At 35.4% G+C, this 57,671-nt stretch carries 53 protein-coding genes and 1 pseudogene (2 of these 54 cut by a window edge); 39 read left to right on the top strand and 15 right to left on the bottom strand.

The features are described 5' to 3' along the window. Both AC22L0_RS25840 and aspA read left to right on the top strand, forming a co-directional pair. Positions 1-361: the 3' end of a hemolysin family protein gene (locus AC22L0_RS25840; RefSeq protein WP_061655584.1), read on the top strand. It extends 938 nt beyond the left edge of the window; only the last 361 of its 1,299 coding nucleotides appear in the window; its start codon lies beyond the left edge, outside the window; it ends in the stop codon at positions 359-361. Between the two features lie 173 nt (positions 362-534). Then, positions 535-1,968, top strand: coding sequence for an aspartate ammonia-lyase (gene aspA / locus AC22L0_RS25835; RefSeq protein ID WP_000562129.1), 1,434 nt, complete (start codon positions 535-537; stop codon positions 1,966-1,968). A gap of 39 nt (positions 1,969-2,007) precedes the next feature. Here aspA and AC22L0_RS25830 read toward each other — a convergent pair whose 3' ends face one another. Continuing rightward, positions 2,008-3,627: an L-lactate permease gene (locus tag AC22L0_RS25830; protein ID WP_000109103.1), complete on the bottom strand. Its 1,620-nt coding sequence runs from the start codon at positions 3,625-3,627 to the stop codon at positions 2,008-2,010. An 817-nt stretch (positions 3,628-4,444) separates the two neighbouring features. Here AC22L0_RS25830 and AC22L0_RS25825 point away from each other — a divergent pair. Next, positions 4,445-4,732 carry an ArsR/SmtB family transcription factor gene (locus AC22L0_RS25825; protein ID WP_000081428.1) on the top strand — a complete coding sequence of 96 codons (288 nt, stop codon included), beginning with the start codon at positions 4,445-4,447 and terminating at the stop codon, positions 4,730-4,732. A 191-nt stretch (positions 4,733-4,923) separates the two neighbouring features. Then, positions 4,924-5,103 (top strand): acid-soluble spore protein H, encoded by a 180-nt coding sequence (locus AC22L0_RS25820; RefSeq protein ID WP_000382679.1) that lies wholly within the window; start codon positions 4,924-4,926, stop codon positions 5,101-5,103. 37 nt (positions 5,104-5,140) lie between these two features. Here the strand turns inward: AC22L0_RS25820 and AC22L0_RS25815 are convergent, their stop codons facing one another. Together AC22L0_RS25815 and AC22L0_RS25810 are read right to left on the bottom strand one after the other, a co-directional pair. Next, the gene (locus AC22L0_RS25815) at positions 5,141-6,490 is read right to left on the bottom strand and encodes a peptide MFS transporter (protein WP_000338311.1); all 1,350 of its coding nucleotides are present in this window, start codon (positions 6,488-6,490) and stop codon (positions 5,141-5,143) included. Positions 6,491-6,870: 380 nt separating this feature from the next. Then, complete coding sequence (locus AC22L0_RS25810) at positions 6,871-7,839, bottom strand: ABC transporter substrate-binding protein (RefSeq protein ID WP_001010274.1); 969 nt, start codon at positions 7,837-7,839, stop codon at positions 6,871-6,873. Between the two features lie 172 nt (positions 7,840-8,011). On the opposite strand from AC22L0_RS25810, the gene AC22L0_RS25805 reads away from it, so the two are divergent. Genes AC22L0_RS25805 through AC22L0_RS25795 form a run of 3 tightly spaced genes read left to right on the top strand, consistent with a single transcriptional unit; the run spans position 8,012 to position 10,905 of the window. Beyond that, on the top strand, positions 8,012-9,016 hold the full coding sequence (locus tag AC22L0_RS25805; RefSeq protein ID WP_000925232.1) for a FecCD family ABC transporter permease: 1,005 nt from the start codon (positions 8,012-8,014) through the stop codon (positions 9,014-9,016). Next, positions 9,013-10,071, top strand: coding sequence for a FecCD family ABC transporter permease (locus AC22L0_RS25800; RefSeq protein ID WP_000760054.1), 1,059 nt, complete (start codon positions 9,013-9,015; stop codon positions 10,069-10,071). Before AC22L0_RS25805 ends, AC22L0_RS25800 begins: the two co-directional genes overlap by 4 nt. 12 nt (positions 10,072-10,083) lie before the next feature. After that, positions 10,084-10,905 carry an ABC transporter ATP-binding protein gene (locus tag AC22L0_RS25795; RefSeq protein WP_001167963.1) on the top strand — a complete coding sequence of 274 codons (822 nt, stop codon included), beginning with the start codon at positions 10,084-10,086 and terminating at the stop codon, positions 10,903-10,905. Positions 10,906-10,933: 28 nt separating this feature from the next. On the opposite strand, the gene AC22L0_RS25790 is transcribed toward AC22L0_RS25795, so the two are convergent. Next, a complete protein-coding gene (locus tag AC22L0_RS25790; RefSeq protein ID WP_000885978.1) occupies positions 10,934-11,665 on the bottom strand; it encodes a class I SAM-dependent DNA methyltransferase in 732 nt (243 codons plus the stop codon). A gap of 213 nt (positions 11,666-11,878) precedes the next feature. Between AC22L0_RS25790 and AC22L0_RS25785 the strand changes: the two genes are divergently transcribed. Genes AC22L0_RS25785 through AC22L0_RS25775 form a run of 3 tightly spaced genes read left to right on the top strand, consistent with a single transcriptional unit; the run spans position 11,879 to position 14,561 of the window. After that, entirely contained in the window at positions 11,879-13,069 is a 1,191-nt protein-coding gene (locus AC22L0_RS25785) for a glycine C-acetyltransferase (protein ID WP_000095905.1), read from the top strand. A 44-nt stretch (positions 13,070-13,113) separates the two neighbouring features. After that, positions 13,114-14,079, top strand: coding sequence for an L-threonine 3-dehydrogenase (locus tag AC22L0_RS25780; RefSeq protein WP_000723129.1), 966 nt, complete (start codon positions 13,114-13,116; stop codon positions 14,077-14,079). A 59-nt stretch (positions 14,080-14,138) separates the two neighbouring features. Then, complete coding sequence (locus AC22L0_RS25775) at positions 14,139-14,561, top strand: NUDIX hydrolase (RefSeq protein WP_001189940.1); 423 nt, start codon at positions 14,139-14,141, stop codon at positions 14,559-14,561. A 37-nt stretch (positions 14,562-14,598) separates the two neighbouring features. Here the strand turns inward: AC22L0_RS25775 and AC22L0_RS25770 are convergent, their stop codons facing one another. The 3 genes from AC22L0_RS25770 to AC22L0_RS25760 all read right to left on the bottom strand — a co-directional run bounded on the left by AC22L0_RS25770 (position 14,599) and on the right by AC22L0_RS25760 (position 19,036). After that, the gene (locus AC22L0_RS25770; protein ID WP_487272521.1) at positions 14,599-16,482 is read right to left on the bottom strand and encodes a vWA domain-containing protein; all 1,884 of its coding nucleotides are present in this window, start codon (positions 16,480-16,482) and stop codon (positions 14,599-14,601) included. Between the two features lie 3 nt (positions 16,483-16,485). Further along, the gene (locus AC22L0_RS25765; protein ID WP_000892973.1) at positions 16,486-17,379 is read right to left on the bottom strand and encodes an ATP-binding protein; all 894 of its coding nucleotides are present in this window, start codon (positions 17,377-17,379) and stop codon (positions 16,486-16,488) included. Between the two features lie 127 nt (positions 17,380-17,506). Next, positions 17,507-19,036 carry a cardiolipin synthase gene (locus tag AC22L0_RS25760; RefSeq protein WP_000743031.1) on the bottom strand — a complete coding sequence of 510 codons (1,530 nt, stop codon included), beginning with the start codon at positions 19,034-19,036 and terminating at the stop codon, positions 17,507-17,509. A gap of 214 nt (positions 19,037-19,250) precedes the next feature. Here AC22L0_RS25760 and AC22L0_RS25755 point away from each other — a divergent pair, with 214 nt between their 5' ends. Then, the gene (locus tag AC22L0_RS25755) at positions 19,251-19,556 is read left to right on the top strand and encodes a cobalt transporter (protein ID WP_087964881.1); all 306 of its coding nucleotides are present in this window, start codon (positions 19,251-19,253) and stop codon (positions 19,554-19,556) included. Positions 19,557-20,037: 481 nt separating this feature from the next. Further along, positions 20,038-21,741 (top strand): putative bifunctional diguanylate cyclase/phosphodiesterase, encoded by a 1,704-nt coding sequence (locus tag AC22L0_RS25750; protein ID WP_000893350.1) that lies wholly within the window; start codon positions 20,038-20,040, stop codon positions 21,739-21,741. 31 nt (positions 21,742-21,772) lie between these two features. Here AC22L0_RS25750 and AC22L0_RS25745 read toward each other — a convergent pair whose 3' ends face one another. Further along, positions 21,773-23,170 carry an amino acid permease gene (locus AC22L0_RS25745; protein WP_487272520.1) on the bottom strand — a complete coding sequence of 466 codons (1,398 nt, stop codon included), beginning with the start codon at positions 23,168-23,170 and terminating at the stop codon, positions 21,773-21,775. 452 nt (positions 23,171-23,622) lie between these two features. On the opposite strand from AC22L0_RS25745, the gene treR reads away from it, so the two are divergent. The 3 genes from treR (at position 23,623) to treC (ending at position 27,576) form a co-directional block, all read left to right on the top strand. Beyond that, on the top strand, positions 23,623-24,333 hold the full coding sequence (treR, locus tag AC22L0_RS25740; protein ID WP_000987244.1) for a trehalose operon repressor: 711 nt from the start codon (positions 23,623-23,625) through the stop codon (positions 24,331-24,333). A gap of 140 nt (positions 24,334-24,473) precedes the next feature. Continuing rightward, complete coding sequence (gene treP / locus AC22L0_RS25735; protein ID WP_000513940.1) at positions 24,474-25,901, top strand: PTS system trehalose-specific EIIBC component; 1,428 nt, start codon at positions 24,474-24,476, stop codon at positions 25,899-25,901. 13 nt (positions 25,902-25,914) lie between these two features. Next, positions 25,915-27,576 carry an alpha,alpha-phosphotrehalase gene (treC, locus tag AC22L0_RS25730; RefSeq protein ID WP_069605036.1) on the top strand — a complete coding sequence of 554 codons (1,662 nt, stop codon included), beginning with the start codon at positions 25,915-25,917 and terminating at the stop codon, positions 27,574-27,576. 33 nt (positions 27,577-27,609) lie between these two features. Here treC and AC22L0_RS25725 read toward each other — a convergent pair whose 3' ends face one another. The 3 genes from AC22L0_RS25725 to gerKA are packed head-to-tail and all read right to left on the bottom strand — an operon-like array spanning position 27,610 to position 31,304. Continuing rightward, positions 27,610-28,734: a Ger(x)C family spore germination protein gene (locus AC22L0_RS25725; RefSeq protein ID WP_000484128.1), complete on the bottom strand. Its 1,125-nt coding sequence runs from the start codon at positions 28,732-28,734 to the stop codon at positions 27,610-27,612. Continuing rightward, the gene (locus AC22L0_RS25720) at positions 28,715-29,821 is read right to left on the bottom strand and encodes a GerAB/ArcD/ProY family transporter (RefSeq protein ID WP_000185796.1); all 1,107 of its coding nucleotides are present in this window, start codon (positions 29,819-29,821) and stop codon (positions 28,715-28,717) included. Before AC22L0_RS25720 ends, AC22L0_RS25725 begins: the two co-directional genes overlap by 20 nt. Continuing rightward, positions 29,802-31,304 (bottom strand): spore germination protein GerKA, encoded by a 1,503-nt coding sequence (gerKA, locus tag AC22L0_RS25715; protein WP_061655590.1) that lies wholly within the window; start codon positions 31,302-31,304, stop codon positions 29,802-29,804. Before gerKA ends, AC22L0_RS25720 begins: the two co-directional genes overlap by 20 nt. Positions 31,305-31,492: 188 nt before the next feature. Here gerKA and AC22L0_RS25710 point away from each other — a divergent pair, with 188 nt between their 5' ends. From AC22L0_RS25710 to AC22L0_RS25660, 11 genes are all read left to right on the top strand, one after another. After that, positions 31,493-32,464, top strand: coding sequence for a phosphotransferase enzyme family protein (locus tag AC22L0_RS25710; RefSeq protein ID WP_087964846.1), 972 nt, complete (start codon positions 31,493-31,495; stop codon positions 32,462-32,464). 158 nt (positions 32,465-32,622) lie between these two features. Further along, on the top strand, positions 32,623-34,083 hold the full coding sequence (locus tag AC22L0_RS25705) for an alanine/glycine:cation symporter family protein (RefSeq protein WP_033689169.1): 1,461 nt from the start codon (positions 32,623-32,625) through the stop codon (positions 34,081-34,083). 132 nt (positions 34,084-34,215) lie between these two features. Beyond that, positions 34,216-34,947, top strand: coding sequence for an amino acid ABC transporter ATP-binding protein (locus AC22L0_RS25700; protein WP_044584131.1), 732 nt, complete (start codon positions 34,216-34,218; stop codon positions 34,945-34,947). Between the two features lie 12 nt (positions 34,948-34,959). Beyond that, a complete protein-coding gene (gene glnH, locus AC22L0_RS25695) occupies positions 34,960-35,790 on the top strand; it encodes a glutamine ABC transporter substrate-binding protein GlnH (protein ID WP_000916491.1) in 831 nt (276 codons plus the stop codon). Positions 35,791-35,852: 62 nt separating this feature from the next. Beyond that, positions 35,853-36,509 (top strand): amino acid ABC transporter permease, encoded by a 657-nt coding sequence (locus tag AC22L0_RS25690; protein WP_001112667.1) that lies wholly within the window; start codon positions 35,853-35,855, stop codon positions 36,507-36,509. Next, positions 36,510-37,154, top strand: coding sequence for an amino acid ABC transporter permease (locus AC22L0_RS25685; RefSeq protein ID WP_000345955.1), 645 nt, complete (start codon positions 36,510-36,512; stop codon positions 37,152-37,154). Between the two features lie 204 nt (positions 37,155-37,358). Beyond that, complete coding sequence (locus AC22L0_RS25680) at positions 37,359-38,786, top strand: amino acid permease (protein ID WP_001187113.1); 1,428 nt, start codon at positions 37,359-37,361, stop codon at positions 38,784-38,786. Continuing rightward, complete coding sequence (locus tag AC22L0_RS25675; protein ID WP_000778818.1) at positions 38,761-39,138, top strand: OsmC family protein; 378 nt, start codon at positions 38,761-38,763, stop codon at positions 39,136-39,138. Before AC22L0_RS25680 ends, AC22L0_RS25675 begins: the two co-directional genes overlap by 26 nt. A 62-nt stretch (positions 39,139-39,200) precedes the next feature. Beyond that, on the top strand, positions 39,201-39,635 hold the full coding sequence (locus AC22L0_RS25670; protein ID WP_000388959.1) for an HIT family protein: 435 nt from the start codon (positions 39,201-39,203) through the stop codon (positions 39,633-39,635). Positions 39,636-39,814: 179 nt separating this feature from the next. Next, positions 39,815-40,372 carry an RNA polymerase sigma factor gene (locus AC22L0_RS25665; protein WP_000869267.1) on the top strand — a complete coding sequence of 186 codons (558 nt, stop codon included), beginning with the start codon at positions 39,815-39,817 and terminating at the stop codon, positions 40,370-40,372. Next, the gene (locus AC22L0_RS25660; RefSeq protein WP_087964848.1) at positions 40,338-41,762 is read left to right on the top strand and encodes a DUF4367 domain-containing protein; all 1,425 of its coding nucleotides are present in this window, start codon (positions 40,338-40,340) and stop codon (positions 41,760-41,762) included. Before AC22L0_RS25665 ends, AC22L0_RS25660 begins: the two co-directional genes overlap by 35 nt. 40 nt (positions 41,763-41,802) lie before the next feature. Here AC22L0_RS25660 and AC22L0_RS25655 read toward each other — a convergent pair whose 3' ends face one another. Further along, on the bottom strand, positions 41,803-42,789 hold the full coding sequence (locus AC22L0_RS25655) for a helix-turn-helix transcriptional regulator (RefSeq protein ID WP_119781844.1): 987 nt from the start codon (positions 42,787-42,789) through the stop codon (positions 41,803-41,805). 75 nt (positions 42,790-42,864) lie between these two features. On the opposite strand from AC22L0_RS25655, the gene AC22L0_RS25650 reads away from it, so the two are divergent. Further along, positions 42,865-43,386 carry a dihydrofolate reductase family protein gene (locus AC22L0_RS25650; RefSeq protein ID WP_000085764.1) on the top strand — a complete coding sequence of 174 codons (522 nt, stop codon included), beginning with the start codon at positions 42,865-42,867 and terminating at the stop codon, positions 43,384-43,386. 12 nt (positions 43,387-43,398) lie between these two features. On the opposite strand, the gene AC22L0_RS25645 is transcribed toward AC22L0_RS25650, so the two are convergent. After that, a complete protein-coding gene (locus tag AC22L0_RS25645) occupies positions 43,399-44,790 on the bottom strand; it encodes a sensor histidine kinase (protein WP_087964850.1) in 1,392 nt (463 codons plus the stop codon). Between the two features lie 11 nt (positions 44,791-44,801). Next, positions 44,802-45,479, bottom strand: a complete 678-nt coding sequence (locus AC22L0_RS25640) for a response regulator transcription factor (protein WP_087964852.1) — start codon at positions 45,477-45,479, stop codon at positions 44,802-44,804. A 175-nt stretch (positions 45,480-45,654) separates the two neighbouring features. On the opposite strand from AC22L0_RS25640, the gene AC22L0_RS25635 reads away from it, so the two are divergent. The 4 genes and pseudogenes from AC22L0_RS25635 to AC22L0_RS25620 all read left to right on the top strand — a co-directional run bounded on the left by AC22L0_RS25635 (position 45,655) and on the right by AC22L0_RS25620 (position 48,593). After that, complete coding sequence (locus AC22L0_RS25635) at positions 45,655-46,902, top strand: hypothetical protein (protein ID WP_000738868.1); 1,248 nt, start codon at positions 45,655-45,657, stop codon at positions 46,900-46,902. 156 nt (positions 46,903-47,058) lie between these two features. Further along, a pseudogene (locus AC22L0_RS25630) lies at positions 47,059-47,785 on the top strand (SulP family inorganic anion transporter). 65 nt (positions 47,786-47,850) lie between these two features. Continuing rightward, entirely contained in the window at positions 47,851-48,273 is a 423-nt protein-coding gene (locus AC22L0_RS25625) for a universal stress protein (RefSeq protein WP_000277998.1), read from the top strand. A gap of 203 nt (positions 48,274-48,476) precedes the next feature. Next, entirely contained in the window at positions 48,477-48,593 is a 117-nt protein-coding gene (locus AC22L0_RS25620) for a DUF4027 family protein (protein WP_000834733.1), read from the top strand. Positions 48,594-48,711: 118 nt separating this feature from the next. Here AC22L0_RS25620 and glpT read toward each other — a convergent pair whose 3' ends face one another. Then, positions 48,712-50,061: a glycerol-3-phosphate transporter gene (gene glpT, locus AC22L0_RS25615; protein ID WP_000466384.1), complete on the bottom strand. Its 1,350-nt coding sequence runs from the start codon at positions 50,059-50,061 to the stop codon at positions 48,712-48,714. Between the two features lie 269 nt (positions 50,062-50,330). On the opposite strand from glpT, the gene AC22L0_RS25610 reads away from it, so the two are divergent. The 8 genes from AC22L0_RS25610 to rbsB form a co-directional block, all read left to right on the top strand. Then, positions 50,331-50,789, top strand: a complete 459-nt coding sequence (locus tag AC22L0_RS25610; protein WP_001132365.1) for a MarR family winged helix-turn-helix transcriptional regulator — start codon at positions 50,331-50,333, stop codon at positions 50,787-50,789. Between the two features lie 19 nt (positions 50,790-50,808). Next, a complete protein-coding gene (locus tag AC22L0_RS25605; RefSeq protein ID WP_016117165.1) occupies positions 50,809-52,422 on the top strand; it encodes an MDR family MFS transporter in 1,614 nt (537 codons plus the stop codon). A 137-nt stretch (positions 52,423-52,559) separates the two neighbouring features. Continuing rightward, a complete protein-coding gene (rbsR, locus tag AC22L0_RS25600; protein WP_065704873.1) occupies positions 52,560-53,531 on the top strand; it encodes a ribose operon transcriptional repressor RbsR in 972 nt (323 codons plus the stop codon). A 13-nt stretch (positions 53,532-53,544) separates the two neighbouring features. Then, positions 53,545-54,441 (top strand): ribokinase, encoded by an 897-nt coding sequence (gene rbsK, locus AC22L0_RS25595; protein WP_001132864.1) that lies wholly within the window; start codon positions 53,545-53,547, stop codon positions 54,439-54,441. Beyond that, positions 54,438-54,833 carry a D-ribose pyranase gene (gene rbsD, locus AC22L0_RS25590; protein WP_000716154.1) on the top strand — a complete coding sequence of 132 codons (396 nt, stop codon included), beginning with the start codon at positions 54,438-54,440 and terminating at the stop codon, positions 54,831-54,833. The genes rbsK and rbsD overlap by 4 nt, the downstream gene beginning before the upstream one ends. Before the next feature lie 18 nt (positions 54,834-54,851). Further along, positions 54,852-56,336: a ribose ABC transporter ATP-binding protein RbsA gene (gene rbsA, locus AC22L0_RS25585; protein WP_002100767.1), complete on the top strand. Its 1,485-nt coding sequence runs from the start codon at positions 54,852-54,854 to the stop codon at positions 56,334-56,336. Positions 56,337-56,338: 2 nt separating this feature from the next. Continuing rightward, a complete protein-coding gene (locus AC22L0_RS25580) occupies positions 56,339-57,274 on the top strand; it encodes an ABC transporter permease subunit (RefSeq protein WP_000162129.1) in 936 nt (311 codons plus the stop codon). Between the two features lie 14 nt (positions 57,275-57,288). Continuing rightward, on the top strand, positions 57,289-57,671 hold the start of the coding sequence (rbsB, locus tag AC22L0_RS25575) for a ribose ABC transporter substrate-binding protein RbsB (RefSeq protein ID WP_000758980.1). Its footprint extends 544 nt past the window's final position; only the first 383 of its 927 coding nucleotides appear in the window; it begins with the start codon at positions 57,289-57,291; the stop codon falls past the right edge of the window.

The following is a 57,671-nucleotide window of genomic DNA, read 5'->3' as shown; positions in this document are numbered from 1 at the left end:
ATTAGCTGTATTGTATGATGAATATGGTGGTACAGCAGGGATTGTTACACTAGAAGATATTTTAGAAGAAATTGTTGGAGAAATTCGAGATGAATACGATGAAGATGAGAATCCACCTATAGAGCATGTAAGTGAAGGCTATAAAATCGTAGAGGGAAAAGTGCTTATTAGTGAAGTAAATGATTTGCTTGGCATACATTTAATTGCTGATGATGTAGATACAATTGGTGGCTGGATTATGGTACAAAAACAAATCGTTGCTGAAGGAGATATTATTGAGAAACACGGTTTTTATTTTAAAGTCCTTGAAAAGGATATGCATCAAATTAAACGAGTGGAAATAAGGAAAGTAGGAGAATGATTTTCTATAAACTTTAATAAAAAGGATATACAGAAAAATAAATGTTTGCGCTTTCAAAAAAGGTACTATATAGTGAAGGTGGATACTGAAAAATTCTTCTGAATGATACTCGTGTTTTTAGAGGGCGGATTTTTTGGATAAGGATTTAGAATGAAAAAGTATAGGTGATAAAAATGATAGCAACGAAGGATATACGTATAGAAAAAGATTTTTTAGGTGAAAAAGAAGTACCAAGTGCAGCTTATTATGGTGTACAAACATTACGTGCTGTAGAAAACTTCCCAATTACAGGATATCGCATTCATCCATCACTCATTACAGCAATGGCAATTGTGAAAAAAGCGGCGGCACTTGCGAATATAGATACTGGTTACTTAGCTAAAGACATTGGACATGAAATTGCAGAAGCAGCGCAAGAAATTGTTGATGGAAAGTTTCATGATCAATTTATCGTGGACCCTATTCAAGGCGGAGCCGGAACTTCTATTAATATGAATACAAATGAAGTAATTGCGAATAGAGCGTTAGAACGTATGGGATATGAAAAAGGTGCGTATGCGAAAATTAGCCCAAACACTCATGTGAACATGGCCCAATCAACGAACGATGCGTTTCCAACAGGGATTCATATTGCAACTCTTATGATGTTAGAAAAGCTTCTTATTACAATGGAAGAACTTCATTCTGCTTTTCGTAAAAAAGCAAAAGAGTTTGATCACGTTATTAAAATGGGACGCACACATTTACAAGATGCAGTTCCAATTCGCCTTGGACAAGAATTTGAAGCGTATAGCCGAGTGCTTGCGCGCGATATAAAAAGAATTAAACAGTCTCGTCAACATTTATATGAAGTGAATATGGGGGCGACAGCTGTTGGTACAGGATTAAATGCAAATCCTACGTATATTGAACAGGTGGTAAAACATTTAAGAACGTTTAGTGGGTTCCCACTTGTTGGTGCAGAGCATTTAGTTGATGCAACGCAAAATACAGATGCATACACAGAAGTATCTGCAGCACTTAAAGTATGTATGATGAACATGTCTAAAATTGCAAACGATCTTCGTATTATGGCGTCTGGGCCACGTGTTGGGTTGGCTGAAATTCAATTGCCAGCACGTCAGCCAGGTTCATCGATTATGCCAGGTAAAGTAAATCCAGTTATGGCAGAAGTGATTAACCAAGTCGCATTCCAAGTAATTGGAAATGATCATACAATTTGCCTAGCATCAGAAGCGGGACAATTAGAGTTAAACGTAATGGAGCCTGTGCTTGTATTTAATTTAATTCAATCTATTAGTATTATGAATAATGGATTCCGTGTATTCCGTGAATATTGTATTGAAGGAATTACAGCAAATGAAGAATTGCTGAAGCAATATGTTGAGAAAAGTGTTGGAATTATTACAGCAGTTAATCCTCATATTGGTTATGAAGCAGCATCTCGTATTGCACGTGAAGCGATTGAAACAGGAAAATCTGTTAGGGAGTTATGTTTAGAGCATGGTGTACTGACAGAAGAGGAATTGGATATTATTTTAGATCCATTCGAAATGACTCACCCTGAAATTGCTGGAGCTTCTTTATTAAAAAATAAAGAAATGTAATGTGAAAAACACCGATCCATTTGGATCGGTGTTTTATTTTTAAAAGATATTAAATACAGCGTTTAATTGAAGTAAGCTAATAACAGCTAAGAAGATTAAACTGTATTTCATTGCTGTTTTAAATAGAGCAGATTCTTTACCAACTAGTCCAACTGCGGCACAAGCAACTGCTACAGATTGTGGTGAAACCATTTTTGCCATTGTACCACCTACTACGTTTAAGGCAACGAGTGTAGAAGGAACGATGTTTAACTGGTCTGCTGTTACTGCTTGAAGTGGTGCGAATAAAGAACCACTTGAAACTACTGAACCTGTAATGAATACGCCAATCCATCCTAAGATTGGAGAAAGAATTGGGAATGCATTACCAGTAGAAGAGAATGCAAGTCCAAGTGTAGATGACATACCAGAGTAGTTCTCTACGTAAGCTAATGCGATAACGCTACAAATTGTATATACTGGAGCTTTTAATTCTTTCATTGTTTCAATCATTAATTCTTTAACCATTTTACCTTTTACGCGGTAAACGATAAGTGAAACGATAATTGCTAGTACAATCGCAGTAGTTGTAGAAGAGAATACATCAAATTTGAAAACAGCTGCGAAAGGTGTATCAGCTTTTGTAATTGGTGTAGTTTTCATAACAGCATTATGAAGACCAGGGAACTGAATGTTAAATACTAAGTTTGCTAACGCACCATCTGGAGCAAATAAAGCTTTAATCGGTTTTAAGTTAAAGATTGTTACAAATGCAGTTAAGAATACGAATGGAGACCAAGCATATAAAATTTGATTGAATGTATGTGATACTTTAGTTTCTTGTTTTTCTTCTTTAGTAGAAGATTTTGGTTGCCAAACACGTAAGAATAATGCAAGAGAGATCATACTTACAACGGCTGCGAAAATATTAGTAAGTTCTGCGCCTAAGAAGTAAGTTACAGCGAATTGAGTAATAGCGAAAGAAACACCACTTACAAGAATACCTTGCCAAGTTTCTTTAATACCTTTAATTCCATCGACCATTGAAACAAGTAAGAAAGGTAAGATAACACTAATGAAAGGTAAAATAAGAACAGTTTGACGACCAATAGTTAATGCGTCAAGTTGAGTTAATTGTGCTGGTACTGTAACTGGAATACCCATAGCACCCATAGCACCACCAGCAATATTAGCTACTAAACAAATACCTGCTGCTTTTAATGGATTAAAGCCCATACCTACAAGTAGTGCGGCTGTAATAGCAACTGGAACCCCTAGACCAGCTGCGCCTTCTAAGAAAGCACCGAAAGAATAAGCGATTAATAATACTTGTAAACGTTGATCATTTGTAATGCTTGAAATACTATCGCGAATAATATTGAATTGCTCTGTTTTAACAGTTAATTTGTAAAGGAAAATTGCAGCGATAACGATAGTACAAATTGGATAAAATCCAGATAAAACACCGAATCCGGCAGATGCTACAGCTACTGTTGCTGGCATTTTATAAACAAATATTGCAAGGATAATAGCGACAATCACACTATAAAGACCAGCCATGTAACTTTTCATTTTGAATCCCATTAAACAAATGATGAAACAAAAGATTGGAAGTGCTGCGATTAGTGCAGATAACCAAATATTGTTTAACGGGTCATAAATTTGTGTCCAAGTACTCATAATAATGACAACTCCTATCTATTATATGTGAAGAAATTCACATTATTTGTGAAACTATTCACAATCAACTTACATGCTTAGTATATTCTCCTTCAACACTATTGTCAACGTAAAAAAGTATAATTATTCCATAATAGTGTTAAAAGAAAAGCTTTGTTCATAAAGTAGACAAAAAACACACTCAAATGAATTTAAGTGTGCTGTATAAACTATGTGCATATTATTTTGCTTATTCAGATGGCATGTTCCTTATAGGCGTATATTAGATGAAGTCTTTTATATTAAGTATAAAGTTTGATATATGCAATTATCTGTCCTATTTGATCTAGTGGGGGGAACGGTGAGTGGATTTAATAGGAAGTTTTGCACAACAATCCAACCGCTTGCAATACGAATAAAAAATAAGAAACAAATTTTTAATATCACATCATCTCTTTTTACTGAAAATTCCTTTTAGCGTAACAAAGAGGTTAATTATAGTTCAACTGCATTACGATAGGTTATCAATTATAGACGGTATTTTACAATACCGTTACTGTGCATTTCAATGAGGTGAAAATATAACAAAAAGCCTGATAAAACAACGTTTGCAAGCAAAGTATTCGTAGGCCATTATTTTGCTTTTTCGTTATATCATATAGTATAATATTCAAAATCAGCAAGGATTTTTTCCTGAATTTTTGCTGATAAAGATGGAAAAATTTTTCGGCTTTATAGGTTGATAAAGTTATGTCGTAACAGGAAATATAAGAACAGATATATAAATAAATAAAAAGAACATAAAAACGCAAATAAAAACGAAAATGAGGGGAACTTTATGAGCCAAAATCAATTCGAATGTCGTATTTCAGAAGAAGATGTACAAATGTTAAGAGCGTTAGCTCACCCACTTCGTCTACGTCTAGTAATGGAACTTATGCAAAGAGGAACATGTAATGTAACACAGCTACAGGAAGTATTAGAAATTCCACAATCAACTGTTTCACAACATTTAACGAAGTTAAAGCAAAATAAAGTAGTACGCTTTGAAAGACGAGGATTAGAAGTGTATTATCAAATCCATAATGATAAAGTAAGTGCGGTAGTAAAAACATTATTTTCTTAAAATTTGAATATTATGGAAAAAGACGTGTAGAATATACGTCTTTTTTTATTTGTCAGAAAGGTAGCGAGAGAGTAAATATTAGCATGTTAGGAAGAAATGACTATCAATCAACATGCTGCCTTACGGAATATATTCTAAAAGGAAAAGAAAAAATAAAAAGGAGTGTAGTAAGCAAAAGGAGGGATAGTAGTATGGATGTGAAACGTGTGAAACAAATCTTATCTTCTTCAAGTAGAATTGACGTTACATATGAGGGCGTACCAGTATGGATTGAGAGCTGTGATGAGCAGAAGGGGAGTGCTCAAGTGTATGATGTATCTAATCCTGGTGAGAGCGTTCATGTGGACGTGACAGCTTTAGAGGAGAAGTAATAAAAAAGACGCTTCTAATTTTAGAAGCGTCTTTTTGTTATTCCATCATATGTGCAATTTTCTTAGAGAACATAAGAAGTACTAATCCCAGTACAATTACGATAATACCGATGCTTGCGAATACTTCTAAATATCCTAAAGATTGAGTGAAAGCGGCTAATTGTCCTGCTAATAAGTTTGCGAAGCCAGTACCAGCTAACCATACACCCATTAATAATGATGCTAATTTAACAGGAGCGATTGCACTTACCATAGATAATCCGATTGGTGATAAGAATAACTCACCGATTGTGTGGAACATGTAAGTGAATACAATGAATAGTAAGTTTGCTTTCATTGTAATGTTACCTTCATCGCTACCAGTTTTTAAAACAGCTAAAGTTAGAACTAAATATCCAATCCCTAGTAAAATCATACCTAATGCCATTTTTGTTGGGATTTTCAAATCGCCATTTTTTGTTTTTGAAAGCTTAATCCATAACGCAGAAACAGGTAATGCTAGTAAGATAATGAATAGTGGGTTTACAGATTGGAACCAAGGTGTTGGAATTGTAAATCCACCAATTGTACGATCTACGAACTTATCTGTGTAAAGTGTTAAAGAACTACCAGCTTGCTCAAATCCTGCCCAGAAGAATACAACGAAACAAGTTAAAATTAAAATTGCAGCAGTACGTTTTTTCTCTTGTGTTGTTAAAGGTTTTTTCTCAATTGCTTTTGCATTTTTTTCTTTAGATTTTTTTCCTACAACAGTTGTTCCGATAGACCCTAAGTAACGAGGTGCTAAGAAATTAAAGGCAAGCTGCCCAATAATCATACCGATACAAGCTGTTAAGAAACCGTATCTATAATCTGCGAAGTAACCGCAAATGAATGGAGCGATAAGAGCTCCTAAGTTAATCCCCATGTAGAAGATAGTGAAGGCACTATCACGACGAGAATCGTTTTCGCTATATAATTGACCTAATAAAGTCGAAATATTTGGTTTGAAGAATCCGTTACCAATAACTAATAATCCTAATCCTAAGAAAAGTCCAGTTTTTGTGTTCATTGAGAATAATACAAAGTTACCAATTGCCATGATGATACCACCAATAGTAATGGCATGTCGCTTCGTAATGAAATGGTCAGTTAACCAACCACCAATAATAGGTGTGAAGTATACTAACATTGTGAAAATACCGTAAATTTGAACTGCAACTGCTTTATCAAATCCTAAACCGCCGCTTACTAAGCTCGTTGTTAAATAAAGAACTAATAAGCCACGCATTCCGTAATAACTAAATCTTTCCCACGCCTCTGTAAAGAACAACAAGTATAACCCTGGTGGATGTTTTTTTGGTGATTGTTGCTCTCCAGCTTTGTCTAATTTTAAAGCTGCATCCATTTTTGTTTCCCCCTAATCCTGTATAACGGATATTTATGTAATCATTTTAATTTACAAAATATTTAGAAGTCAATAGAATTATATGGAAATAGAAAGAAAATTTCTAAAAAAGTTCTATTTTTCTTCGACCGTTACTGTATTTTGCCCTGAAAACGAGATGATAAGCGTTTTCAAATGTAATAATTGAATTCTAAAAGAAAATAAAATAGTGATTAATCAGAAAATTTAGATTAAAACATTTATTCTGATATAAAGAAAATATATTCTATTTACTTTCTCAATATAACATATTGGGAATAAAAATACAAAACGAAATAATGTGACATTTAAGTGAATTGAAAAATAACCAGCTCCACAGAAGGGAGCTGGTTAAGGAAATATTATTTAACAAAGCGTTTTTCGATGTCATCTAATAGTAGGTTAGCGGCCATTACGCCACCAGCTGTATTCCAAATAACGTCATCAACTTTGTATGCTTTACCATTTTTTACTGCATTTAAATTTTTAAATAGAGGATCGTTTATATACTCTTTTTCTAGTTCAGATCCTTTTTTCTCATTTCCTTTATCGAATGTGAAGTAGAATAATACGTCACCATCCATAGCAGAAATACGCTCTTTAGATACGTTACGCTCTGCAAAATCATCTTTATTTTGATCTCCAGGACGTTTAAATCCAAGTTCTTTTAAAATAACACCAGAGAATGTATCGCCATGATAAATACGAACATCACCAGGCATGAAACGAACCATAGAGATTTCTTGGTTTACTTTATCGCCAAGTTTGCCTTTTAAATCTTTTATACGTGATTCGTAATCAGCTACAACTTTTTGACCTTCTTTTTCTTTATTTAATGCTTTTGCATAAAATTTGAAGTTATCTTTCCATTCACCACGTAATGTTTCTGAGAACACGGTAGGTGCAATTGCTTTTAGTTGTTCGTACACTTTTTCGTGGCGCATTTTATTACCGATAATTAAGTCTGGTTTTAAAGAAGCAATTGTTTCAACGTTAACTTGTCCTTCATCACCAACAACTTTTACATCTTTCATTTTATCCTTAATATGTGGATACCATGGGTCACCAGTCCAAGACTTTACAGCACCAACTGGTTTCACACCTAATTCAAGTAAAGCTTCAGTTCCTTCATTTGTTAAGATAACTACACGTTTTGGATTAGCAGGAACTTCTGTTTTACCCATTGCATGTTCTACAGTAACCACTTCTTTTTTATTATCTTCTTTTGTAGATTCTTCTTTGTTATTTGATTTTCCACAAGCGCTTAAAAGCATTGAAAATGCTAGTAAAAATACAAATACTGTAAACGATTTCTTCCGCATGAAATTCATTATGTACCCCCTACATGTTGAGAATATTTTTCAATAGCAAGCATGATATTAAGCCTTTATCTTTTGATTGTCAATACATATGGGTGAAAATAATTCTCATTTCCGTTGACAATGAGAATTAAGTTGAAATACACTAACAACGTATCATTATACATTGAAGGGGAAACGCTGCATGTTATTAAAAACAAATCGAGCAAAATGGATTGGATTATTTGTTGGAATCATTGCAGTCGTTATTTGTATTTGGGGAAGTATTATTTTCGGGTATACAAATACGAGTTGGAAACTAGCATTGGATGCTTTTTTCCATTTTAACGGTTCCAATGAACATATTATTATTCAAAATGTACGTCTGCCTAGGGCGTTAATTGCAGCTAGTGTTGGTGCTAGTTTAGCCATTGCTGGTTGTCTTATGCAAACTTTAACTAAGAATCCACTTGCTTCTCCAGATTTTATTGGATTAAATTCAGGTGCTGCGTTCTTCATAGTTGTAGCAATTGTAATCTTTTCAGTAACATCATTATCAGCTTTCACATGGATTGCCTTTTTAGGAGCGGCGGTTGCAGCTGTACTTGTATTTGCTTCTAGTTCTTTAGGAAAAGAAGGAACTACTCCTCTTAAGTTAACGTTAGCAGGGGTCGCAATTAGTGCGTTATTTTCATCATTAACACAAGGATTACTTGTGTTAAATGAAAAAGCACTTGAAGAGGTATTATTTTGGCTTGCTGGATCTGTGCAAGGGAGAAAGTTAGAAATTTTACAATCTGTATTCCCATATTTATTAATAGGATGGATTGCATCTCTTATGATGGCAGGGAAAGTAAATACATTGATGATGGGAGAAGACGTCGCGAAAGGACTTGGACAACGAACAATTTTAATGAAATCATTCGTGTTACTTATTATTGTACTGTTGTCTGGTGGTTCGGTTGCGGTTGCTGGCCCAATTGGATTTATTGGAATTATTACTCCGCATTTTGCGAGATTTCTTGTTGGAGTTGACCACAGATGGAGAGTGCCTTATAGCGGATTGTTAGGTGCAATACTACTAATATTGGCTGATATAGCAGCAAGATATGTCATTATGCCACAAGAAGTACCAGTAGGAGTTATGACAGCATTTATTGGAGCTCCATTCTTTATTTATATTGCACGTAAGAGAGGGCTTAGCAAATGAAGAAATATATTCCGTTTCGTATAGGAAAAGGTGAGCTCTCGTTTTTAATGTATAAACGAGCTTGTCTCGTCTTGTTAAGTTTACTAGTTGTTTTAATAGGATTATTCTTTGCGAGCGCAGGTATGGGAGACATGAAAATTGCTCCTTATGACGTATGGCAAGCAATTACTGGAAATGGCGATGCGATGTCAAATATGGTTGTGAATAAGTTTCGTATGCCACGTATTTTAATTGCTATCCTCGTAGGAATTGCGCTTGCTGTAGCAGGATGTATTTTACAAGGTCTCGTTCGAAATCCACTTGCTTCTCCGGATATCATCGGGATTACGGGCGGGGCAAGTGTTGCAGTTGTATTGTTTTTAGCTATATTTAGTGATAAAAATAATGCGCTAACTGTAAGCATTCATTATATGCCGTTAGCAGCCTTTGTTGGGGCAACGATTGTGGCGCTTTTTGTATATTTATTTGCATGGAGAAATGACGGGTTATCGCCGATTAGTCTTGTTTTAATTGGTGTGGGGTTTTGGGCATTAACGAAAGCGGCAACGACTTTGTTTATGTTGTTAGCACCAATTTATCAAGCGAGTCAAGCGAATGTATGGATTACAGGTACTGTTTATGGTTCTTCATGGCAAAACGTTATGGTGCTTGCACCGTGGGTTCTCATTTTAACGGTAATATCATTTATAGCTGCTAGACATTTAAATGCGCAAGAGCTAGGGGATGATATTGCGGTAGGACTTGGTGTTCCTTTAACGAAGTCACGCGTATTCATGTTATTACTTAGTACGGCTTTAATTGGGGGAGCAGTTGCCTTCGCCGGAGGAATTGGATTTGTCGGTTTAATGGCACCTCATATTTCACGAAGGCTAGTTGGTTCTTTATACGGTGCATTACTCCCAGTTGCAGCTATTGTTGGTGCAATTCTAGTACTTGCTGCAGATTTAATTGGGCGTACAGTTTTCACACCACTTGAAATTCCAGCAGGGGTATTTACATCAGCAATTGGTGCACCTTATTTTATTTATTTACTTTATAAAAGTCGGAATTCATAAAGGGAGATGAATATGCAAAAAGCATTGGAGACGAAACGTTTGACGTTGTCTTATGGTGAAACAATTATTATTGATGAGTTGAATTTAGAAATTCCAAAAGGTGAAATTACAATCTTTATCGGTTCCAACGGTTGCGGGAAATCAACTTTATTACGTTCACTAGCTAGATTATTAAAGCCAACAACTGGTGACATTTTGTTAGATAATCAAGCTATTCAAAGTATGCAAACTAAGCAAATTGCTCGTCAAATGGCAATTTTACCGCAAGGACCGCAAGCACCTGAAGGGCTTACAGTATTGCAACTTGTAAAACAAGGACGCTATCCATATCAAACATGGCTGAAACAGTGGTCAGAAAAAGATGAGGAAATGGTACAGAAGGCACTTGCAGCAACAGGTATGACAGAATTTGCTGAGCGTGATGTGCATGCTCTTTCAGGTGGACAACGACAACGTGCTTGGATTGCAATGACGCTTGCACAAGATACAGATATTATTTTACTGGATGAGCCTACTACATATTTAGATATGACTCACCAAATTGAGGTGCTAGATTTATTATTCGAATTAAATGAAACAGAACAAAGAACAATTGTCATGGTATTACACGATTTAAATTTAGCATGTCGCTATGCAGATAACATTGTAGCTATTCAGGATAAACAAATATATGCACAAGGTAAACCTGAAGAAGTGGTAGATGAGAAACTAGTACGTGATGTATTCCGAATGGAGTGTCAAATTAGTACGGATCCGTTGTTTGGAACACCGCTTTGTATACCTCACGGAAGAGGAAGACGTGTAGTTAAAGAAGTTGCTCAGGTAATGAGATAAAAAAACGATGAGTGATTCATCGTTTTTTTTATTTGGTACAAGAAAATAAGAGGAAGAGAGGAATACGTAAGCGACGTTTATACTCTTCTTCATTTTGAAAATAGGTTGGATTTGGTGTAGCTTCTTTTAATGATGTAATGGTAAATCCAGCTTGCTGTAATAATGTGAAATAATCTTCCGTTGTACGATGATATTTAATAACTTCTTGGTCAATCCATGGTTCAACCCGTTTGCCTAGTTTAAAGTAATCATCGACGAGCCAACTCGTTCTTTTACCACTTGTTTGTAAGCTTTCAAACGAAGAAGTAATAACGGGATGTTGAACGCTAAAGGTAAAGGTGCCATTTGTTTTTAAAGTTTGAAACACATTTTGAAAAATGGTATCAAGATGTTCAATATAATGTAAGGCGAGTCTAGATGTTACTAAATCAAAAGTGGAAGAGGGGTAGGTATAATCTTTGAGGTTTAAAAAATGAACAGATCCATTTTTATTTTCTAGTTGTTTTTTAGCTTTTTCATACATAAGTTCAGAGCCTTCAATGCCGGTGTAAGAGTAGCATCCCTTTTCTAATAATTCCGCGCCAAACTTAGCATCACCACAGCCTAAATCGAGAATTTGTTTTCCTCGTACATGACCAATGAGCTGAAAGAATACTGGTTTTTCAATGGATTCATTTGGGCTATTTTCTCGGTATCTTCGTTTCATATATTGTTCGAAAAATGCTGTGTTATTGTATACATCAGATTCTGTAAATGCCATGTTTGAAACCTCCTGAAATATTTTTTTAATTCTATCAAATATGAAAAGTAAATAATAGATTTATTGTAATGAATCATATATAATCTAAAATTGTAAGCGGTTACTTTAAACTATTTTTCTATAATAAATTCTGAAAACGTGTTAAGCTAGTAGAGGGATTATTAGAACTATTAAGACAATAATCCGCTTACATGAACGATGGGAGGCTTCACGATGTCTAGTAAAACACTTGCGAAATTTTTAGAAGAAAATTTAGAGGATTTAAAATCAAAGGGGCTTTATAACGTAATTGATCCGCTTGAGAGTTCAAATGGACCGATCATTACAATTGGCGGAAAAGAATATATTAACTTATCTTCAAACAACTATCTTGGATTAGCAACAGATAGCCGTTTGCAAGAAGCAGCAATTGGTGCTATTCATAAGTACGGTGTTGGAGCAGGGGCTGTTCGTACAATTAACGGTACTTTAGATTTGCATATTAAGTTAGAAGAAACAATTGCAAAGTTTAAACATACAGAAGCAGCAATTGCTTATCAATCAGGATTTAACTGTAATATGGCAGCGATTTCAGCTGTTATGGATAAAAATGATGCAATTCTTTCAGACGAATTAAACCATGCTTCTATTATTGATGGTAGTCGTCTATCAAAAGCAAAAATTATTGTTTATAAACATTCGGATATGGAAGATTTACGCCAAAAAGCAATTGCGGCGAAAGAATCAGGTCTTTACAATAAATTAATGGTAATTACAGACGGTGTCTTTTCAATGGATGGAGATGTTGCAAAACTACCAGAAATTGTTGAGATTGCAGAAGAGTTAGATTTAATGACATACGTAGATGATGCACACGGTTCAGGTGTACTTGGAAAAGGTGCAGGAACTGTAAAGCACTTCGGTCTTTCTGATAAAGTTGATTTCCAAATTGGTACATTATCAAAAGCAATTGGGGTAATTGGTGGATATGTAGCAGGGAAACAAAACTTAATTGACTGGTTAAAAGTTCGTTCACGTCCATTCTTATTCTCTACAGCATTAACACCAGCTGATGCAGCAGCTTGCATGAGATCAATTGAAATCTTAATGGAAAGCACAGAGTTACACGATCGCTTATGGGAAAATGGCCGCTACTTGAAACAAGGATTAAAAGAACTTGGCTTTAACATTGGAGAAAGTGAAACGCCAATTACACCTTGTATCATTGGGGACGAAGTATTAACACAAGAATTTAGTAAACGTCTAAATGAAGAAGGGGTATACGCAAAATCTATCGTGTTCCCAACTGTAGCAAAAGGAACAGGGCGCGTTCGTAATATGCCTACAGCAGCTCATACGAAAGAAATGTTAGATGAAGCAATTCTTAAGTATGAAAAAGTAGGAAAAGAAATGGGCATCATTTAAGTAACGACATCTTTTGAATAGCTTGCAAATGAGGAGTGGGGAAAATGAAAAAAATTCTAGTAACCGGTTCTTTAGGGCAAATTGGTTCTGAACTAGTAATGAAACTTCGTGATGTATACGGCGCATCAAATGTTATTGCAACAGATATTCGTGAAACAGATAGTGAAGTAGTAACGTCTGGTCCATTTGAAACGTTAGATGTAACAGATGGACAAAAACTACATGATATCGCAAAGCGTAATGAAGTAGATACAATTATTCATTTAGCAGCTTTACTTTCAGCAACAGCAGAAAAAAATCCGTTATTCGCATGGAACTTAAATATGGGCGGACTTGTAAATGCATTAGAAGCAGCTCGTGAATTAAACTGTAAGTTCTTCACGCCAAGTTCTATCGGTGCATTCGGTCCATCGACGCCAAAAGATAATACACCGCAAGATACAATTCAGCGTCCTACTACGATGTATGGGGTAAACAAAGTGGCAGGAGAATTACTATGTGATTATTATCATCAAAAATTTGGCGTAGATACGCGCGGTGTCCGTTTCCCAGGTTTAATTTCTTACGTAGCTCCTCCAGGAGGCGGAACGACTGATTATGCAGTTGAAATTTATTATGAGGCGATTAAAAAAGGTGCATACACCTCATACATTGCTGAAGGAACGTACATGGACATGATGTATATGCCTGATGCTTTACAAGCGATCATTTCATTAATGGAAGCTGATCCAAGTAAGCTAGTGCATAGAAATGCATTTAACATTACAGCAATGAGCTTCGAGCCAGAGCAAATTGCAGCGTCAATTCGTAAACACATTCCGACGTTTACAATGGATTATGCAGTAGATTCAGCTCGTCAAACAATCGCTGATAGCTGGCCAAACTCTATTGACGCAACTGCAGCAATGAAAGAGTGGGGCTTTAAAGCAGAATACGATTTAGACAAAATGACAACTGACATGCTGGCTAAGTTAAAAAAAAAGCTCACAGCTGAGTTAGTGATGAATTAATAGGAAGAGTCGATTCTTAGGAATCGGCTCTTCATTATTTTTGGGAGGAGAGAAGTCTTATGCAAAGAGTTGATGTCGTATACGCACTAATACATGACGAAGAAACAGATAAAATATTAATGGTACATAATGTAGAACAAAACGTTTGGTCATTGCCAGGTGGGGCTGTGGAAAAAGGTGAAATATTAGAGGAAGCACTAATAAGAGAAGTGAAAGAAGAGACAGGTTTAACCGCCTTGGCTGGGGGGCTTGTTGCGATCAATGAAAAATTCTTTGAAGAATCAGGGAATCATGCACTATTTTTTACATTCCGAGCGAATGTAGTAAAAGGGGAACTTATTGCGGAAGATGAAGGTGAAATTTCTGCAATAGAGTGGGTAGATCGAACAATTGCGAATGAGCGTTTCCCATACTATGACGGAGGATTTGAATCTTTATTAGAAGTAGCCATTCCATACAAGTTTCAACCAGAAACAAAGTAATTGAACGAAAAAACAGGAGCCACAAGGCTCCTATTTTCTATTCAATCGTCTTCAGTAATAGTTTTTTCAGCAATGGTTTAATCTTCAATCGTAAATCTTCAGCATGATTTGCAACTAAGAAGTGATGGTTATAAATGTTTTTCATCAATTGATAAGTTGCTTCTTTCGCTTCGCCTTCTTCGATGAAGATACCGATTACTTCCATACCACTTTTACGCGCGAGTTTAACAGCTTCATGCGTATCTAAAATTCCGTCTTGTTGATAGTCTAGCGCAGAAGGCTCACCGTCTGTGAAGACTAGTAAGAATTTATGTTTCTCAGGTCTTTTGGCAAGTTTTTCAGAAACGATACGAATAATATATCCGTCGCGGTTATCTTCTTCTTCACGAAGTTGCATAATTTCTGGACCAACGTTTGGCAACGTTGAGTTTTTATAATTTACAACTTCATGGATAACGTTCGGCTTATCTTCAGGTTTAGCGCTAGAGGCATCTTCCCAAAATCCGCTAATAGCGTGCGGGATTTTTAAAGACTTTAAAGCTTCATGGAATAGTACAACACTCTTCTTCGTTTCTTCCATTTTGTTATACATAGAACCAGAACAGTCAACTAATAGTTGGAATGCAACATCGAGTTCTTGTGACTCTTGTCCTTTTTTATAAAACATACGCGGTTGTTTTTCGGTATAAATACGAAGGAATTTCTTACGAAGTCTTCCGTAATATTTATCACTATTCGCATTCGTTTTATTTTCAATTGTTTTTTCGATAATTTTCTTTAATTCTTTTACATCTTTATTGACGACTGATTTGATAGCTTGGTAATCTTTTTTCTCATCTGAGTTTGGTTTGCGAGCTTCTTTAAAAGTATGAGAAGCACCTACATTATACTTACCGTATGCACCGTCGTGCGGGCTAGAAGCGTGTGAAGCCCTTGCTTCTTCTGTATCAGCGCCATCAAAGTTGGATTGTGTACTTTTTTGTGAAGTACCTTGTACAGAACCAAGTGCTTGGTCGCCATCTTCTGATTCACGGGCAGTATCACCCATCATATTAGTTTTTGTTCCGCTTTCTAATTCAAAGCGTAAAAAGTTCTCGTTTTCGTTATTTTTATTTTCACGATGCCATGTGGAGAAACTTTCATCCATTTTGTTTTTATTTTCATCGTCATCTATAAGCTGCGTATCATCATTTGCTAAATCTTCGACGCGACAGTTCTTTTCGTCTGCAAGGACAGATAAGTAAAGTGGAGCATGTCCGAAATAGTTGTTAAGCATATCGCTTTCAAGAAGCGCCTCTAAGCGATAGCGAATTTTCTCAACGATATACATAATATCTTCTGTATTACGTGCTTGGAATGTTTCATGTAAAATCGCTTCAATTTGCTCAAAATATTCATTATTAAACATTTCGTATTTATCGCTAGTTAATGAAAGATAGCATAGGCAAAATAGACGATCACCGTGATAATTACGAACACGGTTTATTTCATTTTGAGAGCCGAAATAATTGCGGTACATTTCTTTTCGACGTTTAAAAACATGCTTCGTGCCAGGACGTAAGTTCTTTACGATTTCCTCAACGCGTAAATCTTCTAATAGAACAAATAATTGTGTTAAAAACTTTTTTAGGGGCGATTCTTGCAATTCAATCGCATAAGAACGAATTAAAGTCATGTCCGAGTAATGTTTATTACCAAGTGCTTTTAAGAACACTTCGCTTTTTAATCCGATTACTGTATCTTCTTCTTTTCGATCATCCCAAAAGTGACTAATGACAACTTTCTTTTCAATTTCGTCGTAGTATGCTTTATAGCCATATTCAAGATAGGCATCGTCTTCTTTTAGAAGGGCATACATTAAGTTTTCCATTTGTAGAAACAGCGACGCATCAATTTTTTTGTCACTAAAAATTTGTCTCATAAATTATCCCTCAAAGAAATAACTTTCTGCTAATTCACGGACAGTCATTTGTTCTGTTTCATCATTAAGTTTTGCAATTATGCTTCGTTCAATCGCTCGCATAACAGGAATATATACACCTAAATCACATGCGTCGATAATACCACGAATACTTGCTGCTTCTTCACTTACACGTCCATCGCGAGCTAAAGGCATAAGGTCGCTTGCAAATGCAACAAACTTTTCAATTGTTGCAACATCATTTAATTTTGATTCTGCTAATAATAGTTCTTTTAATGTATCACCTTGAATGTAAGGAACTTCAATAATAACGAAACGGTTTTTTAACGCTTCATTTAGTTCACTTGTTCCAACGTAACCTTCGTTAATCGCAGCAATTACACGGTATTCGTCATCACCGTATACAACCTCTTGTGTAAATGGGTTTGTAATCATTTTACGGTAATCTAATGCGCCGTGAAGAAGTGGTAACGTTTCAGGTTTTGCCATATTGATTTCGTCAATATATAGGAAGTGACCGTTCTTCATTGCTTTCATAAGAGGACCGTTAACGAATGAAACTTCAGATGCACCATCTTTCGTTTGTAGTGTGTTGTATCCTAAAATACCCTCTACATCTAAGTCGACAGAGCAGTTAATGCTATGCATTGGTTTTTGGAATAAAGAAGAAAGAGTTTCCGCTAGTACTGTTTTACCACTACCAGTCGGTCCTTTTAATAGAATGTTCTTGCCAAGAAGAAGTGCTGTAATCGCATCTTCAATAATGCTATTATCAGACGCTTTATATATTTTCGTTCCGATTAAATGTGCATTTTCACCAGCTTCTTGTTTATTCTTTTCATGAATCGTAGAAAGCTGTTGTTTTAAATCAGCATGTATATGAAATTGTTCTAACATGTATTTCCCACCTAACATTATTTTCATAAAGTAATACATCTTATGATAACTTGTTTTAATATGGTATGCAAAGAAAAGGAAGGAGGATAAAGGGAAAAGAAAAAGCAATCAAGATGAAGTTGATTGCCTACAGTAAAGGAGAAATGAGCCTCATGAAAGACTCCAATATGCGTTTTTTTATACTTCTTTTTTGGAAAGAGTTCCATTTAATTTCAGTTGAATGTTTAAAATCTTCTTCAAAATCACGTTTAATGTCGTGAACTGTTTTTGATTCATAAAGCACGCTAATAATTTCGTAATTCAATTCAAAGCTACGTACATCCATGTTCGCTGTTCCAATAGTTGCAATTGTATCATCAACGAGTACAATTTTTGCATGCATAAAACCATCTTTATAACTGTAAATAGAAGCACCAGCTTTTAAAAGCGGAGTGAAATAGGATTGAGATGCTTGATCACTAATGATGCTATCACTTTTACCTGGATATAAAATCCGTACATCTATTCCGGCAATTGCACTTAAGCGTAATAATGTTAAAGTTTCTTGATCTGGAATAAAGTAGGGTGTAGCGATCCAAATGGATTTTTTTGCAGAGCCCATAACAGCTAATAATGTATTACGAATACTTTTATCATCGGAGCTTGGTCCGCTTGCTACGATTTGAACAGCACCTTCTGCATTTGAAATCTCTTTACCTGGGAAGTATTGTCTATTCATGAATTGATCCCAGGAATAAGTATTTAAACCACTAGAGGCATAGAGCCAGTCTTCTAGAAAGATTGCTTGTAATTTATATAATGCTTTTCCTTCTATTTTTAAATGACTATCACGCCAAACAGGAAATTTCTTGGAACGGCCAAGATATTCATCACCGACATTGAGTCCTCCGGTAAAACCAATTTTTCCATCTACAATAACAATTTTTCGATGGTTACGATAATTGACAGTTTCAAGTAACCAAGCTGAAAAAATAGGGTCAAATTCTACAATTTCAATCCCAGCTTCTTTCATAGGTTGCAAAAATCGTCGTCGTAACGTATTACTTCCAAGGCCATCATAAAGGAAGCGTACAATAACACCATCTTTTGCTTTTTGTATTAAAGCATCTCGAACTTTTGTACCAATTTCATCAGATTTATAAATGTAGTATTGAATATGTATATGATGCTTTGCCTGCTCTATAGCTCGCAAAATTTCTGAAAATGTTTGATCTCCGTTTGTTAAAAGTTTTGTAGTTGTTTTATCTGCGGCAGGACCACCTCCAAATTTTTGTATGACTTCTGTTAAATGTATGGAACGTTCATTTAGTGGGACTGTGAGTAATAACTCTAGTCTTCTTCCTTCTAATATTTCACGGAATAATTTTCTTTGTTCTTCTGAACGATGGAGATGTTTTTTTCTTCTCCAGCGGCTGCGTCCGAAAATAGCGTATAAAAGCACACCTATAATAGGAAGAAGTGCTAATACTAAAAACCATGCTAACGTACTTTGTGGAGATCTATTTTCTATAAAAATAACGAATGAAATTCCGACAATTGTGATGGACCATAGAGCACCGACAAATGTATATAACGAAATATACGATGTATTTAATAGGAACAGAACGATAGATACAATTGTAAATATTAATAGTAATTGAACGATAGGCTTCTTCATTTCTATATAATTCCCCTAATCTTTTTTCAATATAGACTTCTTAAATAGAAGATGTAATATGACATCTTTATTATAAGGTGTTTTGCTTTTTTTACAAAATATAGACATTTCACCTATACTTTCCGCATTTGTCCTACATACAGTGTACTATCCCATTTTTTATCCCACTCTTAACGCATATGAAAATGAAAAAATCGAAAAGGAGCGGAGAAACATGAATTATATAGAAAATAATGGATTGTACTATCGAAATCATCATCATGGAGGACACAATCACTATGATCACCATCATCATCACGGAGGCGGATGGGGCTGGGGTGGTGGTAGTTCATGGGGAGGCGGATTTTTCCCTGGAAGCTTTGCAGGAGGAGTGTTAGGCGGACTGACAGCTGGTGCATTAACAGGTGCAACAAGTGGAGGATATTATCCGGCTCCATATCCAGTAGCTTATCCATCACCATACCCTGTAACGTATCCAATGCCATACCCAGGTTATCAGCAAATACCATATTCGTATTAAACTAAAAAAAGAGGCTATCCTCTTTTTTAGTTTAATACAGTATTTATTTATAAAATAATTCCAAAGTTAAGGTGGAAATATGTTAATATTTTGTTATTGTAATTCAAAAACATGCACATTAATGTAGATTTTCATATTATTATTTGTGAATAGTTATGTAGTATGATCTAATTTCTATTTCGTTATTAAAAACAAAGAGATCAGATATGAGTGGTATTAGTTGGAAACAAGGCTTGCATAGAGCTACTTAAAAGGATTGCAGTATAATAAGGCGCGAAGTAATTAGAGATATGGGAAGCTACCAGTTATAATTGAAACGGTATAATATTGCTTTTTATTACAAATAATATTATGTTATTTTAATCGGTTTATTTAAAAAGATAATTTATGTAAAGGGCTAGTATTAGAAAATGAAATATCTCTATTTCTATGAAGAGAAACAGGTTGTGTTTTAGTCAGATAGAAGCAAGGAGAGATGCGCATGCTAGAACAGAGAGGTCATGCATTATATGACTCTTCGTTGCGAGATTTAAAGTTAGCATTAGATGAGTCTTCAATTGTTGCAATTACAGATCGAAAAGGTCTTATTACATATGTAAATGATAAATTTTGTGAAATCTCTAAATACAAAAGAGAAGAATTAATTGGAAAAGATCACCGTATTTTAAATTCAGGTCATCATCCGAAAACCTTTTTTCAAAACTTATGGAAACGTATTTTGAATGGGAAAGTATGGACAGGTGAGATTCGGAATCGAGCAAAAGATGGTACATATTATTGGGTCAAAACAACAATTGTTCCATTTTTAAATGAAAAAGGAGAGCCTTACCAGTTTATCGCAATACGAAATGATATTAGTAGTAGAAAAGAAGCGGAACAGAGGTTGCGGCTAAGTGAAAGTCGTTATAGGGAACTTGCCTATCATGATGCTTTAACGAGTTTGCCGAACCGTTTGCAATTAATAACGACCGTTAATAAATTGATTGCAGATAAAAAAGAATTTGGTATGATTTACTTTGATTTGGACCGTTTTAAATTAGTAAATGATACGTTAGGTCATATGATAGGGGACTTACTTTTAAGCGAAGTCGCTTCAAGGTTGCATTATGTACTAGGAGAGAAAGATGTTCTGGCTAGGCTAGGTGGCGACGAATTTGTGCTGTTAACAAAAAATCATAGACAAGATGATATGAGGCAGTTAGCGACATCTGTGTTGTCATGTTTCCAGGCACCATTTATTCTTGAAGGCCATGAAGTATATATTTCAGCTAGTCTAGGACTTTGTTCTTATCCACAAGACGGACAAGACGTGGAAACATTATTGAAAAACTCCGACTTAGCTATGTATAGTGCAAAAGAACAGGGGAGAAATGCTGCATGTTTCTTTACAGATGAGCTACGCGCGAAAATAAATCGTAGAATGAAAGTTGAGTTTGCTTTGCAAAAGGCAATTCGTGATGAAGAGTTAGATGTAGTATTGCAGCCTATTATTGATTTGAAAACGAAGAGATATTCTGGTATAGAAGCTCTAGTACGCTGTATGACAGAAGACGGACCTATTTCACCAAACGAATTTATCCCGGTAGCTGAAGAGTCTGGACTTATTATAAAGCTAGGAGACTGGGTATTAGAAAAATCGTGCCGATTGTTTAAAACATTGCCCAATTATCAAGAAGGACTAAAGTTATCAGTGAATTTATCTATACAACAATTAATGCAGAAACGTTTTATTTTCTCTGTACGTAGCATTTTAAAGAGAACTGGTTTTCCTCCGAACCGTTTAATATTAGAAATAACGGAAAGCATAGCAGTCCGCCATTTTGATTATATTATTGCTACATTACAAGAATTAAGAAATATGGGTGTTTTAATTGCTTTGGATGATTTCGGAACTGGCTATTCTTCCTTATATTATTTAAAACAACTACCACTGGATATTGTAAAAATTGATCGTAATTTTATTCGTGAATTTCATTATGATCACGCACAACCAGAACGAACGATTGTAAAATCCGTTATTGAAATTGCTCATAGTTTAAATTTAGCAGTAGTTGCTGAAGGAGTAGAAACAGTAGAGCAAGAGAGTTTGTTACAATCAATGAGCTGTGATTATGTACAGGGATTTTATTATGCGAAACCTTTATCTGTAGGAGAGCTAAAAGAAAAGTTAATTACAGATTTTTAATAAAAAAGAGAAGCCAGCAGCTTCTCTTTATTTAATCCGTTTTTTGTGAGTCTTTCATTAGTACTGGATAAAGAATAAGACCTAATACGAACAATCCAATTCCTAAGAAGAATGTTTTTAAATCAGCAGTTCCCGTTTTGATAACCCAAATAGAGTATACCAACGCTAATGTCGTAATGATTCCATCTTTTACTCGAGATCCTGGCAGTATATCATACGTTTCTCCTGTAATAACTAATTTTAATTGGTACAAGGTAGAAACAAGGTATGGAATTAAATAGGCTAATGTTGCTACGACGATAGCGAAACTATACGCTTCTGAAACAGTACCAGAAATCGTTGAAAATAAGAAAATTTGCGTCATTATATTTGTAATCAATAGTGATTTTGAAGGACTACCTTTTTTATTTGTTTTCCCGAAAAACTTAGGGAAAAGTCCATTTTTTGCTGCCTGGTAAGGTACTTCTGAACTAACAACAATCCAGCCAACTGTAGATCCAAATAAAGATATAAGAGCGAGTAAAGCCATTATATATGCACCTTTATTTCCAATTGCTAAATTTAATGCGTCTACTAATGGTTTTTGAGACTCTTTTAAAGCATCTTGCGGAAGAGCTCCCATTGTAAGTAAAGTAATTGACATGTAAATAAGAAGAGCGATAATTAATCCGAAAATCGTAGCTTTTTTTACATCGCGCTGTGATTTTGCACGATTAGAAAGCATAACTGCTGATTCAATACCGATAAATGCCCAGAGTGTTGCAATAGCAGCTGAATTGATTTGTCCACCTAATGAGATTGATTGTCCTGCTTCATTCATAAAGGTTTGACCGTCTCCGAAATTAGAAGCATTGAAAATGAATAATGTAATTACAATAAACATTGTAAATCCGATAATTTTTGCAATAGTAGCAAGTAGATTCATATTTCCAGCTCGATCAATATTTTGAGAAAGAATATATTGAATTCCCCATAGCATAAGGCTACATACAAGGAAAGTTAACCCTTTTCCGAGTTCTAGTGAAAATCCGTTTATTGAAAAAAGAATTTGCTTACTTTGTAAAACTGGAAAGAATGTTGATAAATATCCAGCAAAGGAAATAATAACAGATGCTGTTGCAGCCCAGTTAGCAGCCCAATATCCCCATGCCATACTATATCCTGCAACTTTACCAGCTTTTTTTGAAGGAAACATCGCTTGAGCATAGCTTTGTGGTCCAGCTTTTAATTCTGGTTTACGAATCGCTAAATTTCCAAATACAAGTGCAATCATAAATACGCCAAGGCCTGTAATACTCCATGCGAGTGTAGAACCCATTGGACCTGATACTTGTGCTAAATTTGCTGGAAGCATAAATACGCCACCCCCAACCATATTCCCGATAACAAATGCTGTTAAAACCCATAATCCCCATTTTTTCGTTTTCATTTTTGTTAACTCCTTTGTAGTAAGTTTTGCTTAAACATCATTTTTTACTAGCTTTTTGACAATAAAAAAAGAGCCATGTAGATAAAAAAATACCTACATGGCTCTTTTGCCAAAGCGTAGGTACAACGGGAATAACCCTTGTACCTACGCGTAATTTTTCCGCTAGGTTTCAAGGGTTACGTATGATGATGATGTTTTTGTGCAAATGTAACTACAGTTGTTGTATAAGTAAGCATAGTTCTTTGCTCCCTTTCTCCTCTGATTTTGAAGTTAGTATACTACATGTTTTTTTGAATGAAAAGAAAAATATAAAAATTTTTATAAAAATACGTTTTAAAGATTAAATATTTACCTATATTTTTCTTGTACTGGAAAATAAGTGAGAGATTGGCAGAAGAGTGAAGCATGTTATAATACATATAGAATTAGAAGGTGACAAGGGGCTATTGTAGATGATGAGTAAGTATGAACAAATTTATACAGAAATCAGTAAATCTATTGATAATAAACAATTAAAAGAGGGATGCAAAATCCCATCAGAAACAGAATTAATGAAGCAGTATGAGGCAAGCCGAGGCACGGTGAGAAAAGCTGTAGATTTACTGCAAGAGCGTGGATATGTGCAAAAAATTCATGGAAAAGGTGTTTTTGTTTTAAAGCGAAAAAATATTGAATTTAATTTTGGCGGTATTGTAAGTTTTCAAGAAGAAAATGAACGTTTAGGACGTCATTGTATTACAGAAGTTGTGGAAATGGACAAAGAAAAAGCCACAAAAGAAATTGCAAAATTATTAAATGTAAAAGAAAAAACAGAGATTGACCATATTAAACGTGTACGAAATATTGATGGAGAAAAAGTAATTTTAGATATAAATCATTTTGTATCTGAGTTTGTTCCAGGATTAACGAAAGAAATTGCAACTGCATCGATTTATAAATACATCGAGAAAGAGCTTGGGCTACATATTAGTTATTCGCAGAGGGTAATTGAAGTACAGCCATGTACAGAGGATGACAGAAAGTATTTAGATTTAAATGGAACAGACTATGTTGTCGTTGTGAAAAACTTTACACATTTGTATGATGGAAGTCAGTTTGAATATACAGAATCACGCCACCGTTTAGATATTTTTCACTTTTCGGATGTGGCACGCAGGAAGTAAAGAGGTGGAACAAAATATTGTTTCATCTCTTTTTTTTATAAAAAAACACAAACTCGTATATACGAGTGTTGACTAACTTATATATACGAGTTAATATGTAATTGTAAACGGTATCAAAAAAAGAAAAGAGGGACGGGAATATGGGGAAAGACTATCGTAAAACAGCAGAGGAAGTGTTGCAGTATATTGGTGGGAAAGACAATATTGAACAAGCTGCACATTGTGTGACGAGGCTCCGTATCGCTTTAAAAGATGAAAGTAAAATAGATAATGATAAATTACAGTCTGTTTCATTAGTGAAAGGAGCGTTTCATAACGCTGGTATATTTCAAGTTGTAATTGGTCCAGGAGATGTAGATCGTGTTTACGCTGAATTGATAACGCTTGCGGGTATGAAAGAATCGACTGTAGCTGACGTAAAAGACTCTGGAAATCAGAAGTTAAATCCAGCTCAAAAGTTTGTAAAAATATTTTCAGATGTATTTATGCCGATATTACCAGCGATCGTAACGGCTGGTTTACTAATGGGTATTAACAATCTATTAGGCGCAAAGGACTTATTTTTTGATGGGAAAAATTTATTAGATGTTTATCCGAACTTAGGCGGGCTTTGGGATTTAATTAATATGATGGCCAATACAGCATTCGTATTCTTACCAGCACTTGTCGGGTGGTCAGCAACGAAGCGTTTTGGTGGTAGTCCAATACTAGGGATTGTTATGGGATTAATGCTTGTGCACCCGGCCTTATTAAACGCTTGGGACTATGGAAAAGCAGCGACTGGTTTAGACGGACAAAAGATTGAGTACTTCGATATTTTAGGACTGTTCCAAATTGAAAAGGTAGGGTATCAAGGTCAAATCTTGCCGGTTTTAGTAGCTGCATTTGTGTTAAGTAAAGTAGAAATTTTCTTAAAGAAACATGTACCAAATGCAATTCAATTATTAGTTGTACCAATTACAACAATCGTTGTGACAGGTGTGTTAGCATTAGGAATTATTGGTCCGGTTACACGTCATATTGGAGATTTATTAACAGTAGGATTAGTAGGTGTATATGAAACAGTACCAGTAGTTGGAGCAGTATTATTTGGAGCGTTATATGCACCACTTGTAATTACAGGTATGCATCATATGTTTATTGCAATTGATTTACAATTGATTGCACAACATGGCGGTACATTTATTTGGCCGATGATTGCTCTTTCTAATATTGCGCAAGGTAGTGCGGCACTTGCGATGTTCTGGATTTCTAAAAATCAAAATGATAAAAGTATGGCATCAACATCAGCCATTTCAGCATACTTCGGTATTACAGAACCAGCGATGTTTGGTGTGAATTTACGAAATAAGTTCCCGTTTTATGCAGCGATTATAGGGTCTGCTGTGGCAGCGATATTCATTACATTAAATGGTGTATTAGCACCTGCTATCGGAATTGGGGGATTGCCAGCATTTATTTCTATCATTCCGAAATCGATTCCAATGTTTATTGTCGGAATGATTATTGCAGTTGTAATCCCATTTACTTTAACATGGTTATTTGCAAAAAGAGTGAAACAGAAGTAGGAGGAAGTTAAACATGAAGGATTGGCATAAAAGTGTAGTCTATCAAATTTATCCGAAGAGCTTTAATAGTTATTACAATAGAGAAACCGGTGATATAAAAGGGGTTACAGAGAAACTAGATTATTTAAAAGAACTCGGAGTGGATTATATTTGGTTAACACCGATATACCAATCACCACAAAATGATAATGGATATGATGTAAGTGATTATTACAGCATTGATCCATCTTACGGAACGATGGAAGAGTTTGAAGAACTTTTAGCAGAAGCGAAAGTACGTAACATTGAGATTATGCTGGATATTGTTGTAAATCATAGTTCGACTGAACATAAGTGGTTTAAAGAAGCGAAGGAAGATAAAAATAGTCCATATCGTAATTACTATATTTGGCGTGATGAAAAAAATAATTGGCAGTCTAAGTTTGGTGGATCTGCTTGGAAATATGATGAGAAGACGGAGCAATATTATTTACATTTATTTGATGAAACACAAGCTGATTTAAATTGGGAAAATGAAAAACTTCGTGAAGAAGTATATGATATGATGCGTTTTTGGCTGGATAAAGGGGTAACAGGATTTCGATTAGATGTCATTAACTTAATTTCAAAAGACCAATGCTTCTTAAACGATGAAGGTAGTACTGCGACAAGTGATGGACGCAAGTATTATACAGATGGTCCGCGTGTTCATGAATATTTACAAGAGATGAACCGAAATGTTTTTGCAGGAAAAGATGTCATTACAGTTGGAGAAATGTCATCTACGACAATTGATAATTGTATTAAATATTCTAATCCTGAGCGTAATGAATTAAGCATGACGTTTAGTTTCCATCATTTAAAAGTAGATTATCCGAATGGTGATAAGTGGACGAAAGCAGAGTTTGATTTTATTAAATTAAAAGAGATTATGTCTAACTGGCAAATTGAAATGCAAAAGGGCGGAGGATGGAATGCGTTATTTTGGTGTAATCATGACCAGCCTCGCATCGTGTCACGCTTTGGTGATGATGGAAAGTACCGAAACAAATCTGCAAAAATGTTAGCGACAGCCATGCACATGCTGCAAGGAACGCCTTATATTTATCAAGGGGAAGAAATCGGTATGACGAATCCTAAATTTGAGTCCATCGAGCAATATCGTGATGTAGAATCGTTAAATATATACGATATAAAGCTAAAAGAAGGGCTATCAAAAGAAGAGATTATAGGGATTTTAAAGCAAAAATCTCGTGACAACTCTCGCACTCCGATGCAGTGGAATGAAGAGATGAACAGTGGTTTTACAACAAGTACACCTTGGATTTCAGCGGCTGAAAATTTTAAAGAAATAAACGTAGAGAAGGCATTAGAAGATAAAGAGTCCGTATTTTATCATTATAAAAAGTTAATAGAGCTTAGAAAAACGTATGATGTAATTACAGAAGGAGAATATGCTATTTTGGATAAAAATGATCCTAAAATTTGGGCATATACTCGTACTACAGAAAGTGAAGTACTACTTGTTATAAATAACTTCTATGGAGAAGAAATAACGTATTCAGTACCAGCGCACGTTCAGTTAGATGGAATGAAACAAGAAGTACTACTGTCGAATTATAAAGATGCCAGCAAGGATATTGCAAAACTTAACTTAAGACCATATGAATCAATTGTGTATCGATATACGAAATAAAAAGGTTGTATGCCCGAGCGGCATACAACCTTTTTATTTTAAGACACCACTATACAAAATGCTTACTTCTACTTCAGGTTTGAATTTTACTTTTGCATAATCTTTATTCCAATTTTTTTTCTTCCATAAGTTAGGATGATAAGCGATAAGATGTCTTCCAATACCGAAAGCATCACAATTTGCTTTTTGTAGTTTTCGTGTTATTTTTTTCGCTTCTTTCGTGAGTTGTTTAGAAAGTTCTTTATTTAGTTTTTCTCTATCGTCCATTGTATACATATTATCTCTTGGAGATTCAAGTGCTATAACTTTTAATTGGAGCTTAATGTGAGCATAAACATTTCCTTTTTTATCTGTTGTTATTTTTAAGTCGCGTTTTAATTTTCGATTACTAATTTCCATTGTTAAATAATCAGATGTCTTCTCAGATTCATCACTAGTCAGTTTTTGGGTTATACGGGCACTTGTTCCCATTTTTCCGGTTAATAACACGAATAAAACAGATTGTTGCAAAGGTAAATGCCCAGTTAATTTATCATTGTTAAATAAAGCTAACCCGTTTGTAACTACTTCTTTTCCTTTTATTTTTATAGAAGGAAGGGTAAAGTCTTTACCGGGATCTAACATTTTTGTAGCAGCTGTTTCTAAAGTTTCTTTTGGAAATACACTCATATCTTCTAAGCTTTTCACTTTTTTCTTTAGAAAATCTCCAATTAGTAAATTTCCTATTTTCTTTTTTTCGAGTATCTCCGATGTTTCACCATCTACTGCAATAAGTTTTACTAAAGCAGTTGGGTTTGTTGGATCTCGAAAGCTGACATCTAAATAGGGGAGTATACCCTTTTTTAGAATTTTGGTTCCGAGTAATTGAACACCATATTTAAAATAGCGAATATTCCCAGTCACATTTTTTTTTAGGGCATCGCCTGTATCCATTATGTTATGCCCGGTTGCTGAATATATTTCATTCTCAAATGAAGATTGCTCTCCGCTTGAACTTTTTACGAGCTCGATTGTTTGCTGGAGTTTATTCTCTTCCGTAATATCAGCTCCAACGCTATAAGCTAAACTTGCCTCCCTTAATGGTTCTTGATCCCAACAGCCAGAAAGGAGGGAACTAGTACATAATATTAAAAGTAATTTAACTCTTTTTGGGAACATACTGTTCTCCTTTCTTCTTTCTTATTATTGAATAAAGTAGAAATAAAAGAGGGAGGACAACGATGAAAATATAGGTGAACTTATCAGTGAAAGTTGAAATTACTTTTAATTCTTCAGGTGTATCTATAAATAAGGCTACACTAAAAGCAATAATACCAACGATTGGAACAGCCTTTTTATGATTAGCAAGGTTGAATATATGTCCAATTCCGATTGAAGCAGCGCAGTAATAACTAGCAATAGAAGCGACAACTGTTATCATCCAAATTGGGATGAAGATTAGGTCCGTTCGATCTATAATTCCAATATGCAAGGAGCGTAATAAGTAAGCAACTGGCTCTGGAATAAGCTCAATTTGCTTTGGACTAAATACGATAAAGCAAATCCAAACGGTAAAAGTATAAAAAAGAGTTACAAATCCATTGGCGATAGAAATGGCCTTCAGTTTTGCAATAGAACTCCCATTTACTTTTGGGAAAGCGATAAGAATAATTTCAAAACCATACATGGCTGTAATTGTTTCCTTGGATGCTTGAATTATATTCCACCATCCGGCTTCTGTAATAGGAAAAATATAAGAGAAATCAGCTCGTGAAAGCCCTAGGGCAATTAAAAGAGCCATTGGAATAATGAGAATAGAGGCCATGACATAAAATCGTACGATGACTTTAAATGTGTTATAAGCTACATAACAACAAGCTACTGTACATAATATGAGAATTGCAGACCACGGAGTTGCGTGTAAAACCCATACTTTAATGACGTTACAAGCATTCAACATAACCGTCATACCGATAAGGGTAAAATAAAAAACATAAGAAAAGCCCAATAGTTTTCCTAACTTATTACCAAATAGCATACAAACACTTTTATACATATCTGCATCAGGAAATCGTTTTAAGAAAAGCCACATAAGTAAAATAATAAGTTGAATGGCAAGCCCCGCGATGAGCGCAGAAATCCAACCACCACCTTTTGCTATCGGATGAAGCCGGTTAGGTAGAGATAGTATACCGACCCCAATTTGGCATTGAATAACGAAAAAGGTAAATTGAACAAGTGAAATTTTACTTTGCGTGTTTGTCACCGTCCTCATCCTCTCTCGTTACATGTTGGCGCTGCATTTTTTTCGGTTTTGGATCATGTGGTCTTTCCCAAAATGACCAAATTGGTAGTCTTATGAAAGAATCTTTCATATCTTTAATCCGCATCGGGGCAACAGGAGAAAGATATGGTGTATGAAATGAATGAAGCTGACATAAGTGAACGAAAGTTATAATGAGACCGAATGATATTCCTACATATCCGAATATGGCAGCAAGGAGCATTAATGGAAAACGAAGAATCCGAACTGCTGAACTCATATCGTTTGATGGAACGAGAAAAGATGAGATTGCAGTTAAAGCTACAACGATGATCATTGTGTAAGAAACGAGTCCAGCTTTTACAATTGCATCCCCAATTACTAAACCACCTACAATACCGATTGTTTGTCCAACGCGGCTCGGCAAGCGAATACCAGCTTCTCGTAATAACTCGAAAATTAACTCCATTAAGAGAGCTTCAAAAATAGGAGGAAGCGGTACTTTCTCTAATGAAGCTTTAATCGTATACACAAGTTCGAGCGGTAACACATCAGGATGAAAAGCAACAGTTGCAATATATAAAGCTGGTAAGAGAAAGGCAATTAAAAAACTTACTAAGCGAATCATTCGGACGAAAGAACCGACAATCCAACGGTTATTATAATCATCTGGTGATTGATAGAAAGCAAATAATGTAACAGGAACGATGAGCACTGTTGGATCTCCATCAGATAAAATAGCAACACGCCCTTCCATTAAATTAGCAACAGTTCTATCTGGACGCTCTGTATTTAATTGCTGCGGAAATGGGGAGAAAGACGTGTCCTCTATAAATTCTTGTATGTATCCTGGTGGCATAAGTGCATCCGTTTTAATGGTTTCCAATCTTCTTTTCACTTCTATAACTAAATCGTCATTCGCTATATTTTGCATATAAGTAATTGCCACTTTCGTGTGCATTTCTTCACCGAGTGTAAAATACTTAACAACTAAATTTGGACTCTTAATGAGTTTACGAATAGAGGTTAAATTAGTTGCTAGATCCTCTACAAAACCAGTATGTGGACCGCGCACAACTCCTTCATTATCAGGCTCTGCTATATCTCTCTTTAAAGATAAGGTTGTTTCGAAAATACAAAAACTGTCGACGTGTTCATGAAAATATAAGGATTTACCTTGTAATAAAAGTTGTATCCCATAATTTAAATTCGTTTCTTTTTTCATATTTAACGTAGAAAAAGCTTTATCTAAAGATAAATCTGATCGCGTTAATAATGGCTCAAGGACTAACTGATGAATTAGATTTGGATCTGCTAAAGATTCGATATATAAGATTGCTCCTTTTCCGTTTTGAAAAGGGAGATCTAATTTTTTTATATCATCAGAATGAGAAAGTTTATTTTCAATGTAATTAATGTTCTCCGGAAGTGATGGAAACATATGCTTTTGGTTTTTACTCTCTTGTTGTTCTTTTTGCTCTGTCATAATTTCCACCTCTTTTAAAGTGCAATTGTTTCTGTTAATTTTTGTCGTTTGTGAGAAATTTATGCTTGAATTATTTTAAAAAAAGAGGATTGAAGGTTACGTTACATTGTCTTTTGTGCATTATTCAATTTCATAGCAGTACTTCTAACATTTGTGTCGAATTAAGAAGATATATAGGAGGGATATATATGGAAATAGCTGTAGAACGTGTTTTTACGAAAGAGATTTTAAAAAGAGCAGCGAATTTGTTTCATGTAACAGTGGAAGAAAAGCCACTTGGAGATTTTGAGAATTATATTTTTAAGGCGAAGGGTGATAATGATGAAGATTACGTATTACGTTTAACACATTCTTCTCATCGTTCTAAACAAGAGGTAGAGGCTGAACTAGATTTTTTACGATATGTTGCGGAGAATGGGGCAAAGGTAGCAGGACCTCTTTATTCAACATCTCGAAATCTCGTAGAAGAAATCGTAGCAGAGGATGAAACTTTCTTTTTCGCTTCCTTATTTACATATGCAAAAGGTGAGCAAGTAAAAGGAGAGGAATCGCCTTATTGGGGCGAGCCTCTCTTTGAAGCATGGGGAAAAGCGATTGGGCAACTGCATCGCCTTACAATGGAATATCCTAAAACAGACTACCGTGATACGTGGGAAGAAGACGAAAGTGGAATTGTTAATGAATTAGAAGATGGTCAAGTGAAAAAGATTGCAGCGGTACTAATGGATGAAATTAAGGCCCTTCCAGTTGAAAGAGAAACGTTCGGTCTTATGCACGGTGATATCCATCAAGGTAATTTTCATTATGATGGTAAAGAGCTAACAATCTTTGATTTTGATGATGCGGCTTATAATTACTTTATACATGATTTAGCGATGGTTCTTTATTACTCTGTTCTATTTACAACGTGGACAGCAGAAGAGAAGACAGATTTTGCTCGTAAACAGTTACAAGTGTTACGAAAAGGATATGAGTATGAGCACAGGCTGGCGGATAGTTGGTATGAATCGTTGCTACTATTTTTACGTTTACGTGATATAGGTTTATATGGAACGCTTCAGAAGAAGTTTAAAGGGAAAGATATGCCTGATAACTTCTTGAAATTATCAGAAGAGCTATACGAAAGAATTATTAAAAGAGAAGCAATTGTGAATATATAATACATTTAGTTTAAAACAAAGTATATAAAACAAATATATACTTTGTTTTTTTATACAAAAATATGTTTACTTTATTAAAATAATATTGTCCTAGATTCGGTATGCACTTATAATTTTATATATATTCTGAATATTCTTTATAAAGGAGGAGGGGAATGTTGGAAACTTTCGTAAATTGGTTAAATAATATTGTTTGGAGTCCAGCACTTGTTTATTTATGTTTAGGAGTAGGTTTATATTTTTCTATTCGAACGAAGTTTTTACAAGTAAGGCACGTAGGAGAAATGGTGAAGCTGACATTTCAAGGAGAAAAATCAGAGGCTGGTGTTTCTTCATTCCAAGCGTTAGCACTTTCGTTATCAGGACGTGTTGGGACAGGGAATATCGCTGGGGTAGCAACAGCGGTTGCATTCGGTGGACCAGGAGCTGTATTTTGGATGTGGGCAGTAGCCTTTTTAGGGGCAGGATCAGCTTATGTTGAATCAACACTCGCGCAAATATATAAGACGAAACATCAAGGGCAGTTTCGTGGTGGACCTGCTTATTACATCGAAAAAGGTCTAGGAGTTAAATGGTATGCTTTAGTATTCGTTGCAGCGACAATTCTTGCAACAGGGCTTTTATTACCAGGTGTGCAAGCAAATAGTATTGCTGTAAGTTTAGAAACGGCTTTTGGTATTAATACTACCGTATCAGGGGCTATATTGGTTGTTGTATTAGCTCTTATCATTTTTGGTGGAGTAAAGCGAATTGTTAACGTAGCGCAAGTTGTCGTACCCTTTATGGCAATAGGCTATATTTTAGTAGCTTGCGTCATTGTTGCTATGAATATTGAAAAATTGCCAGAAGCATTTATGTTAATTATAAGAAGTGCTTTTGCATTAGAGGCGGCTTTCGGTGGTATTATCGGTTTGGCAATTTCTTGGGGAGTAAAACGTGGTATTTATTCCAATGAAGCAGGGCAAGGAACCGGACCACATGCAGCAGCAGCTGCTGAAGTATCACATCCAGCTAAACAAGGTTTAGTGCAAGCATTTTCCGTTTACATTGATACATTATTTGTTTGTTCAGCAACAGCATTTATGATGATTATTACAGGCATGTATAACGTATTTGATGCAAGCGGAAAAAACTTTATCGTAAATAAATTAAATGGTGCACAGCCAGGGCCGGGATATACACAGGCAGCAGTAGAATCTGTTTTCCCTGGATTTGGAAACGGTTTCGTTGCAATCTCGTTATTATTCTTCGCGTTTACAACAATTATGGCGTATTACTACATTGCAGAAACGAATATCGCGTACTTAAATCGTGATAAAGATCGCCCTTGGATGTCTATGGTACTAAAGTTTGTATTTTTAGGAGCTGTATTCTACGGCTGTATAAAAACAGCAGCAACGGCTTGGGCTTTAGGCGACATTGGGGTAGGAATTATGGCATGGGTAAATATCATTGCGATTTTACTATTACAAAAACCTGCATTAGTCGCATTAAAGGATTATGAAAAACAGAAAAAAGAAGGAAAAGATCCAGTATTCGATCCAGGGCCATTAGGAATTAAAAATGCTGATTTTTGGGAGCATGAATACGGGAAAGATAAGAAAGAAGAAGTATCTTAACAGAATAGAAATGAAGAAGCAAAGGGGAAACTCTTTGCTTTTTTTTATGGACAAATTGAAGCTAAAAGTTATTTTTGGGACTATTTTTGAATATAAAAAGAATGTACATGCATTGTTAGGGGAAGGGGGAGTATGTTGATAGAATTTCGTAATGTAAATAAATATTATGGTAACTTTCAAGTTTTGAAAAATATTAATGTGCAAGTGAAAAAAGGCGAAGTGGTAGTAGTTGTCGGGCCTTCAGGATCAGGAAAAAGTACATTGCTTCGATGTATAAATCAATTAGAGGCAATTACAGATGGAGAATTAATTGTACAAAATACAGAGGTACACAATAAAAAAACGGACATGAATGAATTGCGGCGAAATATTGGGATGGTCTTTCAACATTTTTATTTATACCCACATAAAACAGTTCTGCAAAATATTACATTAGCACCGATTAAAGTAAATAAAGTTTCCAAAGAAGAAGCAGAGAAAACAGCAATGCTTTATTTAGAGAAAGTAGGAATCCCAGAGAAGGCTAATGTATATCCGCATCAATTATCCGGAGGACAACAACAAAGGGTAGCAATTGCTAGAGGACTTGCGATGCAGCCGGAAATTATGCTGTTTGATGAGCCTACGTCTGCTCTTGATCCAGAGATGATTGGAGAGGTACTTGATGTTATGAAGGCCCTGGCTAAAGAAGGGATGACGATGGTTGTCGTTACACATGAAATGGGATTTGCTAGAGAGGTAGCAGATAGGATCTTATTTATGGATGATGGTCAAATTATTGAAGATACAACACCGGCGCACTTTTTTGCAAACCCTGAACAAGAAAGAGCTCGTTTATTTTTAAGTCGGGTGCTAAATCATTAGAGGAGGAATTTCATGCTTAAAATGAAAAAATTATTTACTTTAATCGTATTTTCATGTTTATTCGTGCTTGTTGTTGCTGGTTGCGGAAGTAAGAAAGATGAGGCAAAGGAAACAAATACGAAGCAAGGCGGGGCTGTTGAGCAAATTAAGAAACGAGGGAAATTAGTAGTTGGGGTGAAGAATGATACGAATTTATTTGGATTAAAAAATCCTTCAACAGGGCAGGTAGAAGGATTCGATGTTGATGTCGCGAAGGCACTTGCGAAAAAGATTCTTGGAGATGAAAAGAAGCTAGAGCTGAAAGAAGTAACGTCTAAAACACGTATTCCAATGCTGAAAAATGGTGATATTGATGCAATTATTGCAACAATGACAATTACGGAAGAACGCAAAAAAGAAGTGGATTTTTCAGATGTATATTTTAAAGCAGGACAATCGTTACTTGTGAAAAAAGGAAGCAATATTAAGAGTGTCGATGATATAAAACAAGGCGTTAAAGTATTAGCTGTAAAAGGGTCAACATCTACAAATAACATTCGTCAAAAGTCACCAGAAGCGACTGTATTAGAGTTTGAAAATTATAGTGAGGCATTTACAGCGTTAAAGGCAGGTAAAGGTGATGTGTTAACGACAGATAATGCGATCCTTTACGGAATGGCAAAACAAGATTCTAATTATGAAGTAGTAGGAAAAATTTTCACAGATGAACCGTATGGAATTGCAGTGCAAAAAGGGGCAGATGATTTAACGAAAGAGATTAATACTTTAATTAAAGACATGAAAGCAAGCGGAGAGTATGACAAATTATATGAGAAATGGATTGGACAAAAACCAGAAAAGTAGATAGTAAAAGTGAGAGGATGAGAGTACTCATCCTCTTCTTGTAAAGAAAGAGGGGAGAATATGTGCCTGATTTTTCTATATTAACGAATAACATTGATATGTATTTAGAAGGATTTAAATATACAGTTATGTCTAGTGTAATTGCATTGATAGGTAGTTTTATTTTAGGAGTAATTTTGGCAGTAATGCGTATTGCACCTATTCGTATTTTAAATTGGATAGGATCAGCTTTTGTGGAGTTTGTAAGAAATATTCCACTCGTATTAATTGCATTTATATTCTATTTTGCTTTACCTGTAATAGGAATTACTTTAAATGGTTTTGTAGCAGGAACAGTTACGCTTACGGTATATACGGCAGCTTTTATTGCAGAAGTAATTCGCGCTGGTATTTTATCAGTTGCGAAAGGGCAGATGGAAGCTGCTCGCTCTTCAGGGCTAACGTATGTGCAGGCGATGTATTATGTTGTCTTACCCCAAGCAGTGAAAATTGTAATTCCCCCTTTAGGAAACCAGTTTCTCAATTTAGTTAAAAACTCCTCAATACTTGGAATTATTGCTGGTGCTGATTTAATGTATCAAGGAGATTTAATTTCAACGAAGACGTTTGTTACGTTTGATGTTTATATATTTGTCGGGATGTTTTATTTAATATTAACAATTCCGCTCAGTATGCTAGTGCGTTATTTAGAAAAACGCTTAGCAAAGGAGGCGGTGTAAATGGATTTCAAGGGAGCAATTACAGGAGATCATATTCTATTTTTATTAAAAGGATTACTTATAACATTAGAGGTAGCGCTCATAGCAATTGTACTTAGTTTTATTATTGGAAGTGTAATCGGTATATTGCGCTACACGAAAATACCTGTCGTCTCACAAATATTAGGAGTTATAGTTGAAGTGATTCGAAACTTACCACTACTGTTAATTATATTTTTCACGTATTTTGCACTTCCAGAAGCAGGCTTGAAATTAGAAATTATAACAGCTGCAATTGTTGCTTTAACAATATTTGAGGCAGCAATGATATCTGAAATTGTTAGAAGTGGTCTATTGTCTATTGAAAAAGGGCAGGTTGAAGCCGCAAGATCTTCGGGATTAACTTATGTGCAAGCGCTTTGGCATATTATTTTGCCACAAGCATTAAGGAGAATGGTTCCGCCGCTTGTCAGTCAATTTATTTCATTGCTGAAGGATACGTCGCTAGCGGTTGTTATATCACTCCCTGAGCTTATGCATAATGCTCAAATTATTAGCGGGCAAAATGTGAATTACATGATTCCAACATTTATATTAGTAGCTTGTATGTACTTTATCGTAAATTATAGTTTATCAATTTTATCGAGAAGATTAGAACTTCGTTGACTCTTACAATATATGTAAGGGTTTTTTCCTTGTTTCTCCTTATTTTCCTCTAAATAGAATCTGAATCTTGCAATAATTCGATTTTTATATTATTTTATCAGAAAAGTTTTAATTTTATATAGAAAATGTAATCGCTTTCGTGTATATTTTTATTATCAGAAAATTTTAACAAGATATAGGGGTATTGGTAGGGGGAGGATTTAGATGCAGCAACCAACGAATGAGAAATTACATCGCACGATGAAGAGTAGACATTTATTTATGATCGCACTTGGTGGTGTAATCGGAACTGGTTTTTTCTTAGGTTCAGGTTACACTATTAATCAGGCTGGACCAGGGGGAGCCATCCTTTCATATTTAGTAGGCGGATTTATTATGTATTTAACAATGCTTTGTCTTGGAGAGTTAACGGTAGCGATGCCGGTTTCAGGATCTTTCCAAAAGTATGCAACGAAGTTTATTGGACCAGGAACGGGCTTTATGATTGGCTGGTTATACTGGCTTGGCTGGGCAGTAACAGTGGGTCTAGAATTAACGTCAATAGGTTTAATGATGAAAAGATGGTTTCCAAATGTTGATGTTTGGGTATGGTGCCTTGTATTCGGTGTTATTTTATATGCTTCAAACGCAATTTCGGCAAAAAGTTATGCTGAATTAGAATTTTGGTTTTCTAGTATTAAAGTAGTTACCATTCTTGCCTTTGTTGTTCTTGGTGGTAGTGCATTATTAGGGTTTATATCATATGACGGAAAAGAAGCAGCACCTCTTTTCTCTAACTTTGTAAGCGATGGTGGATTATTCCCGAATGGACTAGCTGCCGTATTACTTACGATGATTACAGTTAACTTCTCGTTCCAAGGAACAGAGTTAATCGGGATTGCAGCGGGAGAAAGTGAAAATCCAGAAAAAACAATTCCACGCGCGATCCGTAATACAGTATGGCGCATTATGTTATTCTTCATTTTAACAATGACGATTTTAGTAGGGTTAATTTCTTGGAAAGAAGCTGGCGTAATTGAAAGTCCATTCGTAGTCGTATTTGATAAAATCGGTATTCCGTATGCAGCTGATATTATGAATTTCGTTATTATTACAGCGTTACTATCTGTAGCGAATTCAGGATTATATGCGGCAACTCGTATACTATGGTCACTTGCAAATGAAGGAATGGCACCAAAGTCTTTCCAAAAAGTAAATAAACGTGGTATTCCAATTACAGCGTTAGTTGTAACAATTGCTGTAGCTGCTTTATCTTTATTAACAAGCTTCCTTGCAGAAGATACAGTATACATGTACTTATTATCTATAGCTGGTTTATCAGCTGTTTCAAGTTGGATCATTATTGCTTTATCGCAACTTCGCTTTAGAAGTCAGTATATAAAAGGCGGAGGAAAGTTAGAGGACTTAAAGTATAGAACACCACTATACCCAATCGTTCCAATTTTAGCTTTAATTACAAATAGTATCGTTGTTATTAGTTTAGCGTTTATTCCAGAACAAAGAATGGCGTTATACTGTGGTATTCCATTTATCATTTTCTGCTATATATATTATTATATTAGTAAGAAACGGCAGAAACCGATGAAAGTGGAGATGGAAAAAACAAATGAAACTAACAATCAAACACGATGATATAGAAGCAGATTTATTGTATGGTCAATTAGCGATTGGAAAAGAAAACGGTTATTCACCGTTACAATTACTCGTTTCTTCTATCGCAGGGTGTAGTGCAATTGTCTTTCGAACGATTTTAGAAAAGAAACGTATTCCATACGATACGTTTACAATCGAAACTGAAATTGGTAGAAGTGAAGCGTTATCGAAGCCAGTTGAAAGTGTTCATTTGCACTATAAAATTAAAGCGCAAAATATTACAGAAGAGCAGCTGGACAAGGCGCTGCAACTTGCAGTGAAAAATTGTACGATTGTTCAATCTGTAAAAGATAGTATAAAAGTTACGGAAACAATTGAACTAATAAAATGAAATATAAAAACGTGAGAATACGGCTCTCACGTTTTTATGTTTTTAATAAAGGGGGAAATATGATGGAATGTTTAGGGTGTAAATTAGCAGGCGGAGAGGAAATTATATATAAAATATATGAAGATGATTATGTAACTTGCTTTTTAGATCATGCGCCTTTCTACCCAGGACATACTTTAATTGTGCCAAAGCAACATGTTGTAGAAGTAGATGAATTAAATGATGTTGTAGCAAAATCCGTTATGGATGCTTCTAAGCTTATTGCAAAAGCGATTAAGATAGTATATAAACCTGACGGAGTTACAGTTTGTCAAAATGGTGGAGTATTTAACGAGTTAACACATTATCATATGCATGTCGTACCAAGATATAAAGAGCGTTCGTTTGCTGAGTTTTATATGGTACAACCAGCAGAAAAGCAGAATCATAACTTGGAAGAGACAAAGAATTTGTTAAAAGAAGCGATAGAGCAAATACTGCATATTGAAAAGGTGTAAAAGAATTTTTCTTAGAGATACAGTCAGGAAAATTCTAATATTAAAAAGCCCAATTTCTCAGTTACAATAGAGAAATTGGGCTTTTGTTTATTCTATTATTAAATTTTATCTATAAAAAGATTTTGCAGTGTCACAAAGTACAGTGCTCATTCGTTATATAGAGTGAGAGGAGGAATTATATGAAAGTTACAAACAACGATTATGAAAAGATGGAAGAGCTATATGAGTTGTATGAACAAAAAATTTATTATGTAGCTTATTCTATTTTAAATAATATTCAACAGGCTGAAGATGCGGTTCAAGAGACGTTTATTACTCTTTATAAGAACTTGGAAAAGCTCCATAGCTTGGCTACTCAAGAGCTTAAACGCTATATTTTGAGGATCGCGAAAAACAAGGCGATTGATAGTTACCGGAAAAATAAACGACATGAAACATTTTTAGAAGAATATGAAAGAGAATCAATAGAAGCAGTAGATGAAAATATTGAAGAGTGGGAAAAACGTAAAATGTCTGAGGTTCAAATTGATACATTGCTAAAAGAGTTAAATGAATCTAACAGACAGGTGTTTAAGTACAAAGTCTTCTATAACTTAACGTATCAAGAAATTTCAAGTGTAATGGGGATTAAGGAGGCTAATGTCCGCAAGCAGTTTGAACGCGCTCGAAAACGAGTCCAAAATATGATAGGAGGTATACAACATGACGAATTCAAAGAACTCCAAAGAAATATATGAACTTGCTGAAAAAATTGCTTTAGATGATTTTGATAAATCCGAAGAACAACATGAATTTTCACATACATATACGCGCAAAAAGAAACTGTTTATGGAGGAAATAAAGCTGAAGGGCGAGCGACCACAGAAAAAGAGTAAAAGACATCGTATGTTAATCGCTGCTGCCTGCTTATTGATTGGTATGCCGACAACCGTTTTTGGTGCAGTAAAAGTCTATAATATGATTGTTCAAAAACAAAATTATGAAGTAAATGTGTCGGTAACAAATAAGGACACGAAAAAGGCTGATAAGTGGTATAAGCTGAAAATTGATAAATTACCAGAAAATATGGAAGCAATTGATGACTCTGCTATGAAATATTCATTTAAAGATAACGACGCAAATGGAGGCTTTTCATTTAGTCTTTGGAGAGTAGGGGAAAATGCGGACTTTCAAACTTTATATTCAAAAAGCTACGAAGAAAAAGAGATAGGTGGCAAGAAAGCAGTAATTGTTCATAAAGAAACTGGAAACAACAATGTAATGTTTGATAGGAAGGTCTTTCTCTTTTTTGAGAAAGAAGGGATTATGTTAGAAAGTTTTATTGGATCAGATATAAATGAAGAACAAATGATAGATGTCTTAGGGAATATTTCACTTGAGCCCACGTCAAAAGAAAAGGCATCATATATAGTAGATTATGATGAAAATCGTTTTAGCAAAGCAGATGAACCTAAAGAAACTAAGGCTATTCCTTTGAAAAAAGATAGTAAACGACTATTTCATATAGGACAAAAGGTTCCAGTAACGATATCTATGGATAACAGCCAAATTGAATATGTGATAGAAAAAGTTGAAGTTTTTGATTCAATCAAAGATTTTAAACAAGAGAACTTTAATGAACTTGGCCTAGAGATATTAAGCAAGAATAAGGCTTTAGATCAGACGGGAAAATTACTATCATACAGACGAGATGAATATAAATTAGGGAATGGTAAAGATTCAATTGATACATTAGTAGATTCGAAATTAGTTAATGTTAAATTTGTCTACTTAACAACAACAGTGAAAAATATTGGAAAAAAGTCGACAGAAGAAATCTATATGCATCCATCCATAAAACAGCTTAAATTTGAAGGGAATGCATGGAAATACGCTAAAGAAGAGGGAATGGACGCAACGCGTATTATGACAGGTGAAGTTGATTATTTAGAACCTCACGGAGATGGAAAAAGTTTTTACAATATTGGCAGTATCACACCAGGACAAACGATGAAAGTTAACTTAGGTTATTTTGTAGATGAGGATAAACTAGATTCAATCTTCCTTGATGCTTTCAATTACAGAGGGATTGGTGACACTGAAAATATGAATTCGAAAAATCGTTGGTGGTTTGATATTCGTCAATAATAAAACAATAGGAACAACAGGACAAAGAAGCTGCTTATATTTAGCAGCTTTTTTCGTCTTCATACATATGTAAAACTTCTTTCGCACGCATACGTAAACCATCTATCAATTCTATCGGTTCTAAAACTTTTGCATCTTTTCCGAGTCTATAAAATAAAGGGGTAATAAAATTGATTTCTCCTTTATCAATTGTTGAATGTATATATCCTGTCCCGTTTTCGTTTGTTACAACGAATTCTTCAAGGTAAGGCACGCTTTTACATTGGCGTACGCCTTCTGTTGACAGTAAAACATGTAACTGAGTAGGATTATGTACTACGTGAGAGTTAGAGGCAAACCACTCTTCTAAATTCATGAATGTATCTTCATTTTCTTCCGTTGATAATATAGAAAGAATACGATCGACGCGATACAGTAATGTTTTTTCTACATTAAAATCATAAGCAGGTAAATACCATAAACCATCATGCGCATATACACCGATAGGATGAACGTGTTTTGTTTTGATCCTTGATTTAGATTCGTATTGAAAGTGTAAATTTTTATTTTCAATAGCCGCTGTTAACACTTCGTTTAAAAGTGGTGTCTCAATTGTTCTTTTCGGATTCCAAAAGGCGATATAAGAACGTATTTTGTCAACTTTAGCTTTCGCATCATGTTGTAGGGAGCTATATAGTTTATGTGTAACGGAATTTATTTCTGTGTTAAAAGGCAAGTCTCTGTAGTAGCTTAAAGATTGAAAGGCAAAAAAGATAGAGACTGCTTCTTCTTCGGTAAATAAAATAGGTGGAATTACTCTATTCGTTAATACTTTATATCCTCCGTTGCGACCTTGTTCAGCGTAAATGGGTAATCCCATATCACTTAAATCTAAAATGTATCTATGGACAGTACGAACAGAAATATTAAATTCATCGGCTATTTCTTGAGCTGTAAATGCTTTTTTCGCAGAAGCAAATATAAGAATATCTAATAAGCGTTTAGCTTTTGACAAATGTATCACCTTTTTTCTTTTTAAACATGACATAAATTGTCGTGTTTTATTGTTAGTATATTGTTTACATCATAATGTTATCAAGATGAGGTATAAGGAGGAAAAAATATGTCACGTGAAATAGTTTTATTTATTGCGGCGAGCTTAGATGGATATATTGCGAAAGAAGATGATGATTTACAGTGGTTAATGGAAACCGAAGGAGAGGGAGATAACGGTTATACAGAAATGTACGAAACTATTGATACAATAATTATGGGAAAAAGAACGTATGATTATGTAGTAGAGCATATAGAACCATTCCCGTATTTAGATAAAAAATGTTATGTTTTTTCTAACTCAGAAAAAGGTTCAAACGAACACGTGGAGTTTGTAAATGAAGATGTAGTGGAGTTTACAAAAAGGTTAAAAGCACAAGAAGGATCTAAAATATGGATGGTCGGTGGAGGGAGTCTCTTAAGAGAGTTCTTTAAGAATAATCTAATTGATGAATATGTTGTTACGATTACACCTCACATATTAGGTTCTGGAGTTCCGTTATTTCAAGACAAGAACCCGGAAATTAATTTAACTTTAACGGATACGAAACGTTTTGGGCAATTTGTAAATTTATATTATAAAGTAAAGTGATAAAAAACACGACTATTGATGATAGTCGTGTTTCTTTATGGATGGTAATGAAATTATAAAGCAAGACCCATAATTGACTTCGCTCGTTACAGTAATATTTCCGCCGTGTAGTTCTACAATTTCTTTTACGATAGATAGTCCTAAACCAGTTCCGCCTGTAGCTCGTGTTCTCGCTTTATCAACTCGATAAAAACGATCGAAAATGTGAGGGAGGTCTTCAGGCGGAATACCTTCGCCTTCATCTTCAATTGTAATGAAAATACGTCTATGTTCTTCTGTAACAGAAATGTTTATATGAGAATGTTCTTTTGAATGCCTATAAGCGTTATTTAAAATGTTTATTATAACTTGTTCAAATCGCTGTTCATCTAAGTTTACTACCAGTGTAGGAGGACAAGAGAAAGAAACTTTAATGTACCTTTCTTTATACATAGCGTTAACTTTTTCGGCTATGCGAGTAAGGAAGGTGTGTAAATGTACTTCCTTTACTTGAATAGAAAAGTTATGTTGTTCCATTTGTGCAAGTGAAAATAAATCTTGAACTAAGTTTGTAATGTAATCAGACTCATCTTTTATAATAGATAAATATCGCAAACGTTGCTCAGGAGATGTGGTCTCTTTTAAAGCAATGTCAGCGTAACCTCTTACGTATGTTAATGGTGTTCGTAATTCGTGAGCAACACTTGCTAGAAATTCACTTCGCTCTGTTCTCATATAATGTAAATCATTTGCGAGCGTTTGAATAGATGATGCTAGTTCACCAATTTCATCATTTCGAGTAGTCGTTAATGAAACGGACAAATCGCCTTTACTCATTTTTTCAGTTGCATGTTTCATGTGTAACAATGGTTTTGTTAATAAACGTGATAATAGGAAAATTGTGATGACTGTGAGTAGAAACGTGATGGCGCCAGCAATAATGAATTGTTTCGTTAATCCATTTACCAACTTTTCAATGGATTTTGTTCCAAGAAACATATACACATACCCTTCATGTTTTCCAGCTACTATGATAGGACTAACTGTACATATATAATTAGATGTTTTCCAATGATTTTCTATAATCGCTCCGTTATGGTCTGTTCGAGTCTGCATGCTACTAATGTGATTTTTTATAGTCGTGTTTATTTCGTTAGATTTAGCTAGCACTTCTTTATTTGTATTTGTAATAACGACAGTTGTTTCAGCTTCAGATTCCATTAATGCTACGTGAGAGATGGTTTGCTCATCGTAATATTTTTCAAGTACATCTCGATGACTATTTCCTCGCTTTAATAAAGCTGTCATTTCTTCATTTACTCTAGTGTTTACGAGACTATAATAGAGCAAAATAAAGAGAACACTTTCAATTAAAAGTGTAACAATTAAAAAATAAAATCCGAATTGAATTGAAATTCGTTTCATCGTTTTGCCCCTTACTGTTCAGTATCAACCCATCGATAACCTACTCCATACACGGTTTTTAAATGATGATCAATAGGGAAATTTGCTTTTCGCAATTTATCACGTAAATTACGAATATGCGAATCGACTGTGCGATCTTCTGTATTTGTGTTTAATCCCCAAATTCGTTCGATGAGCTGATCACGGTTTAATACGTAGTTCACATGGCGTAAAAATAATCCGAGTAAAGAAAATTCAATTGGTGTGAGAAGGAGTTCTTCACTATGGACAGAAACGAAGTGTTTTGTTTCATCCCATACAATACCGTGATATTGGATTTGTTTATGTTCATTTGTACGTCTTAAAACGGCTTCAATTCTTGCGAAAAGTTCTTCTTCATGGAAAGGTTTCGTTACGTAATCATCGGCTCCAAGTTTTAATCCTTGAACGACATCTACTGTTTGATCACGAGCTGTAACCATAATAATAGGAATGTTACTAAAAGATCGGATTTTTTTGCACGTTTCCCATCCGTCCATCTTTGGCATCATAATATCGAGTAAAATAAATTTAAAGTTTCGATTTTCTATATGTAAAATAGCTTCTTCTCCTGAAGTCGCACATACGCAGTTATATCCAATTGGGGTAAGATAAAGCGTTAATAATTCAAGCATTCTCGGTTCATCGTCTACGAGCAGTATATCAATCATAGAGAGCCCTCCATATTTATAATCGTTACTTAAAGTGTAATGCAAAATCATGAAGAAATGGTGCAGATTATGATGCGTCTGCATAATTTCTTCAGAATTGCTTGTTATTGTGGAGTTGAAATTACATTTTAGGTAATCATATTGGCTCAAAAATGATTAATACGGAGGCGGTATAGTGAAAAAAATGACCCGAATTTTTGGGATAACAATAATTACAGCAGTTGGTCTTGCTGCATGCGGACAAACGAATACAGACCATAAAAACCATGAATCTACAAAAGAGAAGAAAACAGAGCAAAAGGAAATGAAAATGAATCAGGAGGTAACGGCGCCAAAAGAAATGAACGAAGGTGCATCTAATGATTTATTAACGACAAGTCTAAAAAATGTGACGAGGTTAAATACAAATGACCCCCTAAAAATGGCAGTATTAACTTCGCAAACGATATGGCCAGCAACTCATAAGGAGAACCAGCCAGGTGCTGTTATTTTAGTACCAGCAAGCGAGTGGCAATTAGGTATTGCGAGTGCAGACCTTATTCATCATCCGAATAACGGGCCGATTTTATTTATAGAAAAAGAAAAGATACCGGAAATGACGTTAAAAGAAATAAAACGATTAAATCCAATCGGAACGAAAGACGGAACACAAATTATGGTGATGGGAGATGTAGGTACTAGCGCGCTTGAACAATTAAAAGGTTATAAAGTAAAACAAATAAAAGAAACGGACCCAGCTATATTTGCGAAGGATGTTGATAAGGAGTATGCCGATATAACAGGAAGCTACCCAAATAGTGTTATTATTGGTTCGTCTGCAGAAGAAGGCCGTTTATATACAACACCCGCTGTAAATTGGATTTCTCATATGCCGGAACCACTACTCTATACAGAAAAGAATAAAGTGCCAGAAGCGACAATAGAGGCATTAAAAATGAGAAAAGATAAAGCAAATATATATGTATTAGGGCCAGAAAAAATTGTTTCAAAAGAAGTGGAAAAAGAGCTGAGCAAATACGGGAAAGTAACGCGTATTAGTGGAGAGACTCCAACAGAAAATTCGGTTGCGTTTGCGAAATTTAAAGATGAAAAAACAAAATTTGGCTGGGGATTCACAAAACCTGGTCACGGTTTATCATTTGTTTCAAGCAAAACACCAGATTTAGCAGTTGCTGGGGCACCTTTTTCACATATGGGTAAACACGCACCTGTTGTCTTGTTAGAAGAAGGGAAAGCTTCACAACCAGTGTATGACTTCCTTGCAAGCATTCAGCCGAAGTTTAAAGATAATCCAACACTTGGACCATATAATCATGGCTTCTTATTAGGAAGTACGAGTGATATTTCATTTGAAACACAAGGAATACTAGATGAGAGGTTAGAAATTGTTCAGGAAAGTGGTCAAGGACACGGTGGACATTAATGAAATGAGCAAAGACGCTACTGATATAGCGTCTTTTTCTTTAGGAAACTTTTACATAGCAAAAAATCTTCTACTCGTTATATAATAGCCTTCGTGCAGTCGGCTAGATTTTCTTATGGAGAAAATCAAATGATAAAGGAGTAGAGGAGTGGTATTTTGTTTCAAACGATAAAAAATGACTGGTTTTCTAATGTGAGAGGGGACGTGTTATCAGGAATTGTCGTTGCTTTAGCATTAATTCCTGAAGCGATAGCCTTCTCTGTTATCGCTGGTGTGGATCCGACCGTTGGGTTATACGCAGCCTTTTGTATTGCAGTTACCATTTCATTTGTTGGCGGAAGAACTGGGATGATTTCAGCTGCAACAGGTGCAATGGCATTATTAATGGTAACGCTCGTTAAAGATCATGGTTTCAATCGGAACGTTTGATTGGAACTCTGTAACAACAATTCATAAAGTACCAAAAGGAAACGCATTTGTTATGATCGTAACAGTTGTGATTGTCCTAATTACACATAATTTAGCATTAGGTGTAATTATCGGAACAGTAATTAGTGCGGTTTTATTTGCATTCAATATGGCAAAGATTCACGTGAAACATTTATATATTGAAAATAAGAAAATATATGAAATTCACGGTCAACTTTTTTTTGCATCTACAGCCGACTTTATAAATAATTTTTCATTTAATGAAGATGTAAAAGAAATCGAAATGAACTTTACTCATGCGCACGTATGGGATGATTCGGCAGTGGCATCAATTGATAAAGTTATCATGAAGTATGAACAAAGTGGTGTGAAAGTAACTATAACAGGATTAAATGAACGTAGTTCAAAACTTGTTGCAAATTTAGCTACTTATAATAAAAGAATTGCTAGTTAAAAGCCTCCTTTTTAGGGGGCTTTATTATATAATACGAGTAGGATAACGAAAAGGGGATTCAGCATATGTACAAACAAATTATATTAGCATGTGACGGTTCTGAACATGCACTTCGAGCAGCAGAGCATGCAACATATATTGCGAAATGTAGCGAAGAAACAAATGTTGAAGTTGTGTACGTAGTAGATAATAGAACGGCAAAATCAGATATTATACAAGGTCAAACAGATTTAGAAACAATATCGGCTAGTCGAAAAGATAAATTAAAAGAGATTGAAGGTTTATTAAAGAAAGAGAACATTTCTTATACAATTACGATATTACATGGTGATCCTGGAGATACAATTGTTCAATATGTAAATACAGGAGATATAGATCTTGTCATTGCTGGAAGTAGAGGGCTCAATACACTGCAAGAAATGGTGCTTGGAAGTGTAAGTCATAAAATAGCAAAACGAGTGAAATGTCCGGTGATGATTATAAAATGAAATAGAATGTAACGAAGACCTTAGTATAACTGAGGTCTTTTTTTATGTATAAATGACTCTTATTTGTGGAAATACTAGATATATAAGTTGAAAAGATGTTAACTTACAAATTTGTAAGTTAGTTGTTAGAGAAATCGATGTTATGAGATTTTTCCCATTGGTAAAATAAAAGTATCAAAGGGGAGATAGGGAGGATGGAAGTAATGAAATCATTTCAAAATTTGTCATATAGTCAAGGGGTAAGCTTAATTTGTCTAGGGGGATTTGCTGCATCTGTTACGTTAGCTGTTTTAATAAAGGTGTTTCATCAAATCTTTTAATTTTATAGTAGGGAAGGAATTGGTTGTTATCATTAGTAGGAACAGCAATGAAAATAAAAAATAGCTCTTAGCATGTATGTAAATGCTAAGAGCTATTTTTATGCTTGTTATATGTTATTTAAGCTTGCTTTTGTTTTACTGACCCTGTATTTAAAGTAAGAGCAAGGAAGAACATTGCAAGTACGCAAGATGCAAGTAATAAGATGAATCCGCCATCCCATCCGAATGCATCTACGATAAAGCCCATAGCTGCACTAGCGAAAGCAGCTCCGCCTAAGTAACCGAAGAATCCAGTTAAGCCTGCTGCAGTTCCAGCAGCTTTCTTTGGTGCTAAGTCTAGAGCGTGTAGACCAATTAACATAACCGGTCCGTAAATTAAAAATCCAATTGCGACAAGTGCGATACTATCAACCATTGGATTACCAGGAGGGTTTAACCAGTAAACAAGAACTGCGATAAATACACCGACCATAAATAGAATACCAGCAGGTGCACGACGTCCTTTAAATAGTTTATCACTCATCCATCCGCAAAGAAGTGTACCTGGAATACCAGCCCATTCATATAGAGCGTAAGCAGTACGTGAGCTACTATGAGTAAAGCTTTTTTCTTCTACTAAATAAGTAGGAGCCCAGTCTACAACGCCGTAACGTACGAAATATACGAAAACGTTCGCAATAGCGATGTACCATAAAAACTTATTGTTTAATACGTATTTAAATAAAATTTCCTTTACTGAAAGCTCGCGTTCGCGGTCTTTTACTTTTTCATCTGGTGGATATTCTCCAGTATGTTCTTCAATAGAAGGTAGTCCACAAGATTGAGGCGTATCTTTCATCGTAATTAATACATAAATACCAACTAAAATTGAAAGAATACCTGGGAAGTAAAAAATACTTTTCCAGTCATCTGCGAAGAAGTATAAGCCTAATGTTACAAGTGAAGGCATAAGCGCTCCGCCAACATTATGAGCGACGTTCCAAATAGACATTTTTGTACCACGTTCGCTAATAGAGAACCAGTGAACCATCGTACGACCACAAGGAGGCCATCCCATACCTTGTACCCATCCATTTAAAAACTGAAGTACAAACATAAGTATAATGCTCGTTGTAATGAAAGAAAATGAGCCGAAAATAATATTAATGATACCTGATAAAAATAGCCCAGCTGCTAAAAAGTAGCGAGGATTACAACGATCGGATACGATACCCATAAGAAATTTACTTAATCCGTAAGCGATAGAAACTGCTGAAAGGATAACCCCAAGTTCCCCTTTACTAAAGCCTTGCTCGATTAAGTATGGCATTGCTAGTGAAAAGTTTTTTCGAACAAAGTAGTAACCTGCATAACCGATGAAGATACCTAAGAATACTTGTAAACGTAATTTACGGTATTCGCTATCAACGCGATCAGCTGGTAAGCGTTCCGCGTGGGGCGCAGGTTTAAATAATTGTGTGAAAAACATAAAATGAAAATCCTCCCCTAATTAATTCGAAGCGTTTTAAGACAGAGAACATAAAAAGGCCATGAAATATAAAAAAGTTTCCTTTTTTATGATTCATAGCCGTGTACTCCGTTTCTCCGTGACTGTCAATATTAACTTCGTCGAAAATTATACAACTTTGTGACAAAAATGTAAACGTTTTTATGAATAAAAGTATTGACGGATTTTGTTCGTGGGATTAATATTTAAATACATTAAATATTTTATTGTTTAAATAAGAGGTGGATAACATGCCAAATGATATGACGCATATCGATAAAATTCAAGCTCTTGCCTTTTCGATTGGAAAGAAAATGCAGACGGAGTTATTAGAACAAATGCAAGCGACAGGACTTACACCACCGCAGTTTTATATTTTAAAGATTTTAGATCATTATGGGGCTTCAAGAGCGACAACATTAGCGAAAAAGATGTATGTGAAGCCTAGCGCGATTACAGTGATGATTGATCGTCTAATCGATCAAGAACTTGTAGAACGCTATCACGACAAAGATGACCGTCGCGTTGTCATCATCGAGTTAACAAAAAAGGGGAAAGCTAGAGTAGAAGAGGCAATGACAGCTCGTAACGAGCATATTGCAAAATACTTTTCACATTTAGAGTTGCAAGAAAGAGAAGATTTATTACGTCTCTTTGAGAAGTTAGAAACCATTATTTGCGGGACACAAGAGAAAAAAGAGAATAACTAAGAGGAATTGAGGAGATTACATGGAGCAACAAGAAAATCAAAATAGAAAGTTGTTGTTAATCGGTTTAGTAATCGCGATGCTATTTGCTGCATTAGATGGAACAATTGTTGGTACAGCAATGCCACGTATCGTCGGTGACCTAGGCGGATTAAGTTTAATGACATGGTTAACGACAGCTTATATGTTAACATCAACGACAGTTGTACCAATTGCAGGTAAATTAGCGGATTTACTTGGTCGTCGTAACGTATATATAACAGGGCTAGTTATTTTCATGATTGGTTCGGCGTTATGTGGTATGGCAAATGGTATGACAGAATTAATTATTTTCCGTGGTATTCAAGGTCTTGGTGGCGGTATTATGATGCCAATGGCTATGATTATTATTGGAGATATGTTCACGGGAAAAGAACGTGCGAAATGGCAAGGTATTTTTGGTGCGTTATACGGTCTTGCTTCTGTAATTGGACCGCAAGTTGGTGGTTGGATTGTAGATGCAGTGAACTGGAGATGGGTATTCTACATTAACTTACCGGTTGGTATTTTAGCAACAATCTTTATTGCAATGGGATTAAAATCGCATAAACAAACAGGACCAATTAAAATTGATATCGCTGGAATCTTTACGATGATTCTCGGTGTTGTAAGTTTATTACTTGCGCTAACGTTTGGCGGAAAAGATTATGCATGGGATTCTTGGCAAATTATCGGTTTATTTGCACTAGCTGTAATTGGTATCGTTAGCTTTGTTATCGTTGAAACGAAAGCTGAAGAGCCAATTTTACCAATGCATTTCTTTAAAAATCGCACATTTACAATACTGAATGCGATTGGATTCTTTATGAGTATTGGAATGTTCGGCGCGATTATGTTCGTACCATTCTTCATGCAAGGTATTGTAGGAGTAAGTGCTGCTGAATCAGGAACAATTATGACTCCAATGATGATTACAATGATTGTGATGAGTATTATCGGTGGGCAACTTGTATTAAAAGTTGGTGTAAAACCACAAATTATCGCAGGTATGCTTATTATGGCCGGTGGTTTCTGGTTATTAACAACGATGGATATGCACACAACGAAGCTTACAGCTACTTCTTATATGATGGTTATCGGTTTAGGAATGGGTCTTGTAATGCCGACATTAACATTAGCGTTACAAGAAAGCTTCCCGAAAAAAGACCTTGGTGTTGTAACATCATCAAGTCAGTTCTTCCGACAAATCGGTGGTACATTTGGTATTACAATTTTAGGATCAATTATGAATAACACTTCAGGTACGACATTAACAAAGAATTTAGTACCTGTATTAGATACATTCCCGAAAGAAGCGGGACAAATGGTAACGAAATTTAAAGATATGATTCACACAGATCCACAAGGTTTATATTCGATGCTATTTAGCCCAGAGGCATTAAAACAAATGCCAGAAGCGTTTGCTAACAGCATTGTACCTATTTTGAAAAACTCTTTAGTAGACTCGCTTCATACTGTATTCTTAACAGGATTAGTATTTATCGTAGTAGGTGCCATCTTTACGATTTTCTTACAAAAAATTAAATTGTCAGATCGTAAAAAAGATGCTAAAGAGCCTGCTGTAGAAGAAAAAGAAAAAACTGTATCATACTCGTAATGAAGAAGCATCGCCTTATGGCGGTGCTTTTTTGAGTATAACCTTAAAAGCTTTTTAGTGAGAAATGATTGACGTATTTTTAGAAATACGTTATATTATTTTCTGTAAACGGTTACATGAAATGAGGAGAAAAGAGAATGAGTACGATCAAAGACGTTGCGAAATTAGCAGGAGTATCTGTTGCGACCGTTTCCAGAGTTCTAAATAAAAATGGATATGTTCACGAAGATACATTAAAAAAGGTAGAACGTGCAATTGAGATGTTAGATTATAAGCCTAGTACAGTAGCGCGTTCACTGTATAATAAAAAGTCTCGTTTAATTGGCTTAGTTGTTCCAAATATCGTGAATCCATTCTTTCCGGAAGTTGCACGTGCCGTAGAAGATGTAGCACATAAACAAGGTTACACAGTTGTCCTTTGTAACTCTGATGAAAGTTTAGAAAAAGAGAAACAATATATTGATGTACTTAGACAAAATAATGTAGATGGATTTATTGTAGCAACGAATCCACAAAATAGTGTTAATTACATGAATTTATCTGTTCCAGTTGTTGCGATTGACCGTATGTTTAATGAGCGTATTCCTACTGTATATGCAGATAACTATGCAGGAAGTCAGGCTGCGACAAAGTTGTTACTAGATAAAGGATGTAAACATATTGCACATATTCGCGGTCCACGTGATGTGAGTACTGCAAATGAACGTTTTGAAGGTTTTGTAGACGTTATTACGCAAAATAATCTTTCGTATATGATTGCAGAGAGTACGTTTGATCCAGCAAATAGTGAGCGTGTAGCGATGGAATTATTAGAAGAATACCCGCATATTGATGGTATTGTTGCTGGGAATGATTTAATTGCGATTGGTATTGTAAAGGCTGCACTTCAAAAGGGGATTGTCATTCCAGATGATTTACAAATTATCGGATTTGATGGAATTTCTTTAACGGAAATGATGTATCCATCTATTACAACAGTTGCACAACCAATATATGAAATGGGGAAAATTGCAACAGAGTTGTTGTTAGAGCAAATGGAAGGAAATACATTAGAAGAGAAACACTATCGTTTGCCGATCGAAATTATAGAACGAAATACAACAAAGTAAGGAGATGAAACAGATGCCAAATATTGCAGTAGTAGGAAGCATTTCAATGGATTTAGTGGCTGTTTCAAAAAAACGGCCGAAAGCAGGAGAAACAGTAATTGGTGAAGCGTTTCATACAATTCCAGGAGGGAAAGGAGCAAACCAAGCAGTTGCTGCAGCTAGATTAGGAGCAAATGTAGCAATGGTTGGAGCGGTAGGAAATGATGATTATGGAACAGTAGTTAGAAAAAATCTAGAGAACGAACGCATTTTTATCGATTATGTGGTACCGGTTACAGATAGAACGACAGGAATTGCTCATATCGTTTTAGCAGAAGAAGATAACAGTATTGTTGTCGTACAAGGGGCGAATGCTCTTGTAAATAAGTCAGTTGTAGATCGCTCCAAAGACCTTCTTGTAAAAGCGGATATGGTTGTTCTTCAACTAGAAATTCCACTTGAAACAGTAAAATATGTATTGGCTATTTGTGAGGAACATAATATTCCTGTTATGTTGAATCCAGCGCCAGCACAAGTTTTATCAGAAGAAATTTTAGAAAAAGCGACTTATATTACGCCAAATGAACATGAGTGCCGCATCGTATTAGATGATTTTACATCACCAATTGAAGATTTATTGGCGAAGTATCCCAATAAATTATTGATGACAGAAGGTTCTAACGGTGTTCGTTTCCATAATGGCACGGAGATTGTACATGTTCCTAGCATTGCTGTTGATGTAGTGGATACAACTGGAGCTGGTGATACATTTAATGGTGCGTTAGCAGTTGCACTTTCTGAAGGAGAGACACTTCAAAAAGCAATTCGTTTCGCGAATATTGCCGGTGGTCTTTCTGTAACGAAACTTGGGGCGCAAGGCGGCATGCCAACGAGAGATAAAGTACGTGAAGTGCAGGTGATTGTTGGATGAAGAAACACGGCGTATTAAACAGTGAGATTGCATCAATCCTTGCTTTACTTGGGCATACGGATACGATTGTAATTGCTGATTGCGGTTTACCAATTCCTGACGGAGTAAAAAGAATTGATTTAGCTGTTGAAATTGGAAAACCTAGCTTTTTAGATGTATTGCAAGTGGTAGCTGATGATATGGCAATCGAAAAAGTGACGTTAGCAGAAGAAGTCATTATAAATAATGCGGAAGTAAATAAAGAAATAGAGCAGAAATTAATAGAGCCAGCATTTGAGTATGTATCTCATGAGCAATTTAAAGAGCATACAAAGAAAGCGAAGGCGATTATTCGTACAGGCGAGGCTACGCCTTATGCAAATGTAATTTTACATGCAGGCGTGATTTTTTAATAAAGGGAAGTGATGGGAATGCATATTGAAATGAAAAACATTTCAAAGGCGTTCAATGGAAATCCTGTTTTGAAGAATGCACAGTTTATGATTGAAACAGGAGAAGTCCATGCATTGATGGGGGAAAATGGAGCGGGTAAATCAACGCTCATGAAGATTTTAACAGGTGTATACAAAAAAGATGGTGGGACAATCACGATTGATGGGCAAGAGCGCACCTTTAAAAATGCGAAAGAAGCTGAAGAGTACGGCATCGCATTTATACATCAAGAACTAAACATATTGCCGAATTTAACAGTAGCTGAAAATATGTTTCTCGGCAAAGAGTTAATGTATGGGAAAACAGGTATTTTACGCACTCGACAAATGAACGCGATTGCGCAGCAGCAACTAGCGGAGTTAGGGTTGCATGTAAGAGGCGCTATGTTAGCAGAGGAATTATCGGTTGGACAACAGCAAATTATCGAAATTGCGAAAGCATTAATGACAAACGCGAGCGTTATTATTATGGATGAACCTACTGCGGCACTGACGGATCGTGAAATCGAAACGCTCTTTACAGTAATCAATAAGTTACGTAAAGAAGGTGTTTCATTCGTGTACATTTCGCATCGTATGGAAGAGATTTTCTCAATATGTGATGCTATTACGATTTTGCGTGATGGAGAATTCGTCGGAAAGAGATTAATTCCAGAAACATCATTTGATGAAGTAGTGAGTATGATGGTGGGGCGCAGCATTGGTGAACGTTACCCAGAGCGAAATAGTCAAATTGGTGATGTCATTTTTGAAATGCGTAACGGAACGAAGAAAGGGAAATTTGAAAATGTTTCGTTTCAAGTGAGGAAAGGTGAAATCCTTGGTGTAGCTGGTTTGATGGGGGCTGGTCGCACTGATATTATGAAAGCGATATTTGGTTATGAACCTTTAGACTCTGGACAAATTTTTATAAATGGACAAGAAGTAAAGATTGATAGTCCAATAGATGCAATTAGACAAAGAATTGCTTTCATTACAGAAGATAGAAAGTCTGAAGGATTAGTGTTAGATTTTTCAATTCGAGAAAATTTAGCTTTACCGAATTTAGAAAGTCTTTCAAAGGGAAGTGTTCTAAGCAACGAGCTAGAACAACAGTTTACGGCGGATATGATGAAACTTCTTAATGTGAAAGCATCTAGCGGAGAGCAGGCAGTGAAATCTCTTTCTGGTGGAAATCAGCAAAAGGTTGTAATCGCAAAATGGCTAGGCATTCATCCGCAGTTACTCATTTTAGATGAACCAACAAGGGGTGTTGATGTTGGAGCGAAAAAAGAAATTTACTCTATTATGAATAAGCTTACGGAGCAAGGAGATGCCGTTATTATGGTATCATCTGAGCTTCCAGAAGTTTTAGGGATGAGTGATCGTGTTCTTGTTATTCATGAAGGAAAAGTAGGCGGAATTTTAGGGAAAGATGAGGCATCACAAGAGTCTATTATGGCACTAGCTACAGGGGGAGAGTAAGGATGACTAAGAAGGGGAATGTATTACAACAACTCGGTTCTTTAATCGGTTTAGTATTAATTATCGTCGTAATTACAGCTTTAAATCCAGCGTTCATTGAAATTCCAAATTTATTTAATATACTGCGTCAAGTATCGATTAATGCGCTTATTGCATTCGGAATGACCTTCGTAATTTTAACAGGGGGTATTGACTTATCGGTAGGTTCTATTTTAGCATTATCAAGTGCACTTGTTGCTGGAATGATGGCAAGTGGCATGGATCCGTTCCTTGCAATGGCAGTTGGATTATTAGCAGGTCTTGTAATGGGAATTGTAAACGGTATCATCATTGCGAAAGGAAAAGTAGCTCCATTTATTGCAACTTTGGCAACAATGACTATTTTTCGTGGGTTGACGCTTGTTTATATGGACGGACGTCCGATCACTGGTCTTGGTGATCATTTAATGTTCCAAATGTTTGGCCGCGGTTATTTTCTTGGTATTCCGGTACCAGCTGTTACAATGATGATCGCTTTCGCAGTACTGTACTTCATTTTGAAGAAAACGACATTTGGTCGCCGTACATTTGCAATTGGTGGAAATGAAGAAGCAGCAGCACTATCAGGTATTAATGTTACGAGAATTAAAGTAATGATTTACGGTCTTTCCGGAATTTTGGCAGCGCTTGCAGGTATTGTCTTAACATCACGATTAGATTCTGCACAGCCGACTGCAGGTACTTCTTATGAATTAGATGCAATTGCAGCAGTTGTATTAGGTGGAACAAGTCTTTCTGGGGGAAGAGGATGGATTGTTGGTACATTCATCGGTGTACTTATTATCGGTGTATTAAATAACGGTTTAAATTTATTAGGTGTATCTTCTTTCTTCCAACAAGTTGTAAAAGGACTTGTAATCTTACTAGCTGTATTAATTGATCGCAGAAAAGAAGCGTAATGGAGGGACAGTTCATGAAGAAATGGTTACTTATACTCGTTGCATGTATTATGGTCATTACTGCTGGTTGTTCAATGGAACCGCCAGAATGGGCAAAGGATTCTAGCGATAAAGGTCGAAATAAAACTATTAAAGTTGGATTCTCTGTTTCAACTTTAAATAATCCCTTTTTTGTAACTTTGAAAAAGGGTGCAGAAAAGAAAGCGAAAGATAGTGGCATCGAATTAATTGCTGTTGATGCACAAAATGATGCAGCAAAGCAAACGAACGATGTTGAAGATTTAATTCAAAAGGGTGTCGATGTAGTTGTTATTAATCCGACCGATTCAGATGCTGTTGCTTCAGCAGTAAGTGCGGCAAATGCAGCAAATGTTCCTGTTATTACAGTAGACCGCGT

This window comes from Bacillus sp. LQ01 (genome assembly GCF_057624735.1).
Note: the sequence above shows the minus strand (reverse complement) of the source record. Positions and strands in the feature narration are given on the sequence as shown.

Coding starts and splice junctions, on each gene's coding strand:
- aspA (WP_000562129.1), top strand. CDS start 535: ATGATAGCAACGAAGGATATACGTATAGAAAAAGATTTTTTAGGTGAA.
- AC22L0_RS25830 (WP_000109103.1), bottom strand. CDS start 3,627: ATGAGTACTTGGACACAAATTTATGACCCGTTAAACAATATTTGGTTA.
- AC22L0_RS25825 (WP_000081428.1), top strand. CDS start 4,445: ATGAGCCAAAATCAATTCGAATGTCGTATTTCAGAAGAAGATGTACAA.
- AC22L0_RS25820 (WP_000382679.1), top strand. CDS start 4,924: ATGGATGTGAAACGTGTGAAACAAATCTTATCTTCTTCAAGTAGAATT.
- AC22L0_RS25815 (WP_000338311.1), bottom strand. CDS start 6,490: ATGGATGCAGCTTTAAAATTAGACAAAGCTGGAGAGCAACAATCACCA.
- AC22L0_RS25810 (WP_001010274.1), bottom strand. CDS start 7,839: ATGAATTTCATGCGGAAGAAATCGTTTACAGTATTTGTATTTTTACTA.
- AC22L0_RS25805 (WP_000925232.1), top strand. CDS start 8,012: ATGTTATTAAAAACAAATCGAGCAAAATGGATTGGATTATTTGTTGGA.
- AC22L0_RS25800 (WP_000760054.1), top strand. CDS start 9,013: ATGAAGAAATATATTCCGTTTCGTATAGGAAAAGGTGAGCTCTCGTTT.
- AC22L0_RS25795 (WP_001167963.1), top strand. CDS start 10,084: ATGCAAAAAGCATTGGAGACGAAACGTTTGACGTTGTCTTATGGTGAA.
- AC22L0_RS25790 (WP_000885978.1), bottom strand. CDS start 11,665: ATGGCATTTACAGAATCTGATGTATACAATAACACAGCATTTTTCGAA.
- AC22L0_RS25785 (WP_000095905.1), top strand. CDS start 11,879: ATGTCTAGTAAAACACTTGCGAAATTTTTAGAAGAAAATTTAGAGGAT.
- AC22L0_RS25780 (WP_000723129.1), top strand. CDS start 13,114: ATGAAAAAAATTCTAGTAACCGGTTCTTTAGGGCAAATTGGTTCTGAA.
- AC22L0_RS25775 (WP_001189940.1), top strand. CDS start 14,139: ATGCAAAGAGTTGATGTCGTATACGCACTAATACATGACGAAGAAACA.
- AC22L0_RS25770 (WP_487272521.1), bottom strand. CDS start 16,482: ATGAGACAAATTTTTAGTGACAAAAAAATTGATGCGTCGCTGTTTCTA.
- AC22L0_RS25765 (WP_000892973.1), bottom strand. CDS start 17,379: ATGTTAGAACAATTTCATATACATGCTGATTTAAAACAACAGCTTTCT.
- AC22L0_RS25760 (WP_000743031.1), bottom strand. CDS start 19,036: ATGAAGAAGCCTATCGTTCAATTACTATTAATATTTACAATTGTATCT.
- AC22L0_RS25755 (WP_087964881.1), top strand. CDS start 19,251: ATGAATTATATAGAAAATAATGGATTGTACTATCGAAATCATCATCAT.
- AC22L0_RS25750 (WP_000893350.1), top strand. CDS start 20,038: ATGCTAGAACAGAGAGGTCATGCATTATATGACTCTTCGTTGCGAGAT.
- AC22L0_RS25745 (WP_487272520.1), bottom strand. CDS start 23,170: ATGAAAACGAAAAAATGGGGATTATGGGTTTTAACAGCATTTGTTATC.
- treR (WP_000987244.1), top strand. CDS start 23,623: ATGATGAGTAAGTATGAACAAATTTATACAGAAATCAGTAAATCTATT.
- treP (WP_000513940.1), top strand. CDS start 24,474: ATGGGGAAAGACTATCGTAAAACAGCAGAGGAAGTGTTGCAGTATATT.
- treC (WP_069605036.1), top strand. CDS start 25,915: ATGAAGGATTGGCATAAAAGTGTAGTCTATCAAATTTATCCGAAGAGC.
- AC22L0_RS25725 (WP_000484128.1), bottom strand. CDS start 28,734: ATGTTCCCAAAAAGAGTTAAATTACTTTTAATATTATGTACTAGTTCC.
- gerKA (WP_061655590.1), bottom strand. CDS start 31,304: ATGACAGAGCAAAAAGAACAACAAGAGAGTAAAAACCAAAAGCATATG.
- AC22L0_RS25710 (WP_087964846.1), top strand. CDS start 31,493: ATGGAAATAGCTGTAGAACGTGTTTTTACGAAAGAGATTTTAAAAAGA.
- AC22L0_RS25700 (WP_044584131.1), top strand. CDS start 34,216: ATGTTGATAGAATTTCGTAATGTAAATAAATATTATGGTAACTTTCAA.
- glnH (WP_000916491.1), top strand. CDS start 34,960: ATGCTTAAAATGAAAAAATTATTTACTTTAATCGTATTTTCATGTTTA.
- AC22L0_RS25685 (WP_000345955.1), top strand. CDS start 36,510: ATGGATTTCAAGGGAGCAATTACAGGAGATCATATTCTATTTTTATTA.
- AC22L0_RS25680 (WP_001187113.1), top strand. CDS start 37,359: ATGCAGCAACCAACGAATGAGAAATTACATCGCACGATGAAGAGTAGA.
- AC22L0_RS25675 (WP_000778818.1), top strand. CDS start 38,761: ATGAAACTAACAATCAAACACGATGATATAGAAGCAGATTTATTGTAT.
- AC22L0_RS25670 (WP_000388959.1), top strand. CDS start 39,201: ATGGAATGTTTAGGGTGTAAATTAGCAGGCGGAGAGGAAATTATATAT.
- AC22L0_RS25665 (WP_000869267.1), top strand. CDS start 39,815: ATGAAAGTTACAAACAACGATTATGAAAAGATGGAAGAGCTATATGAG.
- AC22L0_RS25660 (WP_087964848.1), top strand. CDS start 40,338: ATGACGAATTCAAAGAACTCCAAAGAAATATATGAACTTGCTGAAAAA.
- AC22L0_RS25655 (WP_119781844.1), bottom strand. CDS start 42,789: ATGTCATGTTTAAAAAGAAAAAAGGTGATACATTTGTCAAAAGCTAAA.
- AC22L0_RS25650 (WP_000085764.1), top strand. CDS start 42,865: ATGTCACGTGAAATAGTTTTATTTATTGCGGCGAGCTTAGATGGATAT.
- AC22L0_RS25645 (WP_087964850.1), bottom strand. CDS start 44,790: ATGAAACGAATTTCAATTCAATTCGGATTTTATTTTTTAATTGTTACA.
- AC22L0_RS25640 (WP_087964852.1), bottom strand. CDS start 45,479: ATGATTGATATACTGCTCGTAGACGATGAACCGAGAATGCTTGAATTA.
- AC22L0_RS25625 (WP_000277998.1), top strand. CDS start 47,851: ATGTACAAACAAATTATATTAGCATGTGACGGTTCTGAACATGCACTT.
- AC22L0_RS25620 (WP_000834733.1), top strand. CDS start 48,477: ATGAAATCATTTCAAAATTTGTCATATAGTCAAGGGGTAAGCTTAATT.
- glpT (WP_000466384.1), bottom strand. CDS start 50,061: ATGTTTTTCACACAATTATTTAAACCTGCGCCCCACGCGGAACGCTTA.
- AC22L0_RS25610 (WP_001132365.1), top strand. CDS start 50,331: ATGCCAAATGATATGACGCATATCGATAAAATTCAAGCTCTTGCCTTT.
- AC22L0_RS25605 (WP_016117165.1), top strand. CDS start 50,809: ATGGAGCAACAAGAAAATCAAAATAGAAAGTTGTTGTTAATCGGTTTA.
- rbsR (WP_065704873.1), top strand. CDS start 52,560: ATGAGTACGATCAAAGACGTTGCGAAATTAGCAGGAGTATCTGTTGCG.
- rbsK (WP_001132864.1), top strand. CDS start 53,545: ATGCCAAATATTGCAGTAGTAGGAAGCATTTCAATGGATTTAGTGGCT.
- rbsD (WP_000716154.1), top strand. CDS start 54,438: ATGAAGAAACACGGCGTATTAAACAGTGAGATTGCATCAATCCTTGCT.
- rbsA (WP_002100767.1), top strand. CDS start 54,852: ATGCATATTGAAATGAAAAACATTTCAAAGGCGTTCAATGGAAATCCT.
- AC22L0_RS25580 (WP_000162129.1), top strand. CDS start 56,339: ATGACTAAGAAGGGGAATGTATTACAACAACTCGGTTCTTTAATCGGT.